This is a genomic window from Pseudomonas sp. P20, from assembly GCF_016463925.1.
GTDB lineage: Bacteria > Pseudomonadota > Gammaproteobacteria > Pseudomonadales > Pseudomonadaceae > Pseudomonas > Pseudomonas aeruginosa.
The window spans coordinates 226246-283210 of sequence record NZ_JAEMVM010000016.1 but is presented as its reverse complement, the minus strand read 5'-3'; the positions used below and the strand labels follow the sequence as shown (position 1 = coordinate 283210).

Sequence of the window (56965 nt, the reverse complement as noted above, 5' to 3'; positions counted from 1 at the left end):
TCGTGGCGCAACAGGTCCTTGTCGGCGACGATGTCGGCCCAGTGGTGGCGACAGGGGTTGTGCACGCAGAGCAGCACCTGGCTGAACCTGGCCAGGGCGGCCAGCGCCTCGAGGGTCTGCGCCGGCATCGAGGAAATTCCGAACACCACCACTCGTCGCGGCAACGCGCGCGGCGCCGCGCTGGCGGAGCGCAGCGCCTCGATGAAGCGCCGGTGCACGCCGGAGCGGCTGCGGGCCAGGCTATCGGCACCGACGTCGGCGAGCAGCGCGCGCCACAATTCGGCCTGCCAGCGCTCGTCGGCACCGAGCGGGCGCGCCTGCCCGTTCGCCGTGCGCAACTGGTCGCGGCCCTGGCTCCAGTCGTCGAGCCAGTCGCCGCGATAGACCTGGTACTGGTCGAACAGGTCGGCCAGGCGCTCGGCCAGTTGATGACGCTTGCGCAGGTCGGCATCGTCGGCGAGGAAACGTTGCAGGGTGCGGAACTCGGGACGCTCCAGCAATCCGGGAAGCAGACGCATCAGGCGCCAGGTCAGCGGCGCCTTGTCCAGTTCGGAAACCTCGGGAATGCTTTCGCGGCCCAGCACCGCGCGATAGGCCTGCCAGAGGAACTGCGCCGGCAACTGCACCTCCAGCGCCGCGGCGATGCCGCCACCGCCGCCGCCGTCCTCGCGGGGATCTTCGGCCAATGCCAGCTTCAACCATTGGGCGATGCCGTTGCTGTGCACCAGGACCCGCTCGCTTTCCAGCGGCGCCAGCGGATAGCGGCGCATCCAGGAAACGGCGAGGTCGCGCAGGTCGTCCAGGCGATTGCCGTGGACGATCATGAATCCGGGCGTGAGGGCGGTGGTTCCCAAGGGTTCTGGCATCGGTACGGCTATTCCTGGCGCAAGGCTCTGGCGAAAGAGGTCAGGATCGGGCGGCGACGAAGCGTCGTTCCAGTTCGAGGCTGTCGGCCATGCGGAAATCGCTCCAGCGCTCGCTCAGGCCGAGATGGCTGTCCGCCTGGCAATCCGGGGCACTGCCGCAACGGCGGGTGAAGGTGTTGACCACCTCGACCATCTCCTCGCGCTCGGCGCCGACCAGCAGCGCCGCGTGCGCCAGCACCACCGGCCGGCCGGCGCCGTTGCGCCGCCAGCGTTGCGCGGTCCCGGCGAGCTTGCGCCCATCCAGGGTGACATTGTAGCGGCCGTCGCAGAAGGAACCGGCCACGGCGCCCACGCCGGCGTCCAGGCCGCGCTCGCGGAGCCAGTCGCAGATCGGCTGGCACAGCCGCAGGTAGGCGGTTTCGATACGGGTCTGCTCGTTGTCGCCGGGCCCCAGCGCATAGGACAGGGCGATGTTCAGCACGCCCGGCGATTGCGGCACCGGCTCGCCGCCGGTATCGCGCAGCAGCACCGGCCAGCCGCGTTCGGCGACCGCTGCGCTGGCCGGCGCGAATCCTTCCAGGCGCTCCATCCGGCGCGGCATGACCAGCGCCCGATCGCAGGGCTGCCAGAGCAACAGGCCATGCTCGCGGGCACCGCCACACACCTCGTCGAGCAGGGCGCGCTCGGCGTCCAGCCCATCCTGCACGGAAAACACTTCGACCACGATTCTTCCTCTTCCAGGCTGGTACGGCTCGGCTCCCACGCGGGGAGCGCTGCCTATGATAGCCAGTGGCGGCGCCTCCGTGCGCCGTAATCGCGAGGAAGTTGCCGGGAAATCAGCAGGTTGCCGAGCGCAGACGGGCCGGGCGGCGCTGCCAGAACTCGGCCAGCAGGACCCCGGCCAGGGTCAGCGCGCCGCCGACCAGGTGATGGACGGTCAGGCGCTCGCCGAGCACCAGGGTGGCGATGCAGGCGGTGATGATCGGCAGCAGGTTGAAGAACAGCGCCATCCGGCTCGGCCCGAGACGGGCGACACCGTGCATCCAGGCCAGCGCGGCGACGATCGAGGCGAACAGCGCGGCGTACAGCACCAGCGGCAGGTTGGCGGCGTTCAGGCCGGTGCGCGGCGACAGCAGGTACAGCGGCAGCAGGGCGAGGATCGCCACCAGCACCTGCAGGTAGAGCAGTTGCATGGCCGGCAGCTTCAGGCTCCATTTCTTCAGCAGCACGCTGTACACCGCATAGGCCAGGGTGGCGACGATCATCATCACGTCACCGAGGTTCACTCCATGCTCCAGCAAAGCGCCGAGATGGCCCTGGGAGATCACCAGCACCACGCCGGCCAGCGACACCAGCGCGCCGAGCAGCGCCCCGGCGTTCAGCCGGTGGGCCAGGATGCTGCTGGCCAGGCCCAGCGACATCAGGGGCATCAGCGACAGGATGATGCCCATGTTGGTGGCGCTGGTCAGCGCCGCCGCGTAGTAGGCCAGGCTCTGGTAGACGGCCATGCCGAGCAGGCCGAGGACCACGAACTTGCCGAGGTTGGCGAGGATGTAGCGGCGGTTGCGCAGCACCGGGCCGAGCATGAAGGGCGTCAGCGCCAGGCCGACCAGCAGCCAGCGGAAGAAACCGATCTCGGCGGGCTGGATGATCCCCACGGCGAGCTTGTTGACGACGGTGTTGCCGGCCCAGATGAACACGGCCAGCAGGGGAAACAGGTATTGCATGGGAGGTTCCGCACTATGAAAAAGGAATACGCGGCCATTCTGAGCCAGTCCGAATACAGACGTATAATGAATTCCAGACAAACCACCCGTAGGTTCGGACATGTCGACCACCACCTTGCTGCGCCTTCCCGATCTCCAGGGGCAGTCTTTCGACCTCTATTTCCGCTATGACGAGTTCGGCGCCGACACCCATTCGCCGCCGCACACCCACGCCTGGGGCCAGCTCAACTATGCAGCCCATGGCGTGATGCAGCTGGAGATCGACGGCCAGCGCTTCCTCTCACCTCCGCAATACGCGGTATGGATACCACCGGAGCGGGTGCACAGCTGCTACAACAGCCAGGCCATCGTCTACCGCTCGCTGTACCTCTCCGCCGAACTGTCACGACGCCTGCCGGCGACACCTTGCACCCTGGCGATCAGCGCGATCCTCAAGGCGATCCTCTCGGACTTCGCCGAGCGCGGGGTCAACCTGCCGACCTCGGCGCAGGACCTGCGCCTGGCCCGGGTCGTCATGGACCAGCTGGAATGCGCCCAGCCCCACGACGACTACCTGCCCTACGGCCGTACCCCGGCGCTGCGCGAGGTGCTCGACGCACTGCAGGCCGAGCCGGGCGACAACCGCTCGCTGGCGCAATGGGCGCAGCAGGTGCACAGCACCGAGCGAACCCTGGCCCGGCACTGCCAGCGCGAACTGGGCATGACCTTCGGCGAATGGCGCCAACGCCTGCGCTTCCTCGCGGCCATCGAGGCGCTGGAAGCCGGCAGGGGGATCCAGCAGATCGCCTTCGACCTCGGCTACAGCAGCCCCTCGGCGTTCATCTCGATGTTCCGCCGGCTGGCCGGCACCACACCGGAACAATACCGCCTGGCCAGCCGCGCCCAGGACATGCCGATGCTGTAACCCGCCGTGCATGCGTTGCGGCTATGCTCGCAGCAGCCACCATCCGGAGTTCGCATGCCAACCGCCAGCCGCCATCCCGACACCGCCCTCGCGGTGTTCCTCGCCTTCCTCAAGCTGGGCTGCAGCGCCTTCGGCGGGCCCATCGCCCACCTCGGCTATTTCCGCGACGAGTTCGTCCGCCGCCGCGGCTGGCTGAGCGAAAGCAGCTACGCCGACCTGGTCGCCCTCTGCCAGTTCCTTCCCGGCCCCGCCAGCAGCCAGGTCGGCATGGCCCTCGGCCTGGCCCGCGCCGGCTATCCCGGCGCCCTCGCCGCCTGGCTCGGTTTCACCCTGCCCTCGGCGTTGCTGCTGGTGCTCTTCGCTCTCGGCCTGGGACGCTGGGGCACGCTGTTGCCCGAGGGCGTGCTGCATGGCCTGAAGATCGCCGCGGTGGCGGTGGTGGCCCAGGCGGTCTGGGGCATGGGCCGCAGCCTGTGTCCGGATCGCCCGCGCCTGGCGCTGATGGCGCTGTCCTGCGCGAGCGTGCTGGCCTGGCCCACGGCCTGGGCCCAGGTCGCGGTGATCGCCGGTGCCGGCCTGGCCGGCCTCGCCCTGTTGAAAACGGAAGCCGGGGAAGGCCACGAGCGGCTGCCGATCGCCATTGGCTACCGCGGCGCGCTGCTGCTCCTCGCCCTGTTCGCCGTGCTGCTGGTCTGCCTGCCGCTGGCCGCGCGCCTCTGGCCGGAACACTGGCTGCGCCTGTTCGATGCGTTCTACCGGGCCGGCTCGCTGGTGTTCGGCGGCGGCCATGTGGTGCTGCCGCTGCTGCAGGCGGAAGTGGTACCCAAGGGCTGGGTCGACGGCGATACCTTCCTCGCCGGCTACGCGGCCGCCCAGGCGGTGCCGGGCCCGCTCTTCACCTTCGCCGGGTTCCTCGGCGCAGCCTCGGGCCCGGCGCCGAACGGCTGGAGCGGCGCGCTGCTGTGCCTGCTGGCGATCTTCCTGCCATCGTTCCTGCTGGTCGCCGGTGCCTTGCCATTCTGGGAACGCCTGCGCCACGAACGCCGGGTACGGGCAACGCTGGCCGGGGTCAACGCGGCGGTGGTCGGCCTGCTGCTGGCGGCGCTGTACCAGCCGCTCTGGACCGAAGGCATCCTGCGCCCGGCCGACTTCGCCCTGCTGCTCTTCGCCCTGCTGGCCCTGCTCGCCTGGAAGACGCCGCCCTGGCAAGTGGTGCTCGCCTGCGCCGTGGCCGGCGGCCTGATCGCCACAGCCGGCTAGCCGTTCAAGGCCAGGCTCAGCCCCTGCGCCGCCGGCGCGGCCGCCTTGCCCGGCTCCGCGCCCTCCGGCCGGTAGCCGAGGCGCAGGCCGCCCCAGTGCTTGCCGTGGATGAAGATCGGCACCGAAAGATCGTGCATCAGCTCGCCGGTGTCACGGGTGTAGGTCTGTAGCAACAGCGGCTGCTGGTGGCTGCCGCAGCGAATCCCGGTGCGGTCGTTGAACAGGCGCTTGCTGCGGCTGCGCAACGCGTCCGTCTGCGGGTCGCCGCTGGGCGGATGGGCGAAGGCGCGATTGTGGGTGGGCACGTAGCCTTCGGGGGTACAGGCGATGGCGAATACCAGGTTGCGGTTGCGCTCCAGCAACTGCTCCTGGATGCCCGGCAGGACCTGGTCGGTGTAGCTGTCGAAGCGGGTCCGGTACTTGGTCGGCTGGGTATTGGGCAACGGCTGGTAGCTGCGGTCGAACAGGTCGTCGAGGTCGATGCGCCCGCTGCGCACGTCCTCCTCGAAGCGAGCGGCGATAGCCGCCGCGCCCTCCCGGGCGAGGTCGTAGACCGACTGGTGGTAGGCGTCCAGGCTGACCTCGGCGAGGCGCTCGCTGATCACCTCGGCCTGGTTCTCCAACTGGCTGGCAGCTTCGCCGAGGCGCAGGGTCTGTTCCTCGCTGGCGCTGAGGTCGCCGCGCACCTGCTCGACCGCGGCGAACAGGCTGGCGAGTTGGCTGCGGTTGATCTCGGCGCCCTGGGCGATCTCGGTAATCTGGCTTTCCACCCCGGCCGCCAGTTCGGCAATGCCTTCCAGTTGCCGACCGGTCAGCTCGACCTGGCCGACCCCTTCCCCCAACTCTTCGGAAAGCTGGCGGATCTGCTCGACCACCTCGCTGGTCTGGCGCTGGATCTCGGCGACCATCTGGCCGACTTCCTCGGTGGCCTCGGCGGTACGTCCGGCCAGGCCGCGCACCTCTTCGGCAACCACCGCGAAGCCGCGCCCATGCTCGCCGGCGCGGGCCGCCTCGATGGCCGCGTTGAGGGCCAGCAGGTTGGTCTGGCTGGCGATGCCCTGGATCACCAGGGTGACCCGCTGGATGTCCTCGCTGCGCTGGTTCAGCGCCTCGATCGCCTCGCGGCTGGCGCCCATCCGCTCGCTGAGCCGATGCATGCGCTCGATGGTCGAGGCCAGCAGCACCTGGCCTTCGTCGCTGCCGGCGCGCGCCCGGGTGGCGGCGTCCATGGCCTGGCGCGCCAGATTGGAGGTGGCGCGCTCGGTGTGGATCATCACTTCGGCGCTGCCGACGATCTGTTCGGCGGCGTCGAGCTGGGATTGCAGCTTCTCCGCCAGGCGCTTCACCGAGAACGCCACGCCGGCGGCCGACAAGGCGTTCTGGCTGGTGTTATGGGACAGGTCGCGAGCCAGCCGGGCGATGTCGGGCTCGCCGACGGTCGCCACCGCTGTGCGGTTGCCGGGAAGCAGCCAGGGCAACCAGAGCAGCGCCACGCCGAGCGGCAGGGCCAGGTACAGCGGCAGCCAGCCATGCCGGGCGCCGACCAGCAGGAGAACCAGGGCCAGGCTCTGCAACAGGCAGACGAAGAGGATGCGGGAACGAGCGGGCTGCATGAGTAAATCTCCGGCCTCCGGGGCGTTGCGTCATGACCCTGGGGTCGGACGGGCGACGGCGGGGCTTCTTTATTTGACTTGTAGTCCGGTTTGTAGCCCGCCCCCGGAAGCGCCGCCATCGTTCCTTAGTGGTATGGCCAATGGCTGGCATTCGACTAGCGCAGGCCGCGACGAAAGGCGGAGAACACCCCGGACGCGTCGGCCAGGCCTTGATCCATGGGGGCTTCGCCGCATTTCCAGGGGACGCTCGAAGAACTTCCGTCCTGCCGTCCGTCGGCCGACACCGTATGACAAGCCCGGAGCCCACGTTATAATTCCGCGCCCATTTACAGCCGGTAGCGGTCGACTAGACTCCCAACCGGCGCTGGCCGGACCCCGCTTCCGCCCAGCCTGGTCGCTATCGGGCCCGCTCTTTTTGGACTCAGGACCACCCGTGACGAAAGACGAATTGCGTGCCGCGCTGGCGCGCGAGGAACAGCGTTACAAGGACGTGTACGGCGGCGAAGTGACGCTTTATGCCGCCCAGCCGGAACCCGACCGCAAGCCCTGGCGCAAACGCCCAACCGTTCAGGAGCAGGCGTTCGACAGAGAACTGCAGAAGATCGAAGAAGAGCGTCTCAAGGCCGGGCAGGAAGCAGCGAACCCCATTCCATTTACCTCCAACCGACAGGAGAGCGACGGATAACGAAGCGTTTCAATCTGTTTCGTTTTTCCCGCAAAGCCCGATGCGACGGGGCGTTGCCCGCGACAATGGCAACCTTCCGGAGTTCCAGACGGATAAAAACGCATCTGGCATAATCGCCGCCCCGTCTCTGACCGGTTTCTCACATGTTCGATCTTTTCAGCGGGCTCGATGCCTGGGTGGGTATCAGCCTGGTGCTGGCCCTGGCCTTCGTCCTCACCTTCGAGTTCATCAACGGCTTCCACGACACTGCCAACGCGGTGGCCACCGTCATCTACACCAAAGCGATGTCCCCCTACCGGGCGGTGATGCTCTCCGGTGTGTTCAACTTCCTCGGCGTGCTGCTCGGCGGTGTCGGCGTAGCCTACGCCATCGTTCACCTGCTGCCGGTGGAGCTGCTGATCAACGTGAACACCGGCCATGGCCTGGCGATGGTCTTCTCCCTGCTCGCCGCCGCCATCGCCTGGAACCTCGGCACCTGGTACTTCGGCATCCCGGCCTCCAGCTCGCACACCCTGATCGGCTCGATCCTCGGCGTCGGCCTGGCCAATGCGCTGATCACCGACGTGCCGCTGGCCGAAGGGATCAACTGGCAGAAGGCGATCGACATCGGCCTGTCGCTGATCTTCTCGCCGCTGGCCGGCTTCATGGTCGCCGCGTTGGTCCTGCTCGGACTGAAATGGTGGCGTCCGCTGTCGAAGATGCACAAGACCCCGGAAACCCGTCGCGAACTCGACGAGAAGAAGCACCCGCCGTTCTGGAACCGCCTGGTGCTGGTGCTTTCCGCCATGGCGGTAAGCTTCGTCCATGGCTCCAACGACGGCCAGAAGGGTATCGGCCTGATCATGCTGGTACTGATCGGCATCGTCCCGGCCAAGTTCGTCCTCGACCTGAACAGCACCACCTACCAGATCGAGCGCACCCGCGACGCCGCCCTGCACCTCAGTCAGTTCTACCAGCGCCACACCGATACCCTCGGCGACATGCTGGCCCTGGGCAAGAGCAATGGCAGCGAGATGCCGCAGTTCTACCGCTGCGATCCGAAACAGACCGAGCCGACCATCAACGCGCTGCTCCGCGACCTGCGCGGCGTGCCCAGCTACAACGACCTGGACGCCGACGAGCGCGTGCAGGTGCGTCGCTACCTGCTGTGCCTGGACGACACCGCGAAGAAGGTCGGCAAGCTGTCCGACCTGCCGGCGCGGGAGAAGGCCGACCTCGAGAAGCTACGCAAGGACCTGACCGCGACCACCGAATACGCGCCGTTCTGGGTCATCATCGCGGTGGCCCTGGCTCTCGGCATCGGCACCATGGTCGGCTGGAAGCGCGTAGTGCTCACCGTCGGCGAGAAGATCGGCAAGCAGGGCATGACCTACGCCCAGGGCATGAGCGCGCAGATCACCGCCGCCGCCGCCATCGGCATGGCCAACATCTACAGCTTGCCGGTGTCCACCACCCATGTACTGTCCTCCGGCGTGGCCGGGACCATGGTGGCGAACAAAAGCGGCCTGCACGGCGGCACCGTGCGCAACATCCTGATGGCCTGGGTGCTCACCCTGCCGACTTCGATGGCGCTGTCCGCCGGCCTGTTCTGGCTGGCCTCGCAATTCATCTGAGCCGCCTCGCCGGTTGAAAAAAACGCCTGCTTGTCCGCAGGCGTTTTTTTTGCCGCGCTCCCACCGACGTCATCCGCCCGCCTCGGCGGGCAGCGCCGCCAGCGGCAAGCGAACCACGAACAACGCGCCCTCCCCCTGGTTGGCCGCCGTCAGGCTACCGCCCATGTTGCGCACCAGATCGTGGCTGACCGAGAGACCCAGGCCGGTACCCTTGCCCTCCACCTTGGTGGTGAAGAAGGGTTCGAATATCCGCTCCAGCAGGAGCGGTTCGATCCCGCCGCCGTTGTCGTGCACGTGCAATTCGACCCAGCCCGGTTCGCGGCAGGCCACCTGCTCCAGGCGAATGCGCCGGCTGGCCAGGCCAAGATTGCCGAGCAGGGCATCGCGGGCGTTGGCGAGCAGGTTGATGATCACCTGTTCCAGCTGGTCCGCCTGCCCTCGTACCACCATCCGCTGCGTCGGCGCCGGGCACTCCACCTCGATGGCGTGCTGACGCAGCCCCTCGCCGAGCAGGCCCAGGGCGCCTTCGAAGGCGGTATAGGGGTCGAACGGCAGCGCCTCCAGCGCCGACTTGCGGCTGAACACGCCGAGGTGGCTGACCAGGCGGTCGACGCGCAGGACCTGGGCATCCATGCGCTCCAGTTTCTCGCCCAGGTAGTCGCCGTCGAGGCCGACGCTGTTCATCCGCTGGCGCATGTTGAAGAGGGTCATGCGCAGCACGTGCAGCGGCTGCTTCACCTCGTGGGCGAGGCCGCTGACCATCTCCCCCAGGCTGGCCATCTTGGCGCCTTGCGCCAGTTGCTGCTGGGCCCGACGCACCGGCGTGTTGTCGCGTCCCACCGCCTGTACCTCGCACAATTCGCCCCGGGCGTCGAACAACGGTCGCTCGGCCCACACCAGCCAGAGAAAACGTTGCCCCGGCAGGTTGAAGCGCAGTTCCGGCACCTCGCTGGCGCCCTCCCGCGGCGAACCCAGCAGACGCGCGCGCAAGGCGCTGGCGTCTTCCGCCGCCAGCCACTCGTCGAGCCGGCGACCGACCAGGCGCTCCGGGCTGGTCGCGAGGCTATCGGCGAAGGTCCGGTTCACGTAGGTCAGCACCAGGTCGGCGGTATAGCGACAGATCAGCGCCGGCGAATCCTCCACCAGGACCCGGTAGCGTTCCTCGCTCTCGGCGATACGCTGTGCCGCCAGGTGCTGCTCGGTCACGTCCAGCCACAGGCCCACCGCTTCGCTGGGCAGGCCCTGGGCATCGCGCAGCAGCTTGGCTTCGTCGTAGAGCCAGTGCCAGTTGCCCTGGCCATCGGCGAGGCGATAGCGGGTCTTCACCCGGCCCTCGCGAAGCAACTCGCGGCCACGGGCGAAAAAGGCCTCCAGGTCGTCCGGATGCACCCGTTCGGCGAGCGCCTGCCAACTCTGTCCCTGCAAGTCGAGGCCGAGCAGGTTGCTCGCGCTTTCGCTGTAGAACTCCGGCACCAGGTGCCCCTGCTCGACCCGCTGGACGTAGATCACCACCGGCGCGCTGTCGATCAGGCTGCGCAGCCGCGCGTGGGCCGCCTGTGCCCGTTCCTCCTGGCGCCGGCCTTCGCTGATGTCGAGCAGCACGCCGGACAGCCCCAGCGCGCTGCCGCGCCCCAGCGGTCGACCCTCGATGCGCAGCCAGCGGCGCTCGCCGCGGCTATCCGGCTGACGCAGGCAAAGGTCCTGGGCCAGCGCCTGGCCGCTGCGCAGGCTGGCACGCAGGCGCAGGCCGAGTTCGTCGGCGTCCGCCGGTTGCAGCAGGCCCTGCAGGTGTTCCAGCGGCACCCGACGATACTCGCCGGTCAACCCCAGGCTGTCGTGCAAGGCCGGCGCCAGTTCGAAGAGTTCCTGCTCCGCCCAGTAACGCCACCAGCCGCCGCCGATCATCTCCTGCAACAGCCCCAGCTTGCGCGAACTGTCGTGCTGCTCGTGGAGTTCGCAGCGGTCCGCCACCTGGTTCGCCAGCAGTTCCGCGAGGTATTGCCAGTCCTGCGGCGCGGGCCCCTGGGCGAGCTGCTCCAGCGACATCGGCCGCACCAGCAATGCCCCCAGGCGGCCACCGCGCATCGCCGCCGGCACCAGGTAGAGCGCGTCCTCGCCGATCTGCCGGAGCAGCGTCGAGGCGCCTTCGCCACGGCGTAGCAAGCGCGCGCCCGCCCCTTCGCGCAGGTCGTCGTCGGCGAGTTGCAGGGTCGGTCGCAGCAAACTGTCGCTGCCAGGCCGCACATGACTGGCGAAGACCGTGCAGAAACCCTTGCCGTCGCCCAGCAGCAGGGCGATAGCCTGCATCTGGAACGCGCCGGAGAGCGATTCGAGAATCTCCTGGACCGCCTCCGCCAGGTGTCCGTGGGAGACATGGCGCAGACGCGAAAGGATCAGCTTGCCCAGGCTCAGGCTCTGCAACTGGTGCTGCTGGTTGTCGGACTGCCAGTTGAGGTCGGAGATGTCCATGCCCAGCAGCAGCGAGCGTCCCAGGCCGTCGAGCGGCTGCATCGGCTGGAAACGACAGGTCAATGGCGCGGCGGCATCGCTGCGCAGCGTCAGGTCGAGACGCTCGCCCCGGCGCAGGCCGGCCAGCGTCGGCGCACCGGGGGCGCGCCGCTCCAGATACTCGGCGAAAGGCCGCGGCTGTTCGCCAAGCCCATGGGCGCACTGCAGACGATACGCCTGCCGCCCGCCGACCCGGATCACGCGGTCCTGTTCGTCCATCTCGAAACACAGGTCCCAACTCCTCAGCGAAGCGCTCCAGAGGGCGGGGCCTTCCTGCGAAAAGGGTTCCGGCCTCTCGGCCTCGGCGGACGACGAGCGGGAAAATTCGAACATGCGACCACCTCACAGCAACAGGTTGGCACTCGCCTTCAGCGTCTGCGGCAGGTTGGGAATCGCGCCGATGCCGGGGAAGCTCAGCACGGGGATGATCGCCTTGCCCGGATCGCCGTACGGGTACTGCACGCAGACCTCGATCCGCGACGTGGCGCTGACGTAGTCGGCGTACTGGCCATTGCCGGCACAGGGCTGGAGGTTCGCCCGCCAGGCCGCCGGCATCCAGTCCAGGCGCGCGAGCAACTCGTCCCTGGCACGGGCTTCGGCGAGGCTCTCGTAGCCCGCATCGGAGGGATCGACAGCGATCGCCGCACGGGCCCCCACGGCAGCGGCATCGTTGAACGACTGCAACATGAGCAAAGGAATGCTGTAGCTGATCAGACCGTAGACCAGCGCGAAAAACAGCAGGAAGATCGCTGTGAATTCGATGGCGACGGCGCCGTGCTGGCGTCGCCGGGAAGCTTTTCCGAGCATGAGCTGACATCCCCGATCCGCATCCTTAATACTAGTCGTCATTCGCTCCGCCAACGTTACTGAAAAGGTATTAATCCAGATGTCGAAAAAAGGCTGAAGAACAGGATGGAGCAATTAGCACTGGCCTTGTGGGCAAGCGTTTGCGGATATCAGGACATCAAACGTTTGCGCGTCTCCAACTGGCTTATCCTGGGCGGATTTCTTATTTCCTTTGTTTATTTATATGTGAAAGAGTCAAGCCTGACCGGTGCTACGGTTAATATGGCAATGACCGCACTTTTTATAGGCGTCTGCCTCAGCCTTCCCGGCTACCTTCTCGGCAGGCTCGGCGCTGCCGACGTCAAGTACCTGGCCGCACTGGGGCTGGCCAGCGACCCACTTACGGTGCTCTATAGCCTGGCCTTCGGCTGCCTGCTGTGCATCGCGCTATTCATCCTCGTAAAGTTATTCAAACGTTCGGTAGAAAAGTCCGCAATGAATGAAGAAGTTCGCCTTCGAAGGGCACCGTCAAAAAACAAGTCATTCCCTTTTATATTCGCCATGAGCGCCGGCCTTTTGGCACACCTGATTATCAGTAAAATTATCTGAGTAAACTTGCGGAAGACCTCACTTAGCGACTATATGCTTATGGCTAATACCATTCGGTATGGCTGCATTCCAATGCACGTCCCCTGTTAAAAACAAAATAAGCAAATGGAGCGTATGACCATGGACAAACCGGCCTCGCGGCATTTCAGCGTCTTGATCATCGATGATGAACCCCAGGTGACCTCGGAACTCCGCGAACTGCTGGAAAACAGTGGCTACCGTTGCGTAACCAGCACCCACCGGGAGTCGGCGATCGCCAGCTTCCAGGCCGACCCGAACATCGGCCTGGTCATCTGCGACCTCTACCTGGGGCAGGACAACGGTATCCGCCTGATCGAGAGCCTCAAGGAAGTCGCCGGCAACGGCAGGTTCTTCGAATCGATCATCCTCACCGGTCACGATGGCCGCCAGGAAGTGATCGAGGCCATGCGGGTCGGCGCCGCCGACTACTACCAGAAACCGGTGGCGCCGCAGGAACTGCTGCATGGCCTCGAACGCCTGGAGAACCGCCTGCACGAGCGCGTCCGCAGCCAGTTGAGCCTGAGCCACGTCAACCAGCGCCTGGAATACCTCGCCGAATCGCTGAACTCGATCTACCGCGACATCCACAAGATCAAGTACGAGGTACACGGCAACAGCCAGCCGAGTGCCCTCAAGAGCGAAGACAGCCAGCCGTCCGCGCCGCCGGCGTCGGTCGCGGAAAGCCAGGTGTCCCCGAGCAATCCGCTGTTCGGCAAGCTGTCGCCCCGCCAGCAGGCGGTGGCGCGGCTGGTGAGCAAGGGCCTGACCAACTACCAGATCGCCTACGAACTGGGCATCACCGAGAACACGGTGAAGCTGTACGTCTCCCAGGTGCTGCGCCTGATGCATATGCACAACCGCACACAGCTGGCGCTGGCCCTGTCGCCTGCGGCGATGCAGCAGGGCAGCGGAGCGGTGGTGCACTGACAGGCGCGATGGCCCGGCGGACCTGCTAGATCAGCAGTTCCGCCCTGCCGACATCGACCTTCAGAATCTCCGCGTCGATGTATCCAAGTTGTACCCCCAGCAAGGGCAGGACCAGATTCAGGATCGGCGTCAGCAGCCCATCGACCAGAGGTGCCACCACGGAATTCACGATGAGGTCGGTGAGCGCCGTCGAGCCGCACAGCAAAGGCAAGCACAGTCCGAGCACCACGGGATTGACGTTGATGCTGGTTTTCAGGGTACTGGCGAGAAAGCCGCTTTCCGGCAACCTGCGGCTCTGGACGAGATCGGAACCGTCGGCTTTCACGTTGAATCGCGTATCGCCCGAGCTGCCGGCGATCGAGGTATCGAGCTTGAGATCCAATCGCACCAAGCCGCCAAGCACCAGAATCGAGCCGACCTGATCGATGTTGGCCGGACTGCCGATCTTTATCGTCGCTCCGCTGCTTCTCCAACCGAAGTCCAACGCGGTATCCGGGCGGGTACAGGCCATGCTTTTCAGCCAGACGGCTCCCGACGCGCCTTCGATGGCCAGTTGCAGTTTCGTGGTGGCGAGAATGGACAGGAACCCGGAATCGATGTCCGCCGTAAGTCGTACCTGGGACTGGCGCACCTCCGTGCGCCAGGCACCGCTCTCATCCTGCCCTGGCGGCCCGGAGACGATCCTCTTCGGCTCTACGACCGTGAGCCGTGCATTGGCCAATCCGGGGATGCCCAGGTTCACGGCGACCGCGGAATTCTTGTTGGCGACCTGGGCAACCGCCATGATGAGATCCAGCGCATTGATCGCCGTATCCAGCTGCGACATGCTGTTCACCTCGCCAGCGCTCAGCCCCAGCAAGTCTCCCAGTTTCAACGTGGCCGACTTTACCCCCACCAATTGCGTTCTCAGGGCCTCGACCGAGGCTACGCCGTTCTTCGCCAGGACGTTCACGCTGGCGGCGAGTACCTGCTGCAAGCCGACGTTGGTATTCAACAACTGTTCGATGGTCCCCAGGCTGGTATCGACCCCGATCAAGCCCATTCCATCCGCGCCGAGAATGTCCAGCACACTGAGCTTCGCCTCGGCGATACCGTTGTAGGCCGCCGCCGAGAGATCGATCTGGGTGCCCAGCAATCCGCTCAGGATGGGGTTGAGCAACGCCGATTGACCACTGTTCACGCTGGCCAGCCCCGTGCCTGCGGAAATCGTGGCGTTCGGCAGGCGTCGCGCCACGGCCTCTGCGCGGAGATCGACGTTGGCATTGCCGCCGCCGAACAGTCCCCCGAGGTTGGCGACCAGGCTGCCGGGAACGCTCTTGGTCACCTCGACATGCACCGCCTCGTTGGCGGCAGCCGCGTTCGACGCGCTGGCTATGAAACTGCGCAGGCCGCCGGCACTCAGCACGCCGCCGACCTCCGCCGACAGGCTGGAGCCGGCGGCGTCCGCATCGAACCCGTTGAGCATCGCGCTGGCCTTGGCGAAAGACGTCGCCTGGGCAGAACTCTGGTCGCCGCACAAGGCTCCCTGGGAGGCACTCTCCAGCGCCGCCACGTCCGCCACTCGCTGCAGGTTGCTCTGCTCCAGGTAGAGCCGCCCGGTATCCACCACCAGCAACAGGCAGATCAAGGCCAGCAGCAGAGTGGTCGCCGCCAGGATGCCGATCGCCCCGCGCTGTCTTGCAGGCCATCCGTTCATGCCCTGCCCCTCCGCCAGGAACCGTCAGTTCTTGCTCTCGCCGAAGCCACGATCTTCCAGCAGGTACTCGGGAATCTCGTGCTCATAGCTTTTCAGGTAGCGCTGGTAGGCCCGCTGGCGCTCGGCGGCGGTCGCGCTTTGCCGAACCGGGCTGGCGGCCCGGCCGCTCGCCTGGATGGCCAGCCAGGCGCGGGTGGCGGTCTGCGGTTCGGCCGTCGCTGGCGCGGCGGGACGGACCGCCGGCGTGTCCGCGGCCCAGGCCGGGCCGGACAGGAGCAGCAAGACGCCGAACAGGATTCGCTCGTGCATGGTTCACCTCTCCGGCGCCGGCTCAGGACGCCTCGTTGGCCATCGCGGTATGCATATTCGCCTCCGCCGGCAGTTCCGCCAGCGGGTCGTCGCTTGCCGGCGCCGCGCCGGGTGTCGGTACGGCACCCCAGCTGCGCGCCCGCGCCTCGGCCGCGCGGATGTCCCGGGCATCCAGCTGCAAACGCTCGATCAGGCGCTGCGCATCTTCCCGGTCGCCTTGCAGGTACAGCAGGCCGAGCAGGTTGGTCGCCGGTAGCTTGCCGCCCTGCTGCAACTCCAGCGCAGTGATGAATTCGAAGCGCGCGCCGACACGGTCGCCGCGCTTGAGCAGGGCGACCCCCAGGTCGTTGCGGAAGCGGCTCTCGGTCGGCCGCAGGCGCGCCGCCTCGCGCAGCTCGAGGACCGCCCGGGCGCTGTCGCCATTGCGCAGGGCGAGCAGGCCGAGGCCGTGGTGCGCCTCGGCTGCCTTGCAGGTTTCCAGTAGGGCCTGGTACTCGGCCCTGGCCCGCGGGTCGCCGATCCGGCGCAGGATCAGCGCCCTTTCCTCGCGCACGTCGAGCAACCCCGGCGGCATGCTTTCCAGGTTGGCCAGGGCCGCATGCAGGCGGCCCTCGCGGATCATGTCGCGGACCATGTTCATCTGCAGTTCCTGCTCCTGGCCGAGCTGCTGCGAACACTCCCGTGGGCCGTCCCGCCCCGGCAGCGCGGCGCAACCGCCGAGCAGGGCGGCGCACAGGCCGATACCGATCAGTGCTTTCATCCCAGTCCTCCCAAGGCCTTGGTGATGGCGATGACGCCCGGACCGGCGAGGACGATCAGCAGCGCCGGGAACAGCAGCACCATCATCACCAGGCTCATCTTCGCCGACAGCTTGCCGATGCGTTCCTGCAAGGCGGTCAGGCGCCGGTCTTCGAACAGTTGCTTGAGCGTCAGCAGGGTGCTGCGCGCACTGCCGCCCTGACGCAACATCTGCCGTAGCACGCCGCAGCAGTCGTTCAGCGGGTCCACCTGCAGGCGCCGGGCAAGCGCCTCCAGCTCTTCCGCCAGGTCGATGCCGTTGTCGGCACGGGTCAGCGCCAGGTCCAGCTCGCGGGCCAGTTGCGGGGTGATCCCGCGGCCTTCCAGGCAGACCACGCGCAGCGTCTGCTCCACGGTCAGGCCGGCGTCGAAGAGGATGCGGATCAGTTGCACGAACAGGATCATCTCGTCGGCGATCAGCGCCCGGCGCGCCTTGGCGAAGTGCTTGAGCACCTGCTTGGGCAGGAGGAAACCGATGCCGGCGGCGAACAGCAGCGGCACCGCGTAGGACGCCTCGCTCTCGGCGCGCAGCAGCTTGACCAGCAAGACCAGGAGAACGAACAGCAGCGGCGTGAGGAACACCGAGATCAGGTACAGGGTCCGGTAGCGACTCTCGTGCCAGCCGGCCTGTTGCAGCAACTGGCGGGCCTCGCTGTCCATCAGTTGCAGGCGCCGCACCCAGAAGCTGTCGTCCATCCGCTCGGTCATGCCGGCCAGCCACCTGGTCGAGCCGCCAGGGTTGGCCAGCGCTCCCAGGCGCCTCTCGATCAGGCGCTGCTCGCGGCTGCCGTTGCGCGCCTGGAGCAACAGCAACAAGGCACCGCCGACCGCCATCAGGAGCGCCGCGAAAATCAGCCACTGTGCCTGCATGGCCACCTCCTAGACGCTCTTGAGCATGCGCCACAGCGCATAGCAGCCGAGCAGTTGCAGCCCGAGCGAGGCCAGGAGCAGGAAACGCCCGGTGCCGTCGGCCCACATGTTCAGCAGATAGCCCGGGTTGCTCGCCAGGATGTAGCCGCCCAGGGCGCTCGGCACGCCGGCCAGGACATAGGCGCTGATCCGTGTCTCGCCGGTCATCGCGTGCAACTGCCGGCTGAGCTTCTCGCGCTCGTGGATGAGCTTGACGATGCTGTCCAGCAGGTCGCTGGTATTGCCGCCATAACGGTGGTTGACCGAGACGCCCAGGGCGAGGATGCGCAGCTCCTCAACCTCGTAGAGTTCGGCGACTTCCTGCAACGCCTCCGGCAGGTGGATGCCGAGAAGCACGTGGTTGCGCGCCAGGGTGAAGATGTCGCGCAGCGGCTCCTCGGCATTCTCCACTGCCTGCATCAGCGCGTCGCCCAGCGTGCGCCCGGCGTGCAGGCTGCGCACTACCTGGTCGAGGAAACGCGGCATCTGCCGGATCATTCGCTTCAGGCGGCGCTGGTAGAGCATGCCCAGGGCGACGCGGCAGGACAGCGCCGCCAGTAGCAGGCCGCCTAGCGCGCCGATGGTGCCGAACAGGCCCAATCCGCTCCAGACCAGCAGCAGCGCGAGCACTGCCGCCCCGAACAACCACGGGCGCGGGCGCTGGATACCGGCGCGACGCATCTGGCGAGCCAGCCAGTGACTGCTGCGCGGCCGCACCGCGACCGCCTCCTGGCGTCCCAGCAGCCGTTCAACCACCAGTTCGTTGCGCCCGGCGCGCCAGCCCATGAACGCCAGGGCCAGCGCGGCGAAAGCCAGCACGCCGCTGAACAGCACCAGCAGTTGCGCGCCGTTCACAGCAGCGCCTGGCGGAATTTCTGCCCGACCGGCGCGGCCTGGCGGACGAACTGCCCGCTACCGCGCCGGTCGAGACTGAACAGCGTATTGGTGACGTACACACCGTCGCGCACCTCCAGCACCTCCAGCACTTCGCTGATGCAACGCCGACCGCTGGCCAGGCGGGTGATCTGCACCACCACGTCCAGCGCGGCGCAGATCATCAGGCGCAAGGTCTGCTCCGGCAGCCTGTTGCCGGTCAGGCCGACCAGCATCTCCATGCGCAGCAGCGAATCCATCGCCGAGTTGGCGTGCACCGTGCTCATCGAGCCGTCGTGGCCGGTGTTCATCGCCTGCAGCACGTCGAGCACCTCGACGCCGCGGATCTCGCCGAGGATGATCCGGTCCGGGCGCATCCGCAGGGCGTTGCGGATCAGGTCGCGGGCGGTCACCTCGCCGTAGCCCTCGGCGTTCGGCGGACGGGTCTCCAGGCGCACCACGTGGTCGTGGCCGAGTTGCAGCTCGGCGGTGTCCTCGATGGTGACGATCCGCTCGCGTTCGTCGATGAAGCCGCTGATGACGTTGAGCAAGGTGGTCTTGCCGGTGCCGGTGCCGCCGCTGATGAGGATGTTGCAGCGGCGCGAGACCGCCTGGCGGAGGAACTCGAGCAAGGCTTCGTCGACGCTCTGGTAGGCCAGCAGGTCGGCACTGCGCAGCAGCTCCTGGCTGAACTTGCGGATCGAGATGCACGGCCCGTCCAGCGCCACCGGGGGAATGATCGCGTTGACCCGGCTGCCGTCCGGCAGGCGCGCGTCGACCATCGGGCTGGACTCGTCCAGGCGTCGGCCGAGGGGCGCGAGGATACGCTGGATCACCCGCAGCACATGGTGGTCGTCGATGAAGCGCAGGTCGCTCTGGTAGAGCCGCCCTTCCCGCTCGACGAACACCCGGCCCGGCCCGTTGACGAGGATTTCCGAGACGCCGGGATCGCGCAGGAGGATCTCCAGCGGGCCGAAGCCGGTGAGTTCGTCGACCACCTCTTCGGCCAGGCGGTCCAGTTCGTAGCGGGAGATCGCCAGTTGATGGCGCGAGCCGTATTCGCAGACCTTTTCCGAGACGTACTGGACCACGGCGGAGCGCGCGCCCTCCAGCAGGTTCATGCCGTCTTCGTCGATCTCGTCGATGATGTAGCGGTGCAGGCGCAGCTTCAGCGCCTGGATGTCCTGCTCCTGGCGGTAGTGGAAGGCACCGCCGTCAGGACGCGCGCCGAATCCCGTGCTCATAGCAGCGCCGCCTTGGCCCGGCCGAGCCAGGACAGCAGCGAACGGCGCTCGCCGCGTGTCACGCACAGGCTGTCCGCCAGTTGCCGCAGCTTGGCCGCCAATGGGTCGCGCGGCGCCACCTCGAACAGGCTCTTGCCGAGGTTCTTCGCGCGCAGGCGCGATTCCGGGGACAACGGCAGGACACCGAACAGATCGAGGTCGAACATCCGGCTCAGGGCCTGCTGGTCCGGCGCCACATTGGGCAGGTAGCGCTCGATCAGCAACTCGATGGAGGGCAACGGCAGGTTGCGCTCGCGCAGGCGGCGCAGGCGCTCCAGGCCCTTCTTGCAGGACGGTACGCTCTGGTCGACCATCCACAGCACGCGGTTGGCCTGCACCAGCAACTGGTTGCTCAGCTCGCCCTCGGGCAGCCCGGTGAGGTTGACCACCACATGGCTGAACGCCCCGCGCAGGTTGCCCAGCAACAGATAGAGTTCGGCGGTGGTGACTCGCTCCAGCACGCCGGGCTCGTCGGTCAGGCTGAGTATCCGCAGGCCGCTGTCGAGGCGGGTGAAGGCGCTGTCGATCAGGGTCTGGTCGAGGCGCCGCAGGTTGCGCAAGGCATCGCTGAAGGTGAAGGCCGAGTCCAGGCCGAGGATCGCCAGCGCCTCGCCGGTGGGCTGGCCGACGTCCAGCAGCAGGACCTGGTTCGGCGTCTGCTCCTGCAACGCCTTGGCCAGGTGCAAGGCGACGAAGGCGCCGTCGGCGTCCGGTCGGGCGCTGACCAGGGTCAGCAGCTCGCCCTGGCGCGCCGCGCTCACCGGCACGCTGGGCAGGCGTCCGCCGAGGCGCCGGATCAGCCCGGTCAGCTCGCTGGCGCGGGCGCCGTAGGTGATGAAGTCGCGCGCGCCGGCGCGCATCGCCGCCAGCACCAACTGGTTGTCCAGGCCGTCGCCGATGGCCACCACCGAGAGCATCGGCCGCGCCGATACCAATCCCTCGACCAGCGCACCCTGGGACACCAGGTTGCTTTTGCCGAGGCTGATGAACAGCACCCCGGCGGCGGTGACGTCGAGCAGCGCCAGCAGCTCCTCCAGGCTGGCGCTGCCTGCCGGAACCACCTGGCCGGCGGACGCCAGGCTGTTCTGCAACCAGTCGAGTTCGCCGGGATGCTGGGTCAGCGCCACGAAGTTCTGGTTCATGCGCGCCTCCTAATCCGACAGACCGGTGTCGTTCTGCTGGCCGTCGTACTCGCCGCGCTCGAGGAAGTACAGGCGCGAGAACCCCGGATCGTAGTGCCGCAGGCCCTCGCCGGGCAGGTCCGGCAACTGTGCGTCGGCGGCCAGCGGCTGGACCAGGTGCGGGGTGACGATCATCAGCAGCTCGCGGTCGTCCTTGTCCAGCTTGGTCGAGCGGAAGAACGCACCGAGGATCGGGATGTCGCCCAGCCAGGGAAACTTGTCGACGTTGCTCACCGAGTTGCTGCTGGTCAGCCCGCTGATCACGAAGCTCTCGCCGTCGGCCAGCATCACGCTGGTGTCGGTGCGCCGGACGCGCAGTGCCGGCACCGCCACCCCGCCGCTCTGGATGCCGGCGCTGTAGTCCAGTTCGCTGACCTCCGGCGCCACCTTGAGAGCAATGCGGCGGTTGTTCATCACCGTCGGGGTGAGGGTCAGGCGGATGCCGAACTCCTTGTATTCGATGGTGACGTTGTCGTTGGTGCCGTTCGGCACCGGGATCGGAAACTCGCCGCCGGCGAGGAACGACGCGCTCTGCCCGCTCATCGCCACCAGGCTCGGGCGCGCCAGGGTATAGGCGAAGCCGCTGCCCTCCAGGGCATTCATGAAGCTCAACCACTTGCCACCGCCGAAGATCAGGTTGAATCCCGAGCTGCCGGTGCCGAAGGTGCCGCCCAGGCCGCTGCCGTCGGCATTGACCTTGATATCGCCGAGGCTGCCCGGCGCACCGAGCACCCAGAGGTTGCCGCCGCGGCGGACGAACGAGGTGCTGGCCTGCTTCAGCTTGCTGCGGCTGACCTCGACGAAGCGGATATCGGTCTGCACCTGGTTCGGCAGCTCCTCTGCGGCGCCGACGGTGAACGCTGGAGCACCGCGGGTATCGACGCTACCGCGTCCCTCGACCTCCACCAGGCTGCGCAACGGCTCGGGACTGCAGCCGGTCCAGATCAGCAGGCTGGTGGAGCCCTGTTCCTTACCGGTGACCAGGAAGCCGCGACGATCCAGCAACTGTACGTCGGCGATCTTCGGATCGCCGATGGCCAGCCGTTCGATCGGCACCGCCAGGCGCAGGTCACGCTGTTGTCCCTGGACGACGTCGACCCGCGGCGCCTGCGCCAGCAACTCGATGCAGCCCTGCGGCAAAGCCAGTGCCGGCAGCGCCAACGCCACCCCCAGCAGCCCTCCCAGCCAGCGCGACACGCCTATCCCGGTGCTCCGATGCATATGCCGGCTCCCCTCAAGGCACTTCATGGGTCATGGCGCTGCCACGGTAGACCGTGACCCCGTTGGCCACCGGCACGCGCGGAGCCGCGCTGCGCACGCTCGGCGCCGTCGGTTTGCGGCGCTCCAGCAGTTGGTCGAGACTCAGCGCCGCGCTCGGCGCGCCCAGCGACGCTTGCAGCAGCGCGCCTTCCTGCTCCCTGCGGTAGAGTTCTTCGTCCTTGCTGCGGATGGCCAGGCGCAGCGAACCGGCCTGGCTCGCCAGCATCAGCCGCGCCACGCCGTCCTCCGGTACCGCCAGCACCGCGGTACGCGGCGGACGCGGGTCCTTTTCCTGGTTCGAGCGGTCCTGTCCATCGCTGCCCACGGCGATCCGCTCGCCGTAGGTCAGTACCCGGACGCCGGGCAACACCAGTTGCGCCAGCGGGGTCGATTCGCCGTCCCGCTCGTCACGCACGAAGAGCATCACGTCGACATAGTCGCCGGGCAGGACGAAGCCGCCGCCGCCGACCACTTCGTCCACAGCGATCGCCATCGCCCGCTCGTCCGGACGGATGGTCCGGGCCAGCGGACCGCCGGGTTCGAGGGTCGCGGCGGAAAGAATGCTGCCGGCCGGCACCGCGACCCAGACCCGCTTGCCGAGCAACGCCTCGGGCCTGTCGTAGCTACCGACCGGTGCGGTCCGCAACAGCTCGACGCTCAGGTCGTCCTTGCCGATCACCGCCAGCGCCGGGAGATCGCGACTGGCCACCAGCACCGGCTTGCGTTCGAGCTTTTCCAGCGAAGCGTCCACCGTCGCCGAAGCCGGCGCCACGGATGGAGCGTGCGCGTTCGATGGCGCGCGGCCGATGGATACGCCGAGGTATCCGAGCAACACCGCACCGAGCAGCAGCAGGCCGGCCAGGGCCATCAGCACCTTGCTATTCATGGGCAGACCCCTGCTATGCGTCCGGACAGGTCGATGAACGGAAAATCACCGGCGATCGCCGATGAACGAAAAAGAAAAAGTGGCGTCTTGCTGTCCGTGTCATGGCCATACTCCGGGACTGGCTTTCCATGGCAGGTACATTGGGTTATCGACTGGAGACAGTCGTTATTCAAGAACCAAAGTTCATAACTTCGACCATGCGGCGATAGGCCTGAATCTAGACTTGGGATAATCAATGTCAATTTGTCATTAGATGTAGTCCAAGCCTTGTAACTCGCCATATAACCTTGCGACTAATCCACTCCTACTAATGCCATTTAGTTGTTGCAAAACGCCATCATCGGCCTAGCCTCAGCGTGGAGGCAGGGCTCTGTCTCGGTGATTGCCGCGTTCGAGGAGCAAACAAGAATGAAGAACCTGACTCTGCTCGTGTATTGCAAACTTCGCGCATTCCTGGCGGACGAAGAAGGGGCAAATGCCATCGAATACGCGGTTATCGCAGGTTTGATCGCGGTGGCTCTGATTGCCGTATTGAGTCCCACGGACAGTGGTATCGTCGGCGGGCTGAAAGCCTTCTTCGACGGAGTCGGCGAAAAAGTCGGCGGGCTGGCTCCGACAGCGAACTGACGCGAGCGCTTTCCCGGTCGCTTCCCATAGTGGCGCCATTTTCATGGCGCCACTATTTTGCCTTTGTAATGGCACTGTGCTACAAAGCCTGCCGTTCAGGCGCTGGATCATGGCTTTCCCCCGCAAGCTCCCTACCTGGTGGCCTGGGCTCCCCGCCCTTCTTGAGGCTTTTGCCAGGACGCATCGCTCATGCTTCGCTCGCTGTCGTTTGCCAAGAAAATCCTTCTCGCCGCCGCGCTGGTGGTGGTTTTCGCCTTCAGCTGCTTCATCCTCTACAACGATTACCGACAGCGCGAGGCCGTGCGCACGGACACGGAAAACTACCTCGGGGAAATCGGCACCCTGACCGCCAGCAACATCCAGAGCTGGCTGGAAGGCCGCATGCACCTGGTGGAAGGCCTGGCCTCGCAACTGGCGCTGCTCGACCAGCCCGACGAGGCGAATATCGCAAGGCAACTGGAACAGCCCGTCTTCAGCCGCAATTTCGCGTCGGTCTATCTTGGCGAGGCGGCCAGCGGCACCTTCACCATGCGCCCCTACGACGCCATGCCGGAAGGTTACGACCCACGTACCCGCGCCTGGTACAAGGACGCGCTGGCGGCCGACCGGCTGATCGTCACCGAACCTTTCGTCGATGCCGGCACCGGCGAGCAGATCCTCGCCATGTCGCTGCCGGTGCGGCACGCCGGTCAACTGCTGGGCGTCGCCGCCGGCGACATGAAGCTGGAGACCCTGACCGCGATCCTCAATTCCCTGAAGTTCGACGGTGCCGGCTACGCCTTCCTGGTCAGCGACGCCGGCAAGATCCTCCTCCACCCCGACTCCGGGCTGGTCCTGAAGACCCTCGCCGAAGCCTATCCCAAAGGCGCACCGAACATCGTCCCCGGGGTCCACGAGGTGGAACTCGACGGTCGCAGCCAGTTCGTTTCCTTCACCCCGGTGAAGGGACTGCCCGGCGTGACCTGGTACGTCGCCCTGGTCCTCGACCGCGACACCGCCTATTCGATGCTCAGCGAATTCCGCACTTCGGCGATCGTCGCCACGCTAATCGCGGTGGTCGGCATCATGCTTCTCCTCGGCATGCTGATCCGCGTACTGATGCAACCGCTCACCGACATGGGCCGCGCCATGCAGGACATCGCCCAGGGCGAAGGCGACCTGACCAAGCGCCTGAAGGTCACCAGCAACGATGAATTCGGTACGTTGGCCAATGCCTTCAACCGCTTCGTCGAGCGTATCCACGAATCGATCCGCGAGGTCGCCGGCACCGCTCGCCAACTGCACGATGTGGCGCAACTGGTGGTGAACGCCTCGAACTCCTCGATGGCCAACTCCGACGAGCAGTCCAACCGCACCAACAGCGTCGCAGCAGCGATCAACGAACTCGGCGCCGCCGCCCAGGAAATCGCCCGCAACGCCGCCGATGCCTCGCACCACGCCTCCGACGCCAACCACCAGGCCGAGGACGGCAAGCAGGTGGTCGAGCAGACCATCCGCGCGATGAACGAGCTTTCCGAGAAGATCAGCGCCTCCTGTGCCAACATCGAGGCCCTCAACAGCCGCACGGTGAACATCGGCCAGATCCTCGAAGTGATCAAGGGCATCTCCGAGCAGACCAACCTGCTCGCCCTCAACGCCGCCATCGAAGCCGCGCGCGCCGGCGAGGCCGGACGCGGCTTCGCGGTGGTCGCCGACGAGGTGCGCAACCTGGCCCACCGTGCCCAGGAGTCGGCCCAGCAGATCCAGAAGATGATCGAAGAGCTGCAAGTCGGCGCCCGCGAGGCGGTGGCCACCATGACCGAAAGCCAGCGTTACAGCCTGGAGAGCGTGGAGATCGCCAACCGTGCCGGCGAACGCCTGGGTAGCGTGACCAGCCGGATCGGCGAGATCGACAGCATGAACCAGTCGGTGGCCACTGCCACCGAGGAACAGACCGCGGTGGTCGACTCGCTGAACATGGACATCACCGAGATCAACACCCTCAACCAGGAAGGCGTGGAGAACCTCCAGGCCACCCTGCGCGCCTGCGGCGAGCTGGAAACCCAGGCCGGGCGCCTGCGGCACCTGGTGGACAGCTTCAAGATCTGAGCCCGTCCGTCCCACAGGCCGGCTAACCGCGAAGCGGTTAGCCGGCGATCATCCAGCCCCCATGAAAAAGGCGCCCGCGGGCGCCTTTTTCATGGCCTGGCGCTCAGCGCCGCTTCTTCCCGCCCATCAACGAGCCGAGCAGGCCACGCACCAGCTCCCGGCTCAACTGGTTGGCCGCCTGGCGCATGGCGCTCTTCACCGTCGAATTGGACAGCAGGCTGCCGAGAATCTGCCCGGCCATGCCGCCGACGCCGGACGAGCTTTCCTGCTGAGCAGTCGCCTGGCCCTGGACCTCGGGCTTGGCGCCCGCCTTGTTCGCCAGCACCTCGTAGGCCGACTCGCGATCGATCGGCTGGTCGTAGCGACCCTTCAACGGCGACCGCTGGACCAGTTCAGCGCGCTCGCTGTCGCTCAGCGGGCCGATCCGCGAATAGGGCGGCGCCACCGCGACGCGCTGGACCATGGCCGGCGTGCCCTTTTCCTCCAGGGTGCCGACCAACGCCTCGCCGATACCCAGTTCGGTCAGCACCCCCAGGGTGTCGAACGCCGGGTTCGGGCGGAAACCGTCGGCCACCGCGCGCAGCGATTTCTGCTCCTTGGCGGTGAAGGCGCGCAGGCCATGCTGGATACGCAGGCCGAGCTGGGCCAGGACATCGTCCGGCAGGTCGCCCGGCGACTGGGTGACGAAGTACACCCCGACGCCTTTCGAGCGGATCAGCCGGACCACCTGTTCCAGGCGGTCGCGCAAGGCTTTCGGCGTGCCGTTGAACAGCAGGTGGGCCTCGTCGAAGAACAGTGCCAGCACCGGCTTGTCGGCATCGCCGCGCTCCGGCAGTTGCTCGAACAGCTCGGCCAACAGCCAGAGCAGGAAAGTCGCGTAGACCTTCGGCGCCTCGTGCACCAGGCGGCTGGCGTCGAGCAGGTGGATGCGCCCGCGCCCGTCCGGCTCGGGGCGGAGGATGTCTTCCAGTTGCAGGGCAGGCTCGCCGAAGAAGGCCTCGGCGCCCTGCTGCTCCAGAGTGGCCAGGCGGCGCAGCAGCGCCTGCCCGGAAGCGCCAGTGAACAGCGCCCGGTCCTCGCCAAGGATTTCCGGATTGTCCTTCAGATGGTTGAGCAGCGCCTTCAGGTCCTTCAGGTCGAGCAGCAGCAGGCCTTCCCGGTCGGCCACCTGGAAGGCGGCGAACAGCGCGGCCTGCTGGCTATCGGTCAACTCCAGGAGGTTGGCCAGCAGCAGCGGGCCCATCTCGCTGATGGTGGTGCGCAACGGGTGGCCGGTCTTCCCGGCGATGTCCCAGAGCGTGGTCGGGTAGGCCTTCGGCTGGTAGTTCAGCCACGGCATGCTGGCGATACGTTCGGCGACCTTGCCCTGCGGGTTGCCCGGCGCGGCGATGCCGCACAGGTCGCCCTTGATGTCGGCGGCGAACACCGCGACACCGGCATCGCTGAAGGATTCGGCGAGGTGCTGCAAGGTCACCGTCTTGCCGGTACCGGTGGCGCCGGCGATCAATCCATGACGGTTGGCCAGGCGCCAGGCCTGTCCTACCGGCTGGCCATCGGGGCCAGCGCCGATCAACAACTCATTCGCTTGCGACATCCATTCATCCTCGGGACTAAAGCTCCGGCACGCTGTGCCGACAGTAAGGGAAAGCCCTTGTGCAACGGGGCTTCCAGCGGAACCCGCGTACCAATATGCGCGGGTTCCCGCGAAGGGCGTCGGGCCAGCGCATCGACCCGATCTGGCCGTCCAGCTTCAGCGAAGACCTTCGGGCCTTGCTGAGACAGGAAAAATCGCCATCGTATCCGTATCACGCATTCTTCGGAGCCACCCAGGGAACCGTGGCTTCGTGGCACAAGGCCGTGCCTGGGTCGACGGACTACCCACCCGCGCGACCCGCCCGACGCTGCAAGGCGTACGGAAAGCCCCTGCGCCCGCGGAACGGTCGCAGGGGTCTGGTCAAAGACTGGCGCTACATACTCCTGGACGCAATACAACATGATCAAAAGTCTGAAGTTCAGCCACAAGATCCTCCTCGCGGCCTCCCTCGTGGTGTTCGCCGCCTTCGCACTGTTCACCCTCTACAACGATTACCTGCAGCGCAACGCGATCCGCGAGGACCTCGAAAGCTACCTGCGGGAAATGGGTGACGTGACTTCCAGCAACATTCAGAACTGGCTCGGCGGCCGTCTGCTGCTGGTCGAGCAGACCGCCCAGACCCTGGCCCGCGACCACAGCCCGGAAACCGTCAGCGCCCTGCTCGAACAGCCGGCCCTGACCTTGACCTTCAGCTTCACCTACCTCGGCCAGCAGGACGGCGTCTTCACCATGCGTCCGGACAGCCCGATGCCGGCCGGCTACGATCCGCGCAGCCGGCCCTGGTACAAGGACGCCGTGGCGGCCGGCGGCCTGACCCTGACCGAACCCTACGTCGACGCCGCCACCCAGGAATTGATCATCACCGCGGCGACACCGGTGAAGGCCGCTGGCAACACCCTCGGCGTGGTAGGCGGCGACCTCAGCCTGAAGACCCTGGTGCAGATCATCAATTCGCTGGACTTCAGCGGCATGGGCTACGCCTTCCTGGTCAGCGGCGACGGCAAGATCCTGGTGCACCCGGACAAAGAGCAGGTGATGAAGACCCTGAGCGAGGTCTACCCGCAGAACACGCCGAAGATCGCCACCGGTTTCAGCGAGGCCGAATTGCACGGGCATACCCGCATCCTCGCCTTTACCCCTATCAAGGGCCTGCCTTCGGTGACCTGGTACCTGGCGCTGTCCATCGACAAGGACAAGGCCTACGCCATGCTCAGCAAGTTCCGCGTCTCGGCCATCGCCGCCGCGCTGATCTCCATCGTCGCCATCCTGGTCCTGCTCGGCCTGCTGATCCGCCTGCTGATGCAGCCGCTGCGCCTGATGGGCCGTGCCATGCAGGACATCGCCCAGGGCGAGGGCGACCTGACCAAGCGCCTCGCCGTGACCAGCCGCGATGAATTCGGAGTGCTCGGCGATGCCTTCAACCAGTTCGTCGAGCGTATCCATCGCTCGATCCGGGAAGTCGCCGGGACCGCGCACAAACTGCACGACGTCTCGCAACTGGTGGTGAACGCCTCGAACTCTTCGATGGCCAACTCCGACGAGCAGTCCAACCGCACCAACAGCGTCGCCGCGGCGATCAACGAACTCGGCGCCGCCGCCCAGGAAATCGCCCGCAACGCCGCCGATGCCTCGCACCATGCGTCCGACGCCAACCACCAGGCCGAGGACGGCAAACAGGTGGTCGAGCAGACCATCCGCGCGATGAACGAGCTTTCCGAGAAGATCAGCGCCTCCTGCGCCAACATCGAGGCCCTCAACAGCCGCACGGTGAACATCGGCCAGATCCTCGAAGTGATCAAGGGCATCTCCGAGCAGACCAACCTGCTCGCCCTCAACGCCGCCATCGAAGCCGCGCGCGCCGGCGAGGCCGGACGCGGCTTCGCAGTGGTCGCCGACGAGGTGCGCAACCTGGCCCATCGCGCCCAGGAGTCGGCCCAGCAGATCCAGAAGATGATCGAAGAGCTGCAAGTCGGCGCCCGCGAGGCGGTGGCCACCATGACCGAGAGCCAGCGCTACAGCCTGGAGAGCGTGGAGATCGCCAACCGTGCCGGCGAAAGCCTGAGCAGCGTGACCCGGCGGATCGGCGAGATCGACGGGATGAACCAGTCGGTGGCCACCGCCACCGAGGAGCAGACCGCGGTGGTCGACTCGCTGAACATGGACATCACCGAGATCAACACCCTCAACCAGGAAGGCGTGGAGAACCTCCACGCCACCCTGCGCGCCTGTGGCGAGCTGGAAACCCAGGCCGGGCGCCTGCGCCAACTGGTGGACAGCTTCAAGATCTGAGACCGGCCGGTCTCGTCGCCGAACCGGCGGACAACCGCGATGCGGTTATCCGCCCTGCCGACGAAAAGCGCCCACGGGCGCTTTTTTTCATTCTCCAGGTCGCATTCGGTGAAACCATTCATCCGTTGCGCTAAAGCTTCCGGACTTGCCGCCGACAGACACGGCAAGCCTTGCAGTTGCGATCCAACTGGGGCTGTTCACGACAGCGCGCCCGCGCCTCCCGGATGCAAGAAACCATGATCAAAAGTCTCAAGTTCAGCCACAAGATCCTGCTCGCCGCCGCGCTGGTGGTGATCGCGACCTTCTCCCTCTTCACCCTCTACAACGACTCCCTGCAGCGTGCCTCGATCCGCGAGGACCTGGAGGACTACCTGCACGAAATGGGCGAGATCACCGCCAGCAACGTGCAGAACTGGCTGAGCGGGCGCATCCTGCTGATCGAGAACCTGGCCCAGACCCTGGCCCGCGACCACAGCCCGGAGACCACCCAGGCCCTGCTGGAGCAGCCGCTGCTGGGCTCGACCTTCCTCTTCACCTACCTGGGGCAGACCGACGGCACCTACACCGCGCGCCCCACCAGCGACCTGCCGGCCGACTACGACCCGCGCCGCCGCCCCTGGTACAACGCCGCCACCAGCGCCGGCCAGACCACCCTCACCGAACCCTACATGGAGCCGGCCATCCACGAGCTGGTACTGACCATCGCCAGCCCGGCGCGCCAGGGCGGCCAGCCATTCGGCGTGGTCGGCGGCGACCTCAGCCTGCAGACGGTGGTGAAGATCATCAACTCGCTGGACTTCGGCGGCATGGGCTACGCCTTCCTGGTCAGCGGCGACGGCAAGATCCTCGTCCATCCGGACAAGGACCAGGTCATGAAGAGCCTCAGCGACGTCTACCCACGCAACACGCCGAAGATCGGCAGCGGCTTCAGCGAGGCCGAGCTGCACGGCAACACCCGGATCCTCAGTTTCTCTCCGGTCAAGGGCCTGTCCGGCCTGGACTGGTACATCGGCATCTCGGTGGACAAGGACAAGGCCTATGCCATGCTCACCAAGCTGCGTACCTCGGCGATCGTCGCCGCGCTGATCGCGGTGGTCGCCATCGTCCTCCTCCTCGGCATGCTGATCCGCGTACTGATGCAGCCGCTCACCGACATGGGCCGCGCCATGCAGGACATCGCCCAGGGCGAAGGCGACCTGACCAAGCGCCTGAAGGTCACCAGCAACGATGAGTTCGGGGCCCTGGCCATTTCCTTCAACCGCTTCGTCGAGCGTATCCACGAATCGATCCGCGAGGTCGCCGGCACCGCTCGCCAACTGCACGATGTGGCGCAACTGGTGGTGAACGCCTCGAACTCCTCGATGGCCAACTCCGACGAGCAGTCCAACCGCACCAACAGCGTCGCCGCGGCGATCAACGAACTCGGCGCCGCCGCCCAGGAAATCGCCCGCAACGCCGCCGATGCCTCGCACCACGCCTCCGACGCCAACCACCAGGCCGAAGACGGCAAGCAGGTGGTCGAGCAGACCATCCGCGCGATGAACGAGCTTTCCGAGAAGATCAGCGCCTCCTGCGCCAACATCGAGGCCCTCAACAGCCGCACGGTGAACATCGGCCAGATCCTCGAAGTGATCAAGGGCATCTCCGAGCAGACCAACCTGCTCGCCCTCAACGCCGCCATCGAAGCCGCGCGCGCCGGCGAAGCCGGACGCGGCTTCGCAGTGGTCGCCGACGAGGTGCGCAACCTGGCCCACCGCGCCCAGGAGTCGGCCCAGCAGATCCAGAAGATGATCGAGGAACTGCAGATCGGCGCCCAGGAAGCGGTCAGTACCATGACCGAGAGTCAGCGCTACAGCCTTGAAAGCGTGGAGATCGCCAACCGTGCCGGCGAACGCCTGAGCAGCGTCACCGGACGGATCGCCGAGATCGACGGGATGAACCAGTCGGTGGCCACCGCCACCGAGGAGCAGACCGCGGTGGTCGATTCGCTGAACATGGACATCACCGAGATCAACACCCTCAACCAGGAAGGCGTGGAGAACCTCCAGGCCACCCTGCGCGCCTGCGGCGAGCTGGAAACCCAGGCCGGGCGCCTGCGCCAGCTGGTGGACAGCTTCAAGATCTGAGCACTGCCCGAGCCGTAGCCGAACCGGCGGATAATCGCGCCGCGGCTATCCGCCCTGCCCCCGGCCATTCGTAGGGTGAACAACGCCAACGGCGTTGTTCACCCTTATCCTGCCAGGATGCCTCCCGAGGCATGCCTTCCTCTCCGCCCGCTCCCTCTGCGACCTATTCCCGCGCTGGCTGCCGCAAGCGCGCCGGCTCGCGCTTTCTTTCCTAGACTTGAAGCTACCCACGGCTCCCGCACACCGTTCGAACGACTGCCGGTGCCGGTGGTCCACTGAGTGGCAGAAGGAACAAGCTCAACGGAGGAAGGCCCATCGTGCACATCGCCGATATGACCATGTTCTACGCGCCTGCCAGCGGGGGGGTACGCACCTATCTCGAAGCCAAGCATCGCCATCTCTGGCACTATCCCGGCATTCGCCACAGCGTGCTGGTTCCCGGCGCCAGCTACCGCCAGGCGAACGGCATCCACGAGGTGCCGGCGCCGCCGCTGCCATTCGGCAATGGCTACCGCTTCCCTCTCCGTCGCGGCCCCTGGCGCAAGGTGCTGCGCAATCTGCAACCGGACCTGATCGAGGTCGGCGACCCCTACCTCACCGCCTGGGCGGCGCTCGACGCGCGACGTCGGCTGGACGTGCCGGTGATCGGCTTCTACCACTCCGACCTGCCGCTGCTGGTGAGCAATCGCATGGGCGCCTGGCTCGGCACCAACGCGGACAACTACGTCAGCAAGCTGTACGGCCACTTCGACCGGGTCCTGGCCCCCAGCCGGGTAATGGCGGAAAAGCTGATGCGCCTGGGCGTCGCCGACGTGCATGTACAACCGCTGGGCGTCGACCTGGTCACCTTCCATCCGAGCAACCGCGATCCGGGGCTGCGCCAGGAACTCGGCCTGGACGAGGAAACCCGCCTGCTGGTGTTCGCCGGGCGCGGTTCGCGGGAAAAGAACCTGCCGGTACTGCTCGACGCCATCCAGCGCCTCGGCGACGGCTATCACCTGTTGCTGGTGGGTTCCAACATGCCGACCCGGGTACCGCGCAACACCAGCGTGGTCGACCATTTCTGCGACAGCCGCGAAGTCGCCCGCCTGCTGGCGAGCAGCGACGCGCTGCTGCACGCCGGTGACCAGGAGACCTTCGGCCTGGTCGCACTCGAAGCGATGGCCAGCGGCATTCCGGTGGTGGCGGTGCGCGCCGGGGCACTGGCGGAAATAGTCCCGGAGCGTTGCGGCGTGCTCTGCGCGCCGAACAACGGCGACGCCATGGCCTGCGCGGTGCGCGAACTGTTCAGCCACGACGTCGAGCTGCGCGGCCAGCGCGCCCGCCGTCACGTCGAGCGCCAGCATGCCTGGGACGCGGTGGTCGCCGGCCTGCTCCTGCACTACCACGCGGTACTCGGCGACAGCGAGGCGAGGTTCCCGCGCTATGGCTGAACGCAGCCTGCTGCTGGTGTTGCACGACGTGGCCCCGGAAACCTGGCCGGACTACCGGCCCTTCGTCGAGGCCGTGGACGCGCTCGGCCAGGTCCCCATGACCTGGCTGGTAGTGCCCGATTTCCACCATCGCAACCCGTTGGAAGCCGACGAAAAGTTCTGCGAACTGCTCTCGCGGCGGGTGGCCCGGGGTGACGAACTGGCTCTCCACGGCTTCTATCACTACGATGACGCCCCACCACCGCGTACTCCAGGGCAATACTTCATGCGTCGCATCTACACCTGGGAGGGAGAGTTCTATGCCCTCGACCACGCCGAGGCCAAGGCCCGCCTGGCCGCCGGCATCGAGCTGTTCCGCCGCCGCGGATGGCCGCTGCACGGTTTCGTCGCGCCGGCCTGGCTGATGAGCGCCGGCACCCGCCAGGCGCTCGTCGAGAGCGGGCTGCGCTACACCAGCGACCCGTCCAACCTGTATCTGCTTCCCCACCTGCAACCGATCGAGGCCCCCGGCCTGGTCTGGAGCGCGCGCAGTGCCTGGCGTCGCGGCCTCTCCTGGGCGCTCAGCGAGCAGCGCCGCCGGGCCTGGCGCGCAGCGCCGGTGATCCGTCTCGGACTCCATCCGGTCGACATGCGCCATCGCTTTTCCCGCGAATACTGGCTGCGTACCCTGCGCACCCTGCTGTCCGAGGGGCGCCAGCCGTTGACCAAGATCGACTGGCTGGAGCGCCACCTCGCCCTGGACCGCGCGGCATGAGTCGAGGCTGGTTACTGCTGTTCGGTTTGATCGGTGCCTCGCTGATTCCGCTGGTGCTCGGCGGCAGCGACATGTTCCCGCGCTTGCGCGCCTTCCCGCTGGACAGTCTGCTGCTGATGTTCGGCATGATCGTGGTCTGCTGGTTCATCAACGGCCTGCGCCTGCGCCTGCTGCTCGCCGGGCGCGCCGGCAAGCTCGGGCAATTGCAGAGCGTCGGCATCATCATGGCCAGCGAATTCGCTTTCTGCGCCACTCCGGGCGGCAGCGGCGGGCCGTTGACCCTGATGGCGCTGCTGGCCCGGCGCGGCCTGCGCCCGGCACAGACCAGCGCGGTGTTCGCGGTCGACCAGTTGGCCGACCTGACGTTCTTCCTCTGCGCCCTCGGCGCGATCCTGATCTATGCCCTCAGCCATTCGCTGAGCCCGAACATGGAATCGAGCCTGATCTTCAGCGCGGTATTCCTGGTCGGCCTGTTCGTCGGCGCGGTAATGCTGATCCGCTACCTGCACCAGGTGATCCGCTTCAACGGGCGGGTTCTGGCGCGGCTCGGCGTGTCATCGCGCAAGCGCCTGCACTGGGGCCGCAAGATCCTGCATTTCCGCATTGCCCTGCACGACAGCCTGCGCCTGCCGAAACGACGCCTGCTGGCGGTCTTCCTTCTCAGCAGTACGCACTGGCTACTGCGCTTCAGCGTGCTCGATCTGACCCTGCGCGGCCTGGGAGTGGATATCCAGTGGGCCTGGACCTTCCTGATCCAGATGGTCTCGCTCAGCGCCGGACAGCTCTCGCTGATCCCCGGCGGCGCCGGCGGCACCGAGCTGACCTCGGCGGCCCTGCTGGCCCCCATGATCGGCAAGTCGACGGCGGCGGCGGCCATCGTCATCTGGCGAGCGGTGACCTTCTATTTCTACCTCGTCGCCGGCGGCCCGGTGTTCGCCGTGCTCGCCGGACGTCCGCTGCTGAAGAAGCTGATCAGCAGTCGCGAGGCTTCTTCCTGAGCGTATCCTCGGCGTCAGCCTCGCCCGTCTCGCTGGCGCTCTCCTGGATACGCCGCCAGAGTTCGGCCGCGCCGGGAAACTCGGTTCCGTCCTCGTCGCCGAGGGCGTCGATGTCGTAACGGCTTGTGCAACCCTCGCCGAGGGTCGGTGGCGGGCTGGCGGTGCCCGCCGACCTGGGATCGCTCATGTTCGTTCCTCCGGGTGCCGGCCCTGGCCGGCATTCCAGGGAAGCCGACTCAGTCGAACACCACCGTCTTGTTGCCGTGTACCAGTACGCGGTCTTCCAGGTGATAGCGCAGTCCGCGCGCGAGCACCAGTTTTTCCACATCCTTGCCCAGCCGCACCATGTCTTCGACGTTGTCGCGGTGAGTGACCCGCACCACGTCCTGCTCGATGATCGGACCGGCATCCAGTTCCTCGGTCACGTAATGGCTGGTCGCGCCGATCAGCTTGACCCCGCGCTTCGACGCCTGGTGATACGGCTTGGCGCCGATGAAGGACGGCAGGAAGCTGTGGTGGATGTTGATCACCTGGTGGGCGTACTTGCGGCACAGGTCCGGCGGCAGGATCTGCATGTAGCGAGCCAGGACGATGCAGTCGGCGCCATGTTCGTCGATCAGCCGGGAAACTTCATCGAAGGCCGGCTGCTTGTCCTGCGGATCGACGGGAACGTGGAAATACGGGATGCCGTGCCACTCGACCATGCTGCGCAGGTCGTCGTGGTTGGCGATCACGCAGGGAATCTCGCAGTCCAGTTCGCCGCTGTGCCAGCGGTGCAGCAGATCGGCCAGGCAATGGGACTCCTTGCTGGCCATCAGCACCACGCGCTTCTTCACCTCGGAATCGGTGATCCGCCATTCCATGGAGAATTCGCGGGCGATCGGGGCGAAAGCCTGGCGGAAGCCATCCAGGTCGAACGGCAGAGAGTCGGCACGGATCTCGTGGCGCATGAAGAACCAGCCGTTATCGTTGTCGGAATGATGGCTGGCTTCGGTGATCCAGCCATTGTAGGTGGCCAGGAAGTTACTCACCTTGGCAACGATCCCGACCCCGTCGGGACAGGCGATCACCAGCCGAAAAGTGCGCATGGGTATACTCCAGAAACATCGCGAAAGGCCGCCATTCTAGCGGCATGGCGGGAAAAGTTCAGCCTCGGCGAAGGCCTTTCGACAGGCTGTTGCGCGAGAGAATAAACCCGCACAACAGGGCAATCCCGATGCGGAATTAATTACTTTGAATTTCATCGAGAAAAGTTTTCATCCCGGTTTACTTACAGTTTCGCCCTGACTATTATTGAATCTACTTACATGCCCGCCACCGCCACTCAGCACAGACAAGGTACCTGACATGTCCCTGATCAACGAATATCGCGCCACGGAAGAAGCCATCAAGGAACTTCAGGAGCGCCTGAAGTCCCTGGAACAAGACGACAAACTGAAAAAAGAACTGGAATTCGAAGAGAAGCTGCGCACGCTGATGGGCACTTACCAGAAGTCCCTGCGTGACGTGATTTCCCTGCTCGATCCGGACGCCAAGATCGGCAAGAGCACCCGCACCGCCAAGGCGCCTGCCGGCAAGCGCGCGCGCAAGGTCAAGCAGTACAAGAACCCGCACACCGGCGAAGTCATCGAGACCAAGGGCGGCAACCACAAGACTTTGAAAGAGTGGAAAGCCAAGTGGGGCCCCGAGGCCGTCGAGAGCTGGGCCACCCTGCTCGGCTAAACCAGTCAGTTCCACGAAGAACGCCAGCCCAGTGCTGGCGTTTTTCATTTCCGCCGGATCGTACCGACTCCTCTGCCTGCGTCCTCAAGTCTCCAGCGAATAGCGTTGACGCAGTTCCGCGGCGTAATCGCGCCAGGCCGCAAGTACCGCCGGCAATGTGCCGCCCTGCTCTTGCCGACAAGCCTCCAGCGCCGCCTCGAAGGCCGGCAAAGTATTCGGTGCGCCGTATTCTTCATGGGACAAACGATTGCGGCAGAAGCTTTCCCATTGTTGGCGCTCGGCCACATTTAAAGTTTCCGGGAAATTTCGCGCACGATAGCGAAAGAACAACTCCTGCAAACGGGCATCGTCGAAGGGCCATTGTTCTTTGGCCAATTGCTCCGGTTCGGCAAGGCGCAGCTGTTCACAAAGGCGTCGATCCCGATCGCCAATAAATCCGTCATACAACTGTTGCTCGGGGTCGTCGCTGGCGGAGAAACTTTCTTCGCCATATAGCGCTGTCAGTTTGTCCGCCCAGACGGTTTGATGCTGGCGCAACAGCTCGGCTTTTCGCTGGCACTCCTCGAGTTCGATGCCGGTTCGCTGGCGATCCTCGGCGCGCAATACCGACAGCGGCGCCACCACCGGGCAACGGTTGACCTGGATCTGCTTCAACGGCACCGGCAACTCGCCCTCGGCCAGTTCGTCGCGACGGGTATACAGGCGCCTGCGCAAGTCTTCGGCCGACAACTCCAGCAGCGGCGCGGGATCGGCGCAGAGGTCGCAGACGATCAGAGCATTGCGGTTGCGCGGGTGCCAGGCCAGCGGCAGGACCACCGAGAGGAAATGGCGCTCCGCGGAAAAGCGTCCGGAGACATGCACCAGCGGCTGCAGCAGGCGCACCTGGTCGAGCACCTTGTGCTTGCTGCGCAACTGGTAGAGGTAATCGTACAGGCGCGGCTGGCGCTGACGGATCAGGCGGGCCAGGGCAATGGTGGCGCGGACATCGGAAAGCGCGTCGTGGGCCTGCCCATGCTCCAGGCCGTTCGCCGCGGTGAGCATTTCCAGCTTCAGCGACAGCCGGCCGTCCAGCTGCGGCCACTGGATGCCCTCCGGGCGCAGGGCATAGGCGGTACGGACCATGTCGATCAGGTCCCAGCGGCTATTGCCGCCTTGCCACTCGCGGGCGTAGGGATCGAAGAAGTTGCGGTACAGGCTGTAGCGCGTCACTTCGTCGTCGAAGCGCAGGGAGTTGTAGCCAGCCACGCAGGTCGCCGGCTGCGCCAGTTGGGCGTGTACCCGGGTCATGAAGTCGGCCTCGGACAGCCCCCGCTCGGCCAGCCGCTGGGGAGTGATGCCGGTGATCAGGCAAGCCATAGGGTGGGGCAGGATATCGTCGCTGGGACGGCAATACAGGTTCATCGGCTCGCCGATCTCGTTCAGCGCCTCGTCCGTGCGGATCCCGGCGATCTGCAACGGCCGGTCGCGGCGAGGGTCGATGCCGGTGGTTTCGTAGTCGTACCAAAAAATACTCGCGTTCACGGTCATTCCCTTTCTGGCGGCACCGGGCAGTCTACCAGTGACTGCCGCGAAGCTCGCGACCCACTTCGGGGATTTCCAGGTTTTCCAACGAACTCACGGAAAGCGCCGTAGGCACGGCCCGCCAGGGCGCGTCAGTGCGCATATCTGCCATCCGAACCTTGCGTTGTCCCCTCCGCCCTCGCTAGCATTCCGCTCGCACGGATGCCCGTTTCACTGACAAGGACAGCACCATGAACGACACCAGCAATCCCTACGCCACCCCCGCCAGCGCCCTGCAACCGACCCAGGCGGTGCCGCCGGTCATCGGCGACTACGACTTCCGCATCGGCGACGTGATCAGCGAAGCCTGGGCCAAGATCAAGGGCGTCAAAGGCATCCTGATCGGCGCCTTCGTGGTCTACAGCGTGGTGATCCAGACCATCACCTTCATCCTCACCCTGCTCTTCGGCGGTATCGGCCTGATGAGCGAGGCCGATCCCATCGCCTTCGCGGTCGGCCAGATGATCGCCAGCCTGGTCGCCACGGCGGTGGGCTACCCGTTCTTCACCGGCCTGACCATGATCGGCATCCGCCGCGCCGCCGACCAGCCGGCGACCTTCAACGAAATGTTCAACTACTTCGGCATGCTGGTGCCGCTGCTGCTCACCGGCCTGCTGATGATGCTGATGGTCTACGTCGGCTTCTTCCTGCTGATCATCCCCGGTCTCTACCTGAGCGTCGCCTACATGCTCGCCCTGCCGCTGGTGGCCGAGCGCGGCCTGACGCCCTGGCAGGCCCTGGAAACCTCGCGCAAGGCCATCAGCCGCCACTGGTTCAAGGTGTTCGGCCTGCTGCTGGTGCTGAGCCTGCTGATGCTGGTGAGCATGATCCCGCTGTTCATCGGCCTGATCTGGACCGGCCCGCTGTTCGTCGTCTCCATGGGTATTCTCTACCGCACCATCTTCGGCGTTCGCCCGCTGGGCAACTGAGGTGCAGACCGGGCCGTCGCGGCGGCCCGGTTGCCTGATGACGCCACGCTGGCTAGCATCTGACTTTCCCCGACACGGCCCCCCGATGCCACCGAACGCAGCCGCTCGCCTCGTCGCGCCCGCCTCCCGGCCAGGCGCCGAGGTCCTCGACACCCACTACCACGTGGAAACGCCGGAAGGCATCGACCTGCTCCTGCGTCCCGCCGGCGTCGTCCCCCGGGCCCTGGCCTATACCATCGACCTCTGCATCCGCGGCCTGATCATGCTGGTGCTGATGCTCGGCCTGGCGTTCCTCGGCAAGCTCGGCGCCGGCCTCGGCCTGCTGCTGACCTTCATCATGACCTGGTGGTACATGGTCCTCTTCGAGGTGCTCAACCAGGGCCGCTCGCCCGGCAAGCAGATGATGGGACTGCGCGTCGTCCACGACGACGGCACTCCGGTGGGCTGGGCCGCGTCGCTGCTGCGCAACCTGCTGCGCTTCGCCGACATCCTGCCCTTCGGCTACGCCCTCGGTCTGCTCTGTTGCCTGAACCATCCGGCCTTCAAGCGCCTGGGCGACATCGCCGCCGGCACCCTGGTGGTCTACCGCGAACCCGAACTGAGCCGGCCCAGCCTGCCTGACGTCGAGCCGCAACTGCCGCCCTTCCCCATGAGCCTGGAAGAACAGCGCGCCTTCCTCGGTTTCGCCGAACGCGGCGCGGCGCTTTCCTCGGCACGCCGCGAGGAACTGGCGGGCATTCTCGCCGAACCGCTGGGCGTCGAGCCGGTACGCGCCCAGGCCGAGATCAACGGCATCGCCCGCGGCTTTCTCGGCCTGCGTCAGGAGAGCGCATGAAACAGAGCCTCTTCGAACAGCGCCACCAGGCCGCCTGGCAACGCTTCGACAAACGCCTCGCCTTCCTCGAGAAAGGCAAGAAGCTGGAAGGCTCCAGCGACGACTTCGCCGCCGATTACCGGCGCCTCTGCCAGCAACTGGCGCTGGCCCAGGAGCGCGGCTACAGCAGTCACCTGATCGACCAGTTGCAGCAACTGGCGATGCGCGGCCACCAGCAGTTCTACCGGCACCGCAGCCACCTCGGCAGCCGCATCCTCGGCTTCCTGCTCGCCGGCCTGCCGCGCCTGGTCCGCGAGGAATGGCGCAGCATCGCCGTGGCCAGCCTGCTGTTCTACGGCAGCGCCCTGCTCATGGGGCTGCTGGTCTATCACTTTCCCGACCTGATCTACAGCGTGGTCAGCCCGGACAAGGTCAGCGAGATGGAGTCTATGTACGCCCCGGAAACCACCCGCCTGGGTCCGTTGGGGGCACGCGACACCAGCGACGACTGGGAAATGTTCGGCTTCTACATCATGAACAACATCGGCATCGCCTTTCAGACCTTCGCCAGCGGCGTGCTGCTGGGACTCGGCAGCCTGTTCTTCCTGCTGTTCAATGGCCTGATGATCGGTTCGGTGGCCGGCCACCTGACGCAGATCGGCTACGTGCAGACCTTCTGGCCGTTCGTCATCGGCCACGGCGCGTTCGAACTGACCGCCATCACCTTCGCCGGCGCCGCCGGCCTCAAGCTCGGCTGGGCGCTGCTCGCGCCAGGTCGCCTGACCCGCGGCGAAGCCCTGCGGCTGGCCGCCCGGCGCAGCGTGCAACTGATCGCCGGGGTGATCGTGCTGTTGCTGCTGGCGGCCTTCACCGAGGCCTATTGGTCTTCCATCAGTCATTTCGAGCCGCGGGTGAAGTACGCGGTCGGCGCGGTCCTCTGGCTGCTGGTCGGCAGCTACTTCCTGTTCGCCGGACGGAGCCGCCATGCGCCTGACTGACGCCAGCGTGGCGATCCGCCCGCGCAGCGCCTGGGAAGCGCTCGACCTCGGCATCCTCCTGGCGCATCGCCATGCGCGCCTGCTGATGGGCAGTTGGGCGTTGCTGACCCTGCCGCTGTTCGCCGTGCTCAGCCTCCTGCTGTGGCAGCATCCGACCCTGGCGATCCTGATCTTCTGGTGGCTCAAGCCGGCCTTCGAACGGCTGCCGCTGTACATTCTCTCGCACGCCCTGTTCGGCGATACGCCAACCCTGAGGCAGGCCCTGCGCGCCTATCCCGCCCTGCTGAGGAAGCAGTTGCCGGCCAGCCTGCTGTGGCGCCGCTTCAGTCCGACGCGCAGCTTCGACCTGCCGGTCCTGCAACTGGAAGGGCTCGCCGGGGAGCCCCGCAGCCAGCGCCTGATCGTATTGTCCCAGCGCAACGCCGGCGGCGCGACCTGGCTGACCGTGGTCGGCGTGCACCTGGAAATGGCGCTCTGGGCCGGCTTCGCCATGCTTCTCTACCTGCTGATCCCGGCGCAGAACGAGATCGACTGGAACTGGCAGAGCCTGCTCGACCCGGAAGCCGGCGAGTGGCTCTGGCTGGAGCACCTGTCGAACCTGCTCTACGTCCTGGTGCTGGTAGTCTGGGAGCCGATCTACGTGGCCTGCGGCTTCACCCTCTACCTGAACCGGCGCACCGAACTGGAGGCCTGGGACATCGAGCTGGTGTTCCGCCGCCTGCGCCAGCGTCTGGTCGGCAGCGCCTATGTCCTGCTGCTCGGCCTGACCGCTTCGCTGGCCTGGCTGCCCGCCCCTTCCGCCTACGCCGAGCCGGCGGCCGCCACCAGCGCCGGCGAAGCCGAGCTGCCGCCCGAGCAGGCCCGCCTGCTGCGGCAGAAACTCAACAGCGAACAGGCCGGCAAGCAGATCCGGGCGATCGTCGACGGCGCGCCGTTCAAGAACAGCGAGACCGTTACGGGCTGGCGCTTCGGCGACAAGACCGAGAAAAAGGACAGCCGCAAGGAGGACGAAGAGCGGCTCAAGGCATTCTTCGAGGCCCTGGCCAACTGGGTGCCGTTCCGTCACGCGGCGCAGGTCATCGAAGTGCTGCTCTGGGCGCTGCTGTTCAGCGCGGTGTTCCTGCTGGTCTGGCGCTACCGTGAATGGCTGCGCCTGTTCGTCGGCAACCTGGGCTTGCCGCAACGGGCCCGCCGCGAAGCGCCGACGGTGATGTTCGGCCTCGATCTCAGTCCGGAAAGCCTGCCCGACGACATCGCCGGCAACGCCGAACGGCTCTGGAACGAGAAACCACGGGAAGCCCTCGGCCTGCTCTACCGCGGGCTGCTCAGCCGACTGCTGCATGACTACCGCCTGCCGTTGAAGGGCTCCCATACCGAGGGCGAGGTCCTGCGTCTGGTCGAAGGACTGGAGCAACAACGGCCGCTGCTGCACTACAGCCAACTGCTGACCGCCCAATGGCAGGCGCTCGCCTACGGCCACCGGCTGCCGGCCGACGACGCTCGCCAGCGCCTCTGCGACGGCTGGCGCAGCCTTTTCGCCGCGGGAGCCAAGCCATGATGAGCCGGCGCGCGCGCTTCCTGCTGCTTGCCGTGCTCCTGCTGCTGGCCGGGCTGCTGGCGATCTTCCTGGCCAGCCGCCTGCAACCCTATACGGAGACGATCGACCTCGGCCCATCGCCGGAGGCCCGGCGCAATCCCTACCTGGCCGCCGAACTGTTCCTGCGCAAGCAGGGGGTCACGGTGAGCCGCGCCGACGGCCTTGAGGTCCTCAAGGAACTGCCGCCCTCCGGGCATACCCTGCTCCTGCTCGGCAGCCGCTCCGGCATGACTCCCGGCCAGGCTCGCCGCCTGCTGCAATGGAGCGAGCAGGGCGGGCATCTGGTGCTGATCGCCGAACGCCTGTGGGACGAGGACGAGAAGAAGAGCGGCGACCTGCTGCTCGACAGCCTGGATATCCGCCAGTACCTGACCGAGGACTTCGACGACAGCCAGGACCGGGCCAGCGAGGAAACCGCCGACGCCGACGCCGACGAAGGTAGCGTCGACGACCATGCGACCGAAGCGCCGCCGGAGGAAGCCGCCGGCGAGGAAGAAGAGCCCGCCGACAGCGTGCCGGACTATTCCGCACTGACCCGCCTGTACCTGGAAAACGAGCGCTCGCCGGCCTACATCGGCTTCGATCCCGACTACCACCTCTACGATCCGCAGAACCACGCCTACGCCTGGGCCAACAGCGGCGACGCCACCCACCTGTTGCAGATGCAGCACGGCAAGGGCCTGGTCACGGTGCTCACCGACGCCTGGATCTGGCAGAACCGCAACATCGAGCAGTACGACAACGCCTGGCTGCTCTGGTACCTGACCCAGGACAACCAGGTGACCCTGCTCTACCGCGCCGAACGCGACAGCCTCGCCACCCTGCTCGCCCGCCACTTCCCCGAGGCCCTGGCGGCAGCGCTGCTGTTGTTGCTCGCCGGCCTGTGGCGCGCAGGGCTGCGCCAGGGTCCCTTGCAGCCGGTGGCCAGCCGTTCGCGCCGGCAACTGGAGGAACACCTGCGCGCCGGCGCCGACTTCCTCCTCCGCCAGCGCGGCCACGTTGCCTTGCTGCACGGTCTGCAACGCGACATCCTGCGCAGGGCGCGGCGTCGCCACCCCGGTTTCGAACAGCTCGGCGTCGCCGAGCAATGGCAGATCCTCGGGCGCATGACCCGCCTGCCACCCAGCGCCATCAGCCAGGCCATGCGCCCATATCCGGCGCAGCGCCTTTCCGCTGCCGACTTCACCCGCCAGGTCGCCCACCTGCAAAGCCTCAGGAATGCCCTATGAGCGAACAGACGCCCGAACAACCGAGCACCGCGCCCAACCCGGCGCTCCAGCGCCAGCGCGCCAGCCAGCTGGCCCAGGCCCTGCGCAGCGAACTGCAGAAAGCCCTGATTGGCCAGGGCGCGGTGATCGACGATGTGCTCACCGCGTTGCTCGCCGGCGGCCACGTGTTGGTGGAAGGCGTGCCGGGGCTCGGCAAGACCCTGCTGGTACGCGCCCTGGCGCGCTGCTTCGACGGCGGCTTCGCGCGCATCCAGTTCACCCCCGACCTGATGCCCAGCGACGTCACCGGCCACGCCGTATACGACCTCGCCAGCGAGCAGTTCAAGCTGCGCAAGGGGCCGGTGTTCACCCACCTGCTGCTGGCGGACGAGATCAACCGCGCGCCGGCCAAGACCCAGGCCGCCCTGCTGGAAGTGATGCAGGAGCGCCAGGTCACCCTGGAAGGACGCGCCCTGCCGGTGCCGCAGCCGTTCATGGTGCTGGCGACGCAGAACCCGATCGAGCAGGAAGGCACCTATCCGCTGCCGGAAGCCGAACTCGACCGCTTCATGCTCAAGCTGCGCATCGATTACCCGGCCGAAGCCGAGGAACAGACCCTGGTGCGCCAGGTGACCCGCTCCGCGCGCAGCGACATGCTCGACGTGGCCAACCTGCGGCCGCTGCTGAAGGACAAAGACGTTCTCGCCCTGCAGCGGATCGCCAGCGACCTGCCGATCGACGACCAGGTCCTCGACTATGCCGTGCGCCTGGCCCGCACCACCCGCAACTGGCCGGGCCTGGCCCTCGGCGCCGGACCTCGCGCGTCGATCGCCCTGGTCCGTTGCGGCCGGGCGCGGGCGCTGTTGCGCGGCGGCGAGTTCGTGGTGCCGGACGACATCAAGGGCTGTGCCCTGGCGGTCCTGCGCCATCGGGTCCGGCTGTCTCCGGAGCTGGACATCGAGGGGCTGTCGGTGGACCAGGTCCTGCAACAGTTGCTCGACCAGGTACCGGCCCCCCGCGTATGAAGCCATCGCGCGCCCTGCTGGCGCTGTTCGCCGCGCTCCTGCTGCTGGCCATCGGCCTGGGCAGCCTGTCGGCGCTCGGCCAGCGGTTGCCTGCGCAACTGCATACATTCTGGTGGGCGGCGCTCGCCGCGCTGCTCCTGCTCGGCCTGCTGGACGCCCTGTGGGCACGCCGCCAGCCGGTGCCGAAGCTGAGCCGCCAGCTCAGCGGCAACCTGCCGCTGGGGCGCTGGAGCGAAGTGCGCCTGCATCTGCAGCACACCTATCGGCGTCCGGTTCGCCTGACCCTGTTCGATCACCTGCCGGCCGGTATGGATTTCGAGTACCTGCCGCAGGAGGTCGAACTGCGCCCGGGCGAAAGCACCGAGGTCGGCTACCGGGTGCGGCCGCTCAACCGCGGTCACTTCGTGTTTCCCCGCTGCGAGCTGGAACTGCCCAGCCCGCTGCGCCTGTGGCGGCAGCGCCGCTACCTGGAAGCACGTGGCGAGACCCGCGTCTACCCGGACTTCGCCCGCCTCTACGGCGCCGAACTGATGGCGGTCGACCACTGGCTCAACCAGATCGGCGTACGCGGCGGCCAGCGCCGCGGCCTCGGCCTGGAGTTCCACCAGTTGCGCGAATTCCGCGACGGCGACACCCTGCGCCAGATCGACTGGAAGGCCACCGCTCGCAAACGCACGCCGATCGCCCGCGAATACCAGGACGAACGCGACCAGCAGATCCTCTTCCTGCTCGACTGCGGCCGCCGCATGCGTAGCCAGGACGGCGACCTGTCGCACTTCGACCATGCCCTCAACGCCAGCCTGCTGCTGGCCTACGTGGCCCTGCGCCAGGGCGACGCGGTGGGCGCCATGACCTTCGCCGGCGACGACCGCCGGCATCTCCCGCCGGGCAAGGGCAGCGCCCAGCTCGGCGCGCTGCTCAACACCGTCTACGACCTGCAGACCAGCCAGCGTCCCGCCGATTTCCCGGAAGCCGTGCAGGCGGTGCTGTCCCGCCAGCGGCGGCGGGCCCTGGTGATCCTGGTAACCAACCTGCGCGACGAGAACGACGAAGAACTGCTCGGCGCGGTGAAACGCCTGGGCCGCCAGCACCGGGTGCTGGTCGCCAGCCTGCGCGAGGAAGTGCTCGACACCCTGCGCCACGAGCCGGTCGCCCGCTACGAGCAGGCGCTCGCCTACACCGGCACCATCGACTACCTGAATGCGCGCAACGGCCTCCACGAGAAGCTCGCGGCCCACGGCGTGCCAGTGCTCGATGCGCGTCCCAGCGAACTCGGGCCGGAGCTGATCAGCCGCTACCTGGGCTGGAAGCGCGCCGGCGTGCTTTGACGGATCAGACCGACTGCGGCTGGCGGGGGAAGCTGAAGTAGCGGCGCAGCGCCTCCACCAGTTCGAGGAATTCGGCGGGCGGCGCCAGCAGATGGAAGCCGGAATCGAAATGACCGGGCGTGACGTCCTCGCAGGTCCACCGGCAGTCGGCGGAAAAATCGATGCATTGCGGGCGACCGCCCAGTCCCGGAACCTTCAGGCGCAGTTCGAAACGCGCGCCGACCAGCATCGGCAATTGGCTGATCAGCAGCAGGCCGTCCTCGGAGACGTTGCCGATGTAGCCCATCGGCTTATCGGTGATGCGATTGAACACCTTCAGGTAGCTGGGCAACTGATGGCGCTGGATATGTCGTTGAAGACCCATAATGGCATTTCGCTATAATTTGCAGTCCAGTATGACGATGCCGGCGCTCGGGGAACAAGCTCAGCGGCAGCGTTCGGACTCCCGCGAGGCCAGTTCGCGACGAATGGCGTCCAGCTCGGCATCGCTCAGATAAACCGGCCCGCCGCCGGCGTCCTGCCGATAGAAGCGGCCGCCGCGTTCGAGCTGGGACAACTGTTGCCGCAAGCGCCCGCATTCCTCGGCCAGCGCCGCCTGGCGCTGGCCGGCACGTTCGGCGGCGGCGGTGCGTTCCTCGCGACGAGCATCGAAATACTCCTGGGTGCGCTGCTCGCGCTGGCGGGTCGCGGCGTCACGTTCCACCACCTGCGGCCTGACTTCGACGCGTTGCGCGCCGGCCGGTGGCGTGGCGGAGAAGTGTACCTTGCCCTGGGCATCGGTCCAGCGATAGATGTCCGCCTGCGCCAGCACGGGCATCAGGGCGACACAGAACCACAGGGCACGCATGCGAACCTCCTCCGTGAAATCCAGGGCGAAGCTTACCGGATAGACCGGTGTCCCATGCGACCGACGGTCAGCCTGAACGCCCGTCCAATCCCTCCCGGCCGCCTACAGGCGGGTCGGCACGGCGCTGGCCGAGGCCGGCGTCTCGCTCAGCCGGCCCAGCTGGCGCAACGTCTCCAGCCGCGCCTTGGCACGGTAGGCATATTCGCTGGTGGGGTAACGGGCGATGATGAAGTGGTAGGTCTGCGCCGCGTCGACGAACAGGCTCTGGCGTTCCAGGCACTGGCCGCGCAGCAGCGAGATTTCCGGCTGCAGGTAGGGCCGCGCGCGAATCCGCCGTTCGGCCCGCGACAGGTCGAGCATCACCTGTGCGCAATCGCCTTTGTCGTAGGCGCGGTAGGCCCCGTTCAGGTCGCTGTTCAGCGACCAGCTGTTACAACCGGTGGCACTCAGCGCCAGGCAGGCAACGATCAAGCTTCGCATAGGCATATCCTCCGTTGGGAACTGTATCGGCGCGTATTGGCGTGACTGAAGGGCCTGACTAGACTGGGATGCCCCTCGCCCTGGCGCCAAGGAGATGCCATGCGCTTCGCCCGCCGTCTCGTCCTGCTCCCGTTGCTGTCGCTGCTGGCCGCCTGCTCGCCGACCACGCCGCTGTTCGTCGCCCAGGTGACCACTGGCGAAGTCGCCGAATACAAGCAGATGAAGAGCAACCGCATGACCGCCGCCATCGAGGAGGAAGGCGACCTGCTGACCTACAGCGCCATGGCGATCCGCGACAACAGGAGCGCCGAGGCGGAAAAGCTCTACCTCACCGGCTACGACAATCGCCGCTACAGCGCCGAGGTGCGCGGTATCTCGCTGTACCAGATCGGCCTGATCTACATGAGCCGCTACAACGACCAGCGCGACGACGCCAAGGCCACCGACTACTTCCAGCGCGTGGTCCGCGAGTTCCCCGGCACCCACGCCGCCGAGCATGCCCAGGCGCGCCTGCTGGCAATGCGCCAGCGGGCCAGGGAGCCGGTGCAGAAGAGCGCTCGCGAATTGCTCGCCACCTGGAAGCCACAGCAGAACCTCGATCTCTACAAGACCAGCCTCGACCCGGACATGACCCTGCTGTCGCGCCGCGCGGTGCTCAAGGATCGGGTCGACGAAGCCGCCGAGCTCTACCTGCTGGCGGTCAACGATCCGGCGATTCCTGCCGGTATAAAGGAAAAAGCCCTCTACCAGCTCGGCCTGATGTACCTGGCGCCGGACAACCCGCACCCGAACCGCGACAAGGCCATCGAATACCTGCGTCGCCAGTTGCTCGACTATCCTGAAGGCGAATTGTCGAACAAGGCCGGCCGGCACCTCGACCAGGCGCTCAACGTGCAACCTCGCTGATCCCCGCCGGACTGACCCAGATCAAGCGCCCGTCGCGGCGCCTGGTCTGCAATGGCATTCCCGCCCAATGCCAGGAGCGTTGCCATGAACCTGCATAACCTGCTGGTGGTCGTCGACCCGAGCAGCGACGAACAGCCGGCCCTTACCCGTGCCCAGTGGATCGCCGAACGCAGCGGTGCCAGCGTCGAGTTGCTGCTGTGCGACTTCAACCCGGCGCTGGACGGCGGGCTGTTCTTCGACAGTCACTCGCTGCAGCGTGCCCGCGACCTTTACCTGGACGAACGGGTCACCTGGCTGGAGCAGCTTTCCATGCCGCTGCAGCAGGCCGGCATCCGCACTCAGGTCGAGGCCCAGTGGGGCAAGCCGCTGGACCGGATGGTCCTGCAACGGGTCGGCGAAACCCGGCCCGACCTGGTCCTCAAGAGCACCCGCAAGCACAACCTGCTGCGCCGCCTGCTACTGGGCAACAGCGACTGGCAATTGATCCGCCACTGCCCGCAGCCGCTCTGGCTGGTCCATCACGACGCCTGGCGCGGCCAGCGCCTGTGCGCGGCGCTCGACCCGCTGCATGCCAGCGACAAGCCGGCCGCCCTCGATCACCGGCTGATCGCCGCCGCCCGCCAGCTCGAAGCCAGCCTGGGGCTGCGCGCCGACTACCTGCATACCCACGCGGCGATGCCGCGCAGCCTGCTGTTCGACGCGGAAATGCTCGCCGGCTACGAGCGTTTCGTGCTGCAACATGAGGAACGTCACCGCCAGGCCTTCGACGACCTGCTGGCAGCCTACCCGGAGATCGCCGCGGAGCGCCGCCACCTGCTGGCCGGCTATGCCGAGCAGGCGATCCCCGACTTCGTCCGGGCCAACGACATCGACCTGCTGCTGATGGGCGCGGTCGCCCGGGGGCACCTGGACAACGCACTGATCGGGCAGACCGCCGAACGCGTCCTGGAGGAGGTGGAATGCGACCTGCTGGTGCTCAAACCGACAAATGACATCTGATGCAGATAGTATGACTCCGCAGTCGCCGCCGAGCCTCGCCGGTGGTAGCCTGCACGCCAGCGTTATCCAAGGAGTCCTTTGCATGTCCGTTCGCCGCACCAAAATCGTCGCCACCCTCGGCCCAGCCAGCAATTCCCCGGAAGTGCTGGAGCAACTGATCCTGGCCGGGATCGACGTCGCCCGCCTCAACTTCTCCCACGGCACCCCCGATGAACACCGCGCCCGCGCCAGGCTGGTGCGCGAACTGGCGGCCAAGCACGGCCGCTTCGTCGCCCTGCTCGGCGACCTGCAAGGACCGAAGATCCGCATCGCCAAGTTCGCCAACAAGCGCATCGAATTGCAGGTCGGCGACAAGTTCCGCTTCTCCACCAGCCACGCCCGCGACGCCGGTACCCAGGAAGTGGTCGGCATCGACTACCCGGACCTGGTGAAGGACTGCGGGGTCGGCGATGAACTGCTGCTGGACGACGGCCGGGTGGTGATGGTGGTCGAGGAAGTCGCCGCCGACGAACTGCGCTGCCGGGTGCTGATCGGCGGCCCGCTGTCCGACCACAAGGGCATCAACCGCCGCGGCGGCGGTCTCACCGCGCCGGCGCTGACCGACAAGGACAAGGCCGACATCAAGCTGGCCGCGGACATGGACCTGGACTACGTGGCCGTTTCCTTCCCGCGCGACGCCAAGGACATGGAATACGCCCGCCGCCTGCTCACCGAGGCCGGAGGCAAGGCCTGGCTGGTAGCCAAGATCGAGCGCGCCGAGGCGGTCGCCGACGACGACGCACTCGACGGCCTGATTCGTGCCAGCGACGCGGTAATGGTGGCCCGTGGCGACCTCGGCGTGGAAATCGGCGATGCCGAGCTGGTCGGCATCCAGAAGAAGATCATCCTGCACGCCCGCCGCAACAATAAAGTGGTGATCACCGCGACCCAGATGATGGAGTCGATGATCCACAGCCCGATGCCGACCCGCGCGGAAGTCTCCGACGTGGCCAACGCCGTGCTCGACTACACCGACGCGGTGATGCTCTCGGCGGAAAGCGCCGCCGGCGAGTACCCGGTGGAAGCGGTGAAAGCCATGGCCCGCGTCTGCCAGGGCGCCGAGAAGCACCCGACCAGCCAGAAATCCAGCCACCGCCTCGGCCAGACCTTCGACCGCTGCGACGAGAGCATCGCCCTGGCGTCGATGTACACGGCCAACCACTTCCCGGGGATCAAGGCGATCATCTGCCTGACCGAAAGCGGCTTCACCCCGCTGATCATGTCGCGCATCCGCTCGTCGGTACCGATCTACGCCTACTCCCCGCACCGCGAGACCCAGGCTCGCGTGGCGATGTTCCGCGGCGTGGAAACCATCCCCTTCGACCCGGCGGCGCTGCCGGCGGAGAAGGTCAGCCAGGCCGCGGTCGACGAGTTGCTCAAGCGCGGCGTGGTGACCAAGGGCGACTGGGTGATCCTGACCAAGGGCGACAGCTACACCGCCCAGGGCGGCACCAACACCATGAAGGTGCTGCACGTCGGCGACCTGCTGGTATAAGCGCACGTCGCGGCGGATAACGCCTGGGGCGTTATCCGCCCTACGGACCGGCGCTCCGCTAGCCCAACGTGGTGTAGGGCGAATAACCGCTACGCGGTTATCCGCCATTTCAGACGCCTCACGGCGAATAACGCCTATGGCGTTATCCGCCCTACGGACCGGCGCCCCGCTGGCCCAACGTGGTGTAGGGCGAATAACCGCTACGCGGTTATCCGCCGTTTCAGCCGCATCGCGGCGAATAACGCCTAGGGCGTTATCCGCCCTACGGACCGGCGCTCCGCTGGCCCAACCTGGTGTAGGGCGAATAACCGCTACGCGGTTATCCGCCGTTTCAGCCGCATCGCGGCGAATAACGCCTGGGGCGTTATCCGCCCTACGGACCGGCGCTCCGCTAACTCAACGTGGTGTAGGGCGAATAACCGCTACGCGGTTATCCGCCATTTCAGACGCCTCACGGCGAATAACGCCTGGGGCGTTATCCGCCCTACAGACCGGCGCTCCGCTGGCCCAACCTGGTGTAGGGCGAATAACCGCTACGCGGTTATCCGCCGTTTCAGCCGCATCGCGGCGAATAACGCCTGGGGCGTTATTCGCCCTACGGATCGTCGCTCCGCTGGCCCAACAGCGGTGTGCTCAGGCGAACCTGGAGAAATCCGGCTGGCGCCGGTGCATGAAGGCGCTGAGCGCCTCGATCGCCTCGGGCGAGCGCAGTCGGGTACTGAAGATATCGCCTTCCTCGGCGATCACCCGGCGAAGCTCCTCGATAAACGGCGCTTTCATCAGGCGCTTGCTCTCCACTACCGCCGAGGGCGCCAGGTGCAGGAAGCGCCGGGCCGCATCGCGGGCGTGCTCCAGCACCGTGGCGCCATCCTCCAGCGCCGCATTGGCCAGGCCCCAGGCCGCCGCCTGCTCGCCGCTGAAGTCCTGGCCGAGCATCAGCAATTCCGCAGCCCTGGCATGACCGAGCATGCGCGGCAGGATCAGGCTCGAGCCGAACTCCGGTGTCAGGCCGAGGTTGACGAACGGCATCTTCAATCGCGCGTTGCGACCGACGAAGACCAGGTCGCAATGCAGCAGCAGGGTGGTGCCGATACCCACCGCCGGTCCGTTCACCGCGGCGATCACCGGCTTGGGGAATTCCAGCAGGGCGCTCATGAAGCGGCCGACCGGGCTGTCGCGCAGGGATGGCGGTTGCTCGAGGAAGTCGAGGATGTCGTTGCCGCTGGTGAAGCAGGCATCGCCGCCAGTGATCAGCACTACCCGCACAGCCGTATCGGCCTGCGCCTCCAGCAGCGCCTCGGCCATCCGACTGTACATCGCGCGGGTCAGCGCGTTCTTCTTGTCCTGGCGGTCCAGGCGCAGGGTCAGCAGCCCCGCTTCGCGTTCGACCCGAATCAGCTCGCTCATCGTCACTCCAGGGATGCGGCGCAGGGCCGCGGCAATGGCTGCAAGGCACCGCCACCGCGCCGCGTCAGGCGTGGGGCAGGAACAGGTCCGCCAGGGTCTGGCTACGCGGTACGCCGGCCAGGTAGAGATGCCGGGCGAAGCGTTCGACACTGGCGGGTTGGCCGCAGAGTAAGGCCATGCTGCGCCGCGGAACAAGGCGGAGATCGGCCAAGGCAGAGGGCAACTGCGCCGCCGACACCAGGTTGACGCGCACTTGCGGATGACGCCCGGCCAACTCCGCCAACTCGCTCGCCAGGTAGTGGTCGCGCGCCAGGTGCAGCAACTGGATCGGCGCCTGGTGTTCCGCGCGCAAGGCCTCGCGAAGTATCCCCCAGAGCGGCGCCAGCCCGGTGCCGGCGGCCATCAGCAACAGCGGTCGCTCCTGCCAGTCCGGCTCGTAGCGCAACGCCCCGCCGCGCAACTCGCCCAGACGCAGGAGCGCGCCAGGCGCCAGGCGCCGGGCGCGGTCGCAGAACGCGCCGGGAGCGCTACAGTCGATGTGGAACTCCAGCCATGGGTCCTCGTGAGGCAGGCTGGCCAGCGAATAGGGACGCGCCACGCCATCGTCGCTCCACAGCAGCAGGTGCTGCCCGGCGCGATAGCGCAAGGGCCGCTCCGGCTCCAGGCGCAGGCGCAGCACATCGCCCAGCCAGTGGCAGGCGACGACCCTGGCCGGCAGCCCGTCGCGCTCAGGATCGAAAGGCTGCAACACGAGGTCGCCGAGCACCCGGCACTGACAGGCCAGCCGCCAGCCCGCTTCGCGCCGTGCCGGATCGAGCGCCTCCGGGAGGGTGTCGTCCACCTCGCCCTGCAGGCAATGCACCAGGCAGGCGTGGCAACTGCCGGCGCGGCAGCTATGGGGCACGGCGATGCCGCCGGCGAGCAGCGCATCCAGCAGGTTGCTGCCGGCGGCGACGGCAAGGCGTCGCTCGCCGACCCGTATGTCAGGCACTGGTGACCTCCCAGGTGGCGTCGCAGCGGTTTCGTCCGCCGCGCTTGGCACGGTAGAGCGCCTGGTCGGCCCGCTGCAAGGCCTCGTCGAGATCGTCGTCGGCATACAGCAGGGTCATGCCCACCGAAAGGCTCAGGGTATCCACCGTGACCCCGACCGGTTCCGCCTGTTGGAACGCCAGGCGCAGGCGCTCGCAACAGCTTTCCAGCTGTTCCGCGTCGGCGTGGGGCAGCAGCAGGACGAACTCCTCGCCGCCGTAACGGGCCAGGACGTCGCCATCGCGCAGACAGGAACGCGCCACCGCGGCGAAGGTCTGCAGGACCCGATCGCCGGCGGCGTGGCCGTGGCGGTCGTTGATCCGCTTGAAGTGATCGAGGTCGATCAGCGCCAGGCCGTGCTGCCGGTTCGGCAGCAGGTCTTCCAGCGCCCGGCTGGCCATGCGCATGAAATGCCGGCGGTTGAACAGACCGGTGAGTTCGTCGGTGGCCACCAGGTCTTCCAGTTGGCGCATCATGCCGCGCAGCGTGTCCTGGTGCGCCTGCAAGGCATAGCGGCGCTGGCGCATGCGTTGCCGCATCGCCTGTATGTAGCTGGCGAACAGGCTCAGCCAGACCATTACGATGAACATCACGAGCACCTGCAATGCAGCCCGGCCCGGTAGCTCGAGACGCTGCTGCAAGGCCTCTACCAGGTAGATGCCGGAAAAAGCGATGAACGCCAGCGCCGCACAGCGGGCGAAGACCCGCGGCGGCAGTTGGAACACGCCGAACAGCAGGGCCAGCACGTAGAACACCATGAAGGTGCCGCGCAGGCTGTCGACGTGGTAGAGGAAATAGGTCAGCCAGGCGATCGCCACCAGCACCTGCGGCTCGGTCAGGCTGGGATCGGCGTAACGCAGGTTGCGACCGCTGGCGAACAGCCAGAGGAAGGCCAGTTGGCAAGCCACCACCAGGGTGGTGCTGGCCGCCGCGGTGGTCGGCGCTGCGCGGTAGAAGCCGCTGAGTAGCGCCAGCCAGAGCAGGACCAGACCGAGCAGGTAGGTGCCTGCGGCCATGCCGAACCGGCGGAGCAAGAGCTTTTGCAGCGCACGCTGTTTCAGAGGAGGCTTGTCTGTGCGCATGGGCTCCGTCCCGTAATGGCACCTGGCCGCAATGTACCCTGCCCCCTGCGGGTTGCCTAGTCGAACGAACTGCCAGCTAGCGGACCGCGGATTTATCGGCCGACCAGCCGGCTGGCCGACCAAGGTCTGATCGTCGGCGCGTGCGCCCGTCTCGCCGGAACGGCTATACTGTCGCGCCTTTTTTGCGCCGGTGCCTGACCGGCGCGCTCCTCGGCTGCGGCCGGCTCCGTGACCCTGCCCCGCATCCGAATTACCCGCCTGAAGAGGACCGTGCTCCATGGCCGTGATCAAGCAAGACGACCTGATCCAGAGCGTCGCCGATGCCCTGCAGTTCATCTCCTACTACCACCCGGTCGATTTCATCCAGGCCATGCATGAGGCCTACCTGCGCGAAGAATCGCCGGCTGCCCGCGACTCCATGGCGCAGATCCTGATCAACTCGCGCATGTGCGCCACCGGCCACCGCCCGATCTGCCAGGACACCGGGATCGTCACCGTGTTCGTCCGGGTCGGCATGGACGTGCGCTGGGACGGCGCTACCATGAGCGTCGACGATATGATCAACGAAGGCGTGCGCCGCGCCTACAACCTGCCGGAGAACGTCCTGCGCGCCTCGATCCTGGCCGACCCGGCCGGCGCGCGGAAGAACACCAAGGACAACACGCCGGCGGTGATCCACTACTCCATCGTTCCCGGCGACAAGGTCGAGGTCGATGTCGCGGCCAAGGGCGGCGGCTCGGAGAACAAGTCGAAGATGGCCATGCTCAACCCGTCCGACTCGATCGTCGACTGGGTGCTGAAGACCGTACCGACCATGGGCGCCGGCTGGTGCCCGCCGGGCATGCTCGGCATCGGCATCGGCGGTACCGCGGAGAAAGCAGCGGTGATGGCGAAGGAGGTCCTCATGGACCCGATCGACATCCACGAACTGAAGGCCCGCGGCCCGCAGAACCGCATCGAGGAACTGCGCCTGGAGCTGTTCGAGAAGGTCAACCAGCTGGGCATCGGTGCCCAGGGCCTGGGCGGCCTGACCACCGTGCTCGACGTCAAGATCATGGACTACCCGACCCACGCCGCCTCGCTGCCGGTGTGCATGATCCCCAACTGCGCCGCGACCCGCCACGCCCACTTCGTGCTCGACGGCTCCGGCCCCGCCGAACTGGAAGCGCCGTCGCTCGACGCCTACCCGGAGATCGTCTGGGAAGCCGGCCCGTCCGCGCGCCGCGTCGACCTGGACAAGATCACCCCGGAAGAGGTGCAAAGCTGGAAACCGGGCGAGACCCTGCTGCTCAACGGCAAGATGCTCACCGGCCGCGACGCCGCGCACAAGCGCATGGTCGACATGCTGAACAAGGGCGAAACGCTGCCGGTGGACCTGAAAGGCCGCTTCATCTATTACGTCGGCCCGGTCGATCCGGTCGGCGACGAGGTGGTCGGCCCGGCCGGTCCCACCACCGCCACCCGGATGGACAAGTTCACCCGCCAGATCCTCGAACAGACCGGCCTGCTGGGCATGATCGGCAAGTCCGAGCGCGGTCCCATCGCCATCGAGGCGATCAAGGACAACAAGGCGGTATACCTGATGGCCGTCGGCGGCGCCGCCTACCTGGTCGCCCAGGCGATCAAGAAGTCCAAGGTGCTGGCCTTCGCCGAACTGGGCATGGAAGCGATCTACGAGTTCGAGGTAAAGGACATGCCGGTCACCGTCGCGGTTGACACCAACGGCGAGTCGGTGCACATCACCGGCCCGGCGGTCTGGCAGAAGAAGATCGCCGAAAGCCTGGCGGTCGAGGTCAAGTAAGCCTGCTCCGTCCCTGAAAAAGCCCGGCCCCGCGCCGGGCTTTTTCGTACGGCCACTGGCCGGAGCCTGGGCTGGCAGCGCCGCAGGCGCCTTGGTTCAGCCGAACCAGAAATACAGCAAGGTCAGGTTCGCCGCCGAGATCAGGCCGAACAACGACCAGGCCAGCGCGCTGACCCAGCGCGGGTTGACGAACTCCCCCATGAGGCCCCGGTCGCTGCTGAAGCGAATCAGCGGCCACAGGGCGAACGGCAATTGCAGGCTGAGCACCACCTGGCTGAGCACCAGCAGCTTGCCTACCGCGGCTTCGCCCAGCCAGAGCACGCCGATCAAGGCCGGCACCAGGGCCAGGCCGCGGGTGATCAGGCGCCGCTGCCAGCAGGGAATCTTCGCCCGGAGGAAACCCTCCATCACCACCTGCCCGGCAATGGTGCCGGTGAAGGTCGAGCTTTGCCCCGCCGCCAGCAGGGCGAAGCCGAACAGGAAGCTGGCCAGGGCGCCGCCCACCAGCGGGTCGAGCAGGTGGTAGGCGTCCTGGATCTCCACCACCTCGGTGTGGCCGCTGCCGTGGAAAGCCGCGGCGGCGAGGATCAGGATCGCCGCATTGACCAGCAGCGCCAGGGACAGCGAGCCGATGGTGTCGAGCCGGGAAAAGCGGATCGCCGAGCGTTTGCTCGCCGCGTCGTCGCCGCTGACCCGGGTCTGCACCACGGACGAATGCAGGTAGAGGTTGTGCGGCATCACCGTCGCGCCGAGGATGCCGATCGCCAGGTACAGCGGCTCCTGGCTGCTCAGGGTGTCCCAGGATGGCCGCAGGCCGGCGGCGACATCCGGCCAGTAGGGGCCAATCAGCACCAGTTCGACGAAGAAACACGCGCCGATGGTCGCGATCAGCCCCAGCACTATGGCCTCCAGGCGGCGGAAGTTGGCGCCCTGCAGGGCCAGCACGATCAGGGTATCGAAGGCGGTGAGGACCACCCCGGTGGTAATCGAGACTCCCAGCAGCAGGTGGAAGGCCAGCGCCGCGCCGAGCACCTCGGCAAGGTCGGTGGCGACGATCGACAGCTCCGCCAGCAGCC

Annotated in this window: 51 protein-coding genes (2 of these 51 running past the window's edge); 25 read left to right on the top strand and 26 right to left on the bottom strand. The window is 66.8% G+C overall.

Annotated features, from left to right (window positions below):
* The 3 genes from recC to JHD77_RS22105 form a co-directional block, all read right to left on the bottom strand.
* On the bottom strand, nt 1–866 hold the 5' end (the start) of the coding sequence (gene recC, locus JHD77_RS22115; protein WP_031756074.1) for an exodeoxyribonuclease V subunit gamma. Its footprint begins 2650 nt before the window's first position; only the first 866 of its 3516 coding nucleotides appear in the window; the start codon lies at nt 864–866; its stop codon lies off the left edge, out of view.
* Nucleotides 867–906: 40 nt separating this feature from the next.
* The gene (locus JHD77_RS22110; protein WP_003103977.1) at nt 907–1590 is read right to left on the bottom strand and encodes a lipoate--protein ligase family protein; all 684 of its coding nucleotides are present in this window, start codon (nt 1588–1590) and stop codon (nt 907–909) included.
* A 112-nt stretch (nt 1591–1702) separates the two neighbouring features.
* On the bottom strand, nt 1703–2593 hold the full coding sequence (locus JHD77_RS22105; RefSeq protein WP_031756075.1) for a DMT family transporter: 891 nt from the start codon (nt 2591–2593) through the stop codon (nt 1703–1705).
* A 100-nt stretch (nt 2594–2693) separates the two neighbouring features.
* On the opposite strand from JHD77_RS22105, the gene JHD77_RS22100 reads away from it, so the two are divergent.
* Together JHD77_RS22100 and chrA are read left to right on the top strand one after the other, a co-directional pair.
* Nucleotides 2694–3497 carry an AraC family transcriptional regulator gene (locus JHD77_RS22100; protein ID WP_031756077.1) on the top strand — a complete coding sequence of 268 codons (804 nt, stop codon included), beginning with the start codon at nt 2694–2696 and terminating at the stop codon, nt 3495–3497.
* 54 nt (nt 3498–3551) lie between these two features.
* Nucleotides 3552–4757, top strand: a complete 1206-nt coding sequence (gene chrA, locus JHD77_RS22095) for a chromate efflux transporter (protein ID WP_031756079.1) — start codon at nt 3552–3554, stop codon at nt 4755–4757.
* Here chrA and JHD77_RS22090 read toward each other — a convergent pair.
* Nucleotides 4754–6370 carry a methyl-accepting chemotaxis protein gene (locus JHD77_RS22090; protein WP_003093807.1) on the bottom strand — a complete coding sequence of 539 codons (1617 nt, stop codon included), beginning with the start codon at nt 6368–6370 and terminating at the stop codon, nt 4754–4756. The two genes, chrA and JHD77_RS22090, sit on opposite strands and share 4 nt — an antisense overlap.
* A 433-nt stretch (nt 6371–6803) precedes the next feature.
* Between JHD77_RS22090 and JHD77_RS22085 the strand changes: the two genes are divergently transcribed.
* Nucleotides 6804–7055 (top strand): hypothetical protein, encoded by a 252-nt coding sequence (locus JHD77_RS22085; protein ID WP_003117142.1) that lies wholly within the window; start codon nt 6804–6806, stop codon nt 7053–7055.
* A gap of 143 nt (nt 7056–7198) precedes the next feature.
* A complete protein-coding gene (locus JHD77_RS22080) occupies nt 7199–8668 on the top strand; it encodes an inorganic phosphate transporter (protein ID WP_003093821.1) in 1470 nt (489 codons plus the stop codon).
* Between the two features lie 69 nt (nt 8669–8737).
* Here the strand turns inward: JHD77_RS22080 and pprA are convergent, their stop codons facing one another.
* Together pprA and JHD77_RS22070 are read right to left on the bottom strand one after the other, a co-directional pair.
* A complete protein-coding gene (gene pprA, locus JHD77_RS22075) occupies nt 8738–11509 on the bottom strand; it encodes a two-component system sensor histidine kinase PprA (RefSeq protein ID WP_010793826.1) in 2772 nt (923 codons plus the stop codon).
* Between the two features lie 9 nt (nt 11510–11518).
* Complete coding sequence (locus JHD77_RS22070; protein WP_003120840.1) at nt 11519–12025, bottom strand: TadE/TadG family type IV pilus assembly protein; 507 nt, start codon at nt 12023–12025, stop codon at nt 11519–11521.
* A gap of 63 nt (nt 12026–12088) precedes the next feature.
* Between JHD77_RS22070 and fppA the strand changes: the two genes are divergently transcribed.
* Both fppA and pprB read left to right on the top strand, forming a co-directional pair.
* Nucleotides 12089–12571, top strand: coding sequence for a type 4b pilus Flp prepilin peptidase (fppA, locus tag JHD77_RS22065; RefSeq protein ID WP_003110115.1), 483 nt, complete (start codon nt 12089–12091; stop codon nt 12569–12571).
* Nucleotides 12572–12691: 120 nt separating this feature from the next.
* Nucleotides 12692–13519 (top strand): two-component response regulator PprB, encoded by an 828-nt coding sequence (gene pprB, locus JHD77_RS22060; protein WP_003103959.1) that lies wholly within the window; start codon nt 12692–12694, stop codon nt 13517–13519.
* Nucleotides 13520–13544: 25 nt separating this feature from the next.
* Here the strand turns inward: pprB and tadG are convergent, their stop codons facing one another.
* From tadG to rcpC, 9 genes are read right to left on the bottom strand one after another with little or no spacing between them, the layout of a single operon-like run.
* Nucleotides 13545–15215, bottom strand: coding sequence for a type 4b pilus Flp biogenesis protein TadG (gene tadG, locus JHD77_RS22055; RefSeq protein ID WP_191519328.1), 1671 nt, complete (start codon nt 15213–15215; stop codon nt 13545–13547).
* Between the two features lie 24 nt (nt 15216–15239).
* Entirely contained in the window at nt 15240–15524 is a 285-nt protein-coding gene (locus tag JHD77_RS22050; RefSeq protein WP_003103957.1) for a DUF3613 domain-containing protein, read from the bottom strand.
* A gap of 22 nt (nt 15525–15546) precedes the next feature.
* The gene (gene tadD, locus JHD77_RS22045; protein ID WP_003134587.1) at nt 15547–16284 is read right to left on the bottom strand and encodes a type 4b pilus Flp biogenesis protein TadD; all 738 of its coding nucleotides are present in this window, start codon (nt 16282–16284) and stop codon (nt 15547–15549) included.
* Nucleotides 16281–17192, bottom strand: coding sequence for a type 4b pilus Flp biogenesis protein TadC (gene tadC, locus JHD77_RS22040; RefSeq protein ID WP_019486235.1), 912 nt, complete (start codon nt 17190–17192; stop codon nt 16281–16283). The genes tadD and tadC overlap by 4 nt, the downstream gene beginning before the upstream one ends.
* Nucleotides 17193–17201: 9 nt before the next feature.
* Entirely contained in the window at nt 17202–18086 is an 885-nt protein-coding gene (gene tadB / locus JHD77_RS22035) for a type 4b pilus Flp biogenesis protein TadB (protein WP_003114981.1), read from the bottom strand.
* On the bottom strand, nt 18083–19348 hold the full coding sequence (gene tadA / locus JHD77_RS22030) for a type 4b pilus Flp biogenesis ATPase TadA (protein ID WP_003093851.1): 1266 nt from the start codon (nt 19346–19348) through the stop codon (nt 18083–18085). The genes tadB and tadA overlap by 4 nt, the downstream gene beginning before the upstream one ends.
* Complete coding sequence (tadZ, locus tag JHD77_RS22025; RefSeq protein WP_003093855.1) at nt 19345–20529, bottom strand: type 4b pilus Flp biogenesis protein TadZ; 1185 nt, start codon at nt 20527–20529, stop codon at nt 19345–19347. The genes tadA and tadZ overlap by 4 nt, the downstream gene beginning before the upstream one ends.
* Nucleotides 20530–20538: 9 nt before the next feature.
* The gene (gene rcpA / locus JHD77_RS22020) at nt 20539–21789 is read right to left on the bottom strand and encodes a type 4b pilus Flp secretin RcpA (RefSeq protein ID WP_003107384.1); all 1251 of its coding nucleotides are present in this window, start codon (nt 21787–21789) and stop codon (nt 20539–20541) included.
* 13 nt (nt 21790–21802) lie between these two features.
* Entirely contained in the window at nt 21803–22714 is a 912-nt protein-coding gene (gene rcpC, locus JHD77_RS22015) for a type 4b pilus Flp biogenesis protein RcpC (RefSeq protein WP_003107382.1), read from the bottom strand.
* 408 nt (nt 22715–23122) lie between these two features.
* Here rcpC and flp point away from each other — a divergent pair, with 408 nt between their 5' ends.
* Nucleotides 23123–23341, top strand: a complete 219-nt coding sequence (flp, locus tag JHD77_RS22010) for a type 4b pilus Flp major pilin (RefSeq protein ID WP_003107380.1) — start codon at nt 23123–23125, stop codon at nt 23339–23341.
* A 189-nt stretch (nt 23342–23530) separates the two neighbouring features.
* Complete coding sequence (gene pctC, locus JHD77_RS22005) at nt 23531–25429, top strand: methyl-accepting chemotaxis protein PctC (protein WP_003163018.1); 1899 nt, start codon at nt 23531–23533, stop codon at nt 25427–25429.
* 103 nt (nt 25430–25532) lie between these two features.
* Here the strand turns inward: pctC and JHD77_RS22000 are convergent, their stop codons facing one another.
* Entirely contained in the window at nt 25533–27023 is a 1491-nt protein-coding gene (locus JHD77_RS22000) for a helicase HerA-like C-terminal domain-containing protein (RefSeq protein WP_003114975.1), read from the bottom strand.
* A gap of 399 nt (nt 27024–27422) precedes the next feature.
* On the opposite strand from JHD77_RS22000, the gene pctA reads away from it, so the two are divergent.
* The 5 genes from pctA to JHD77_RS21975 all read left to right on the top strand — a co-directional run bounded on the left by pctA (nt 27423) and on the right by JHD77_RS21975 (nt 34623).
* On the top strand, nt 27423–29312 hold the full coding sequence (gene pctA / locus JHD77_RS21995) for a methyl-accepting chemotaxis protein PctA (protein WP_191519329.1): 1890 nt from the start codon (nt 27423–27425) through the stop codon (nt 29310–29312).
* A 236-nt stretch (nt 29313–29548) separates the two neighbouring features.
* Nucleotides 29549–31438, top strand: a complete 1890-nt coding sequence (gene pctB, locus JHD77_RS21990; RefSeq protein WP_003148126.1) for a methyl-accepting chemotaxis protein PctB — start codon at nt 29549–29551, stop codon at nt 31436–31438.
* 317 nt (nt 31439–31755) lie between these two features.
* Complete coding sequence (locus JHD77_RS21985) at nt 31756–32871, top strand: glycosyltransferase family 4 protein (RefSeq protein ID WP_003101181.1); 1116 nt, start codon at nt 31756–31758, stop codon at nt 32869–32871.
* Entirely contained in the window at nt 32864–33625 is a 762-nt protein-coding gene (locus tag JHD77_RS21980; protein ID WP_191519330.1) for a DUF2334 domain-containing protein, read from the top strand. Before JHD77_RS21985 ends, JHD77_RS21980 begins: the two co-directional genes overlap by 8 nt.
* Complete coding sequence (locus JHD77_RS21975) at nt 33622–34623, top strand: lysylphosphatidylglycerol synthase transmembrane domain-containing protein (protein ID WP_003120851.1); 1002 nt, start codon at nt 33622–33624, stop codon at nt 34621–34623. Before JHD77_RS21980 ends, JHD77_RS21975 begins: the two co-directional genes overlap by 4 nt.
* Here JHD77_RS21975 and JHD77_RS21970 read toward each other — a convergent pair.
* Together JHD77_RS21970 and purU are read right to left on the bottom strand one after the other, a co-directional pair.
* Entirely contained in the window at nt 34598–34810 is a 213-nt protein-coding gene (locus JHD77_RS21970; protein ID WP_003101176.1) for a hypothetical protein, read from the bottom strand. The genes JHD77_RS21975 and JHD77_RS21970 overlap by 26 nt on opposite strands.
* Before the next feature lie 49 nt (nt 34811–34859).
* On the bottom strand, nt 34860–35711 hold the full coding sequence (gene purU, locus JHD77_RS21965) for a formyltetrahydrofolate deformylase (protein ID WP_003101174.1): 852 nt from the start codon (nt 35709–35711) through the stop codon (nt 34860–34862).
* A gap of 259 nt (nt 35712–35970) precedes the next feature.
* On the opposite strand from purU, the gene mvaT reads away from it, so the two are divergent.
* Complete coding sequence (gene mvaT, locus JHD77_RS21960; RefSeq protein ID WP_003093888.1) at nt 35971–36345, top strand: histone-like nucleoid-structuring protein MvaT; 375 nt, start codon at nt 35971–35973, stop codon at nt 36343–36345.
* 84 nt (nt 36346–36429) lie between these two features.
* Here mvaT and sbcB read toward each other — a convergent pair whose 3' ends face one another.
* Entirely contained in the window at nt 36430–37872 is a 1443-nt protein-coding gene (gene sbcB / locus JHD77_RS21955; RefSeq protein WP_003120852.1) for an exodeoxyribonuclease I, read from the bottom strand.
* A 224-nt stretch (nt 37873–38096) separates the two neighbouring features.
* Here sbcB and JHD77_RS21950 point away from each other — a divergent pair, with 224 nt between their 5' ends.
* Genes JHD77_RS21950 through JHD77_RS21920 form a run of 7 tightly spaced genes read left to right on the top strand, consistent with a single transcriptional unit; the run spans nt 38097 to nt 45804 of the window.
* Entirely contained in the window at nt 38097–38834 is a 738-nt protein-coding gene (locus tag JHD77_RS21950) for a hypothetical protein (RefSeq protein WP_003101171.1), read from the top strand.
* Between the two features lie 37 nt (nt 38835–38871).
* Nucleotides 38872–39669, top strand: a complete 798-nt coding sequence (locus JHD77_RS21945; RefSeq protein ID WP_003123273.1) for an RDD family protein — start codon at nt 38872–38874, stop codon at nt 39667–39669.
* Nucleotides 39666–40646 carry a stage II sporulation protein M gene (locus tag JHD77_RS21940; RefSeq protein WP_003093893.1) on the top strand — a complete coding sequence of 327 codons (981 nt, stop codon included), beginning with the start codon at nt 39666–39668 and terminating at the stop codon, nt 40644–40646. The genes JHD77_RS21945 and JHD77_RS21940 overlap by 4 nt, the downstream gene beginning before the upstream one ends.
* A complete protein-coding gene (locus JHD77_RS21935; protein ID WP_003120854.1) occupies nt 40633–42204 on the top strand; it encodes a DUF4129 domain-containing protein in 1572 nt (523 codons plus the stop codon). Before JHD77_RS21940 ends, JHD77_RS21935 begins: the two co-directional genes overlap by 14 nt.
* On the top strand, nt 42201–43472 hold the full coding sequence (locus JHD77_RS21930) for a DUF4350 domain-containing protein (protein WP_003101165.1): 1272 nt from the start codon (nt 42201–42203) through the stop codon (nt 43470–43472). The genes JHD77_RS21935 and JHD77_RS21930 overlap by 4 nt, the downstream gene beginning before the upstream one ends.
* Nucleotides 43469–44476 (top strand): AAA family ATPase, encoded by a 1008-nt coding sequence (locus JHD77_RS21925; RefSeq protein ID WP_003093896.1) that lies wholly within the window; start codon nt 43469–43471, stop codon nt 44474–44476. Before JHD77_RS21930 ends, JHD77_RS21925 begins: the two co-directional genes overlap by 4 nt.
* On the top strand, nt 44473–45804 hold the full coding sequence (locus JHD77_RS21920) for a DUF58 domain-containing protein (RefSeq protein ID WP_191519331.1): 1332 nt from the start codon (nt 44473–44475) through the stop codon (nt 45802–45804). Before JHD77_RS21925 ends, JHD77_RS21920 begins: the two co-directional genes overlap by 4 nt.
* Before the next feature lie 4 nt (nt 45805–45808).
* Here the strand turns inward: JHD77_RS21920 and JHD77_RS21915 are convergent, their stop codons facing one another.
* The 3 genes from JHD77_RS21915 to JHD77_RS21905 all read right to left on the bottom strand — a co-directional run bounded on the left by JHD77_RS21915 (nt 45809) and on the right by JHD77_RS21905 (nt 47137).
* On the bottom strand, nt 45809–46168 hold the full coding sequence (locus tag JHD77_RS21915) for a PilZ domain-containing protein (protein ID WP_003093898.1): 360 nt from the start codon (nt 46166–46168) through the stop codon (nt 45809–45811).
* Nucleotides 46169–46228: 60 nt separating this feature from the next.
* Complete coding sequence (locus tag JHD77_RS21910) at nt 46229–46651, bottom strand: DUF4124 domain-containing protein (RefSeq protein WP_003093901.1); 423 nt, start codon at nt 46649–46651, stop codon at nt 46229–46231.
* A gap of 102 nt (nt 46652–46753) precedes the next feature.
* On the bottom strand, nt 46754–47137 hold the full coding sequence (locus JHD77_RS21905) for a tetratricopeptide repeat protein (RefSeq protein WP_003120855.1): 384 nt from the start codon (nt 47135–47137) through the stop codon (nt 46754–46756).
* A gap of 93 nt (nt 47138–47230) precedes the next feature.
* On the opposite strand from JHD77_RS21905, the gene JHD77_RS21900 reads away from it, so the two are divergent.
* The 3 genes from JHD77_RS21900 (at nt 47231) to pyk (ending at nt 50570) form a co-directional block, all read left to right on the top strand.
* Nucleotides 47231–48037, top strand: coding sequence for a tetratricopeptide repeat protein (locus JHD77_RS21900; RefSeq protein ID WP_003101159.1), 807 nt, complete (start codon nt 47231–47233; stop codon nt 48035–48037).
* An 84-nt stretch (nt 48038–48121) separates the two neighbouring features.
* Nucleotides 48122–49036: a universal stress protein gene (locus tag JHD77_RS21895; RefSeq protein WP_003093926.1), complete on the top strand. Its 915-nt coding sequence runs from the start codon at nt 48122–48124 to the stop codon at nt 49034–49036.
* An 82-nt stretch (nt 49037–49118) separates the two neighbouring features.
* On the top strand, nt 49119–50570 hold the full coding sequence (gene pyk / locus JHD77_RS21890; RefSeq protein ID WP_003093930.1) for a pyruvate kinase: 1452 nt from the start codon (nt 49119–49121) through the stop codon (nt 50568–50570).
* A 633-nt stretch (nt 50571–51203) separates the two neighbouring features.
* On the opposite strand, the gene JHD77_RS21885 is transcribed toward pyk, so the two are convergent.
* The 3 genes from JHD77_RS21885 to JHD77_RS21875 form a co-directional block, all read right to left on the bottom strand.
* Entirely contained in the window at nt 51204–51977 is a 774-nt protein-coding gene (locus tag JHD77_RS21885; protein ID WP_003101155.1) for an enoyl-CoA hydratase, read from the bottom strand.
* Nucleotides 51978–52041: 64 nt separating this feature from the next.
* The gene (locus JHD77_RS21880; RefSeq protein ID WP_003101153.1) at nt 52042–52968 is read right to left on the bottom strand and encodes an iron-sulfur-binding ferredoxin reductase; all 927 of its coding nucleotides are present in this window, start codon (nt 52966–52968) and stop codon (nt 52042–52044) included.
* Entirely contained in the window at nt 52961–54088 is a 1128-nt protein-coding gene (locus tag JHD77_RS21875; RefSeq protein WP_003101151.1) for a GGDEF domain-containing protein, read from the bottom strand. The genes JHD77_RS21880 and JHD77_RS21875 overlap by 8 nt, the downstream gene beginning before the upstream one ends.
* Nucleotides 54089–54365: 277 nt before the next feature.
* On the opposite strand from JHD77_RS21875, the gene JHD77_RS21870 reads away from it, so the two are divergent.
* Nucleotides 54366–55889, top strand: a complete 1524-nt coding sequence (locus JHD77_RS21870) for a fumarate hydratase (protein WP_003093938.1) — start codon at nt 54366–54368, stop codon at nt 55887–55889.
* A gap of 96 nt (nt 55890–55985) precedes the next feature.
* Here JHD77_RS21870 and JHD77_RS21865 read toward each other — a convergent pair whose 3' ends face one another.
* Nucleotides 55986–56965: the 3' portion of an Nramp family divalent metal transporter gene (locus JHD77_RS21865; protein ID WP_073624752.1), read on the bottom strand. The gene runs 328 nt beyond the window's last position; the window shows 980 of its 1308 coding nt (coding positions 329–1308); the start codon falls outside the window, past its right edge; its stop codon occupies nt 55986–55988.

Coding starts and splice junctions, on each gene's coding strand:
- JHD77_RS22105 (WP_031756075.1), bottom strand. CDS start 2,593: ATGCAATACCTGTTTCCCCTGCTGGCCGTGTTCATCTGGGCCGGCAAC.
- JHD77_RS22100 (WP_031756077.1), top strand. CDS start 2,694: ATGTCGACCACCACCTTGCTGCGCCTTCCCGATCTCCAGGGGCAGTCT.
- chrA (WP_031756079.1), top strand. CDS start 3,552: ATGCCAACCGCCAGCCGCCATCCCGACACCGCCCTCGCGGTGTTCCTC.
- JHD77_RS22090 (WP_003093807.1), bottom strand. CDS start 6,370: ATGCAGCCCGCTCGTTCCCGCATCCTCTTCGTCTGCCTGTTGCAGAGC.
- JHD77_RS22080 (WP_003093821.1), top strand. CDS start 7,199: ATGTTCGATCTTTTCAGCGGGCTCGATGCCTGGGTGGGTATCAGCCTG.
- pprA (WP_010793826.1), bottom strand. CDS start 11,509: ATGTTCGAATTTTCCCGCTCGTCGTCCGCCGAGGCCGAGAGGCCGGAA.
- JHD77_RS22070 (WP_003120840.1), bottom strand. CDS start 12,025: ATGACGACTAGTATTAAGGATGCGGATCGGGGATGTCAGCTCATGCTC.
- fppA (WP_003110115.1), top strand. CDS start 12,089: ATGGAGCAATTAGCACTGGCCTTGTGGGCAAGCGTTTGCGGATATCAG.
- pprB (WP_003103959.1), top strand. CDS start 12,692: ATGGACAAACCGGCCTCGCGGCATTTCAGCGTCTTGATCATCGATGAT.
- tadG (WP_191519328.1), bottom strand. CDS start 15,215: ATGAACGGATGGCCTGCAAGACAGCGCGGGGCGATCGGCATCCTGGCG.
- JHD77_RS22050 (WP_003103957.1), bottom strand. CDS start 15,524: ATGCACGAGCGAATCCTGTTCGGCGTCTTGCTGCTCCTGTCCGGCCCG.
- tadD (WP_003134587.1), bottom strand. CDS start 16,284: ATGAAAGCACTGATCGGTATCGGCCTGTGCGCCGCCCTGCTCGGCGGT.
- tadC (WP_019486235.1), bottom strand. CDS start 17,192: ATGCAGGCACAGTGGCTGATTTTCGCGGCGCTCCTGATGGCGGTCGGC.
- tadA (WP_003093851.1), bottom strand. CDS start 19,348: ATGAGCACGGGATTCGGCGCGCGTCCTGACGGCGGTGCCTTCCACTAC.
- tadZ (WP_003093855.1), bottom strand. CDS start 20,529: ATGAACCAGAACTTCGTGGCGCTGACCCAGCATCCCGGCGAACTCGAC.
- rcpA (WP_003107384.1), bottom strand. CDS start 21,789: ATGCATCGGAGCACCGGGATAGGCGTGTCGCGCTGGCTGGGAGGGCTG.
- rcpC (WP_003107382.1), bottom strand. CDS start 22,714: ATGAATAGCAAGGTGCTGATGGCCCTGGCCGGCCTGCTGCTGCTCGGT.
- flp (WP_003107380.1), top strand. CDS start 23,123: ATGAAGAACCTGACTCTGCTCGTGTATTGCAAACTTCGCGCATTCCTG.
- pctC (WP_003163018.1), top strand. CDS start 23,531: ATGCTTCGCTCGCTGTCGTTTGCCAAGAAAATCCTTCTCGCCGCCGCG.
- JHD77_RS22000 (WP_003114975.1), bottom strand. CDS start 27,023: ATGTCGCAAGCGAATGAGTTGTTGATCGGCGCTGGCCCCGATGGCCAG.
- pctA (WP_191519329.1), top strand. CDS start 27,423: ATGATCAAAAGTCTGAAGTTCAGCCACAAGATCCTCCTCGCGGCCTCC.
- pctB (WP_003148126.1), top strand. CDS start 29,549: ATGATCAAAAGTCTCAAGTTCAGCCACAAGATCCTGCTCGCCGCCGCG.
- JHD77_RS21980 (WP_191519330.1), top strand. CDS start 32,864: ATGGCTGAACGCAGCCTGCTGCTGGTGTTGCACGACGTGGCCCCGGAA.
- JHD77_RS21975 (WP_003120851.1), top strand. CDS start 33,622: ATGAGTCGAGGCTGGTTACTGCTGTTCGGTTTGATCGGTGCCTCGCTG.
- JHD77_RS21970 (WP_003101176.1), bottom strand. CDS start 34,810: ATGAGCGATCCCAGGTCGGCGGGCACCGCCAGCCCGCCACCGACCCTC.
- purU (WP_003101174.1), bottom strand. CDS start 35,711: ATGCGCACTTTTCGGCTGGTGATCGCCTGTCCCGACGGGGTCGGGATC.
- mvaT (WP_003093888.1), top strand. CDS start 35,971: ATGTCCCTGATCAACGAATATCGCGCCACGGAAGAAGCCATCAAGGAA.
- sbcB (WP_003120852.1), bottom strand. CDS start 37,872: ATGACCGTGAACGCGAGTATTTTTTGGTACGACTACGAAACCACCGGC.
- JHD77_RS21950 (WP_003101171.1), top strand. CDS start 38,097: ATGAACGACACCAGCAATCCCTACGCCACCCCCGCCAGCGCCCTGCAA.
- JHD77_RS21945 (WP_003123273.1), top strand. CDS start 38,872: ATGACGCCACGCTGGCTAGCATCTGACTTTCCCCGACACGGCCCCCCG.
- JHD77_RS21940 (WP_003093893.1), top strand. CDS start 39,666: ATGAAACAGAGCCTCTTCGAACAGCGCCACCAGGCCGCCTGGCAACGC.
- JHD77_RS21935 (WP_003120854.1), top strand. CDS start 40,633: ATGCGCCTGACTGACGCCAGCGTGGCGATCCGCCCGCGCAGCGCCTGG.
- JHD77_RS21930 (WP_003101165.1), top strand. CDS start 42,201: ATGATGAGCCGGCGCGCGCGCTTCCTGCTGCTTGCCGTGCTCCTGCTG.
- JHD77_RS21925 (WP_003093896.1), top strand. CDS start 43,469: ATGAGCGAACAGACGCCCGAACAACCGAGCACCGCGCCCAACCCGGCG.
- JHD77_RS21920 (WP_191519331.1), top strand. CDS start 44,473: ATGAAGCCATCGCGCGCCCTGCTGGCGCTGTTCGCCGCGCTCCTGCTG.
- JHD77_RS21915 (WP_003093898.1), bottom strand. CDS start 46,168: ATGGGTCTTCAACGACATATCCAGCGCCATCAGTTGCCCAGCTACCTG.
- JHD77_RS21910 (WP_003093901.1), bottom strand. CDS start 46,651: ATGCGTGCCCTGTGGTTCTGTGTCGCCCTGATGCCCGTGCTGGCGCAG.
- JHD77_RS21905 (WP_003120855.1), bottom strand. CDS start 47,137: ATGCCTATGCGAAGCTTGATCGTTGCCTGCCTGGCGCTGAGTGCCACC.
- JHD77_RS21900 (WP_003101159.1), top strand. CDS start 47,231: ATGCGCTTCGCCCGCCGTCTCGTCCTGCTCCCGTTGCTGTCGCTGCTG.
- JHD77_RS21895 (WP_003093926.1), top strand. CDS start 48,122: ATGAACCTGCATAACCTGCTGGTGGTCGTCGACCCGAGCAGCGACGAA.
- pyk (WP_003093930.1), top strand. CDS start 49,119: ATGTCCGTTCGCCGCACCAAAATCGTCGCCACCCTCGGCCCAGCCAGC.
- JHD77_RS21885 (WP_003101155.1), bottom strand. CDS start 51,977: ATGAGCGAGCTGATTCGGGTCGAACGCGAAGCGGGGCTGCTGACCCTG.
- JHD77_RS21875 (WP_003101151.1), bottom strand. CDS start 54,088: ATGCGCACAGACAAGCCTCCTCTGAAACAGCGTGCGCTGCAAAAGCTC.
- JHD77_RS21870 (WP_003093938.1), top strand. CDS start 54,366: ATGGCCGTGATCAAGCAAGACGACCTGATCCAGAGCGTCGCCGATGCC.